Source organism: Ancylobacter polymorphus (genome assembly GCF_022836935.1).
Taxonomy (GTDB): Bacteria; Pseudomonadota; Alphaproteobacteria; order Rhizobiales; family Xanthobacteraceae; genus Ancylobacter; species Ancylobacter polymorphus_A.
Genome location: NZ_CP083239.1, coordinates 228,342 through 284,219, shown reverse-complemented (window position 1 = coordinate 284,219; position 55,878 = coordinate 228,342). Strand labels below are relative to the sequence as shown.

Sequence of the window (55,878 nt, the reverse complement as noted above, 5' to 3'; positions counted from 1 at the left end):
CGCCCCACCGTCGACAGGCCGATGGCGAAGCCGGCGGGCACGCCGATTAGCAGCGCTGCCGCCAGCGCGGCGAAGACGCGCTGCAGACTGGCGAGGAGATGCTGCGCCAGCGTGGCGTCGACAAACCCTTCTGTGACAAGGCGCGAGAGGCGCGCGGCGACCGCCTGTGGCGAGGGGAGGAACAGCGCCGGCACGACGCCGGAGGCCGTGACCGCCCACCACAGGACAAGCAGACTGCCGAGCGTGGCGAAGGGAATCCAGAGGCGCGCCGGCAGGGCGAGGCGTGGTCCGGTGCTTCGCGCTTCGGGCGCGGACGGCGGGCGCGGGCGCAACGTATCCTCGAAGGGGAAGCCTTCGGCGGGCACGATCAGCGGCAGGGCGCTGTCGGCGACGGGTAGCGGGGTGAAGAGGCTCATGACGGGGCTCCGGCAAAGATCACATCGCGCAGCCGCTCGCGGGCGGCGGCAAACGCCGGAAGGGATTTGACTTTGCTGCCAAGCCCTTGGGTGAGGGCTTGCCGGCCGAAGGCGAGCGGCTCGTTCCGCACGATCCGGCCCGGCTTTCCCGCCAGCACCACCAGCCGCGTGCCGAGATAGAGCGCTTCGTCGAGCCCGTGGGTGACGAAGAGGATGGTCTTGCCCGTGCGCTTCCACACATCGAGCACGAGGTCCTGCATCTGCTCGCGGGTCAGCGCGTCGAGCGCGCCAAGTGGTTCATCCATCAACAGAATTTCCGGGTCGGCGAGAAGGGCGCGGGCGAGGCTGACGCGCTGGCGCTGGCCGCCGGAGAGCTGCCAGGTGGCGTGGTCGCCCTTGCCGGCGAGCCCGACCAGCTCCAGCGCCGCCTCGGCGCGATTCTGTCGTTCTTTCAAAGGGATGGAGCGCAGGCGCAGGCCAAATCCGACATTGTCGCGGGCGTTGAGCCAGGGGAAAAGCGCGTCGGTCTGCAGCACCACACCGCGGTCGATCCCCGGCCCGGACACCCGCCGGTGCTCGACCCAGATTTCGCCTTCGCTGGGCGGCAGGAAGCCGGCTATCACGTTGAGAAGTGTCGACTTTCCGCAGCCGGAGGCCCCGAGAAGCACCACGAGTTCGCCGGCCGGGATCGCGAGGTCGATGCCGTCGAGCACCGGGGCCTCGCTGCCGTCCGGCTGCGGAAATTGGACGCCGAGATGATGGATGATGAGTTTCATGAGGTGGACAGTGAGACCGATCAGGCCGAATTGTGCGGGGGAAAAGGGGCCCGGCATGGGCTCCCAGGGGAGAGCGCCAGCCGGGCCTCAGGTTCGTCGCGGATCTCACGGCCCACGACGCTCGGGAACGGAAGTGTCAGCCCGGAGCACGAGGCCCCGTCAGTTCAGCTTGGCCGCTTGCTCGGCCGGCACGCGGCTGACATAGGGGCCGTAATCGGTGAGCACGGCCTCGATGCGGCCCTGCTCCTTGAGGAATTTCGCCGTGGCGACGATGGCTTCGACCGAGCCGCCGCCCAGTAGGGCTTCGGAGAGCTGGTCGGCCAGCAGCGGGAATTTGTTGCCCTTGAGCAGCTCGGGGATTTCCTCCGGCTTGGCGCCGGTGAGCTTGGCGATGGCCAGCACCTGCGGCGAGGCGGCGGTCCAGCTGGCGCCGTTCTTCGCGTAGTCGGCGTAAGCATCCGCCGTCACCTTGACGAATTCGGCAACGATCTCGGGGTGCGCCTTGGCGAAGTCCTTGCGGACGATCCAGGCATCAAAGGTCGGGGCGCCCCATTTGGCGACATCGGCGGAGGAGGCGAAGACCGTGCCGGTCTCCTTGATCTTGCCGAGCGCCGGGTCCCAGACATAGGCGGCGTCGATGTCGCCACGGGTGAAGGCGGCGGCGATTTCCGGCGGACGCAGATTGAGGATTTCGACCGTCTTCGGGTCGACGCCCCAGTGTTTCAGCGCCGCCAGCAGCGAGTAATGGGTGGTGGAGACGAAGGGCACGGCAACCTTCTTGCCATTGAAATCCTCCGGCTTGGCGATGCCGGCGCCATTGCGCACTACCAGTGCCTCGGCGTCGCCGAGCAGGGCGGCAATGTAGATGGTCTCGATCGGCACCTCGCGACTGGCGGCGGCGGCGAGCGGCGAGGAGCCGACATAGCCGATCTGGATCGCGCCAGAGGCAATGGCGGCGATCACATCGGCGCCGCTGTCGAATTTGCGCCAGTCGATGCTGGCCTTGCTCGCCTTCTCATAGACGCCATTGGCTTGCGCCACCTTGGCCGGGTCGGCGCCGGTCTGGTAGCCGATGGTGAGTTCGGCAGCGAAGGCAGGCGAAATCAAGCTTTGGCCGGCGATCAGCAGGCCGAGCGCGGCCGTGGCGGCGAAAAGGCCGCGGCGGGAAAAGCGGGTCATGGGATGTTCCATAGGCAAGCCGCCGGGGCGCGCGGCGCCCGCGTGACGGCTGTTGAAATATCGGGTGAAGCTGGAAAGGCCGCGATCAGCGGCGTCGACAGGTCCAGGTCATGAAGGTGCCCCCGTAACGGGACGCTGGCAGGCTGGCGGAAGGCGCAGCGGCAACGTCGGTAGGATCATCTGACCAGAGCGGAGGTCGGGGGTCAATAGAAATCTACTCGTGAAGTAGATTATTTAACCGCCGAGCGCGCTGAAGCGTAAGTCGTTGGCGCGTTGTCCGAAACCGCGTCGCGCTCCAGCCGTGCGGCGACGGCACCGGCGATACGGATGGCGTAATTCGTCACATCCGGCAGGCCCATCAGTTCGCCCACCGTGCCGCGTGCCAGCGGTCCGGCGACATAGACGCCGGGCGTCGGCGTGCCGTCGCGGCCGATGGCCCGGCCGTCGGCGGTGACCTCGATGCCGAGGCGCAGCTGGTCGGGCCGGGCGAGGCCGGCGCGCTCCAGCGCTGCCAGCACCGGGTTGTCGGCGAAGACGCGGCCATGCGCCGGCCCGGTGGCGGTGAGCACGGCGTCGAAGGTCTCCCGCGTCACCGCGCCGGTTCGGCGGTCGCGGAGAGTGACGTGGATGGCGTCGCTCTGGCGCTCCACCCCCTGCAGCGAAGCGGCGCGCAGGCGCAGCGTGCCTGCCGCAATCCTTTGGTCCAGCACCTCTTCCACCTGCGGAGCGATGCGGAAGCGGTGCACGTCCCAGAACGGGCGCAGATGCCGCAGCAGGCGCGCCCGCTCGTGCAAGGGCAGCGCATTCCAGATGGTGCTGCCCTGCAGCCGCACCTGGTCGAGCACGCAGTGCCAGCTCTTGCCCGCCGCCACGGCCTCGGCCACCGCCGCACGGATGCGGCGAACGAGGGCGCCGGCAGTGCGGGCCGGGTCGGTGGCGAAATCGCCATAGGGGTCGTGCAGCGCCGCCGGATGGCCGCGCGAGCGCAGGCCGCGCCGGGAGAGGGCAAGGATGGTGCCGCGATGGCCGAGCCGGTCGAGCGTCGCCACCAGATCGGCCATGGTCAGCCCGGTGCCGACGATCAGCACCCGGTCGTCCGGCCGCACGGCGTCGAGCGCCCCGGCCTGCCAGGGGTCTGGGAGAAAGCGCGGATGGAAGGCAAGCGCGCGAGCGAGCCCGGTTGGGGGACTCGGCGGGGCATGCGCCACCGCCAGCACGACGATCCCGGCCTCAACAGTGCCACCGTCCGAGGTGCGGATACGGTATCCGTCCTCGCTCGGGTCGACCGCCTCGGCGGCGGCGGCGATATGAACGATGCGCGGCCCGAGCGCCGCCAGTTGCGCCGCGACATAAGTGCCGAATACGGCGCGGGCGGGGAAATTGCGCCCCTCGCTGCGCCGCGCCGCCGGGTCGGCCTCCAGCGCGCCGGAGGCTTCCAGCCAGTCGTTGAAATGCGTCGGCTGATCGGGGATCAGCGACATGCGCGTCGCCGGCACATTGATGCGGTGGCTGGGGTCAGTGGCGGAATAGGCGAGGCCGCGGCCGAGTTCCGCGCGCGGCTCGATGATGACGACCCGCTCAAGCCGAGGGTGCAGACGCAGCAGATGCCAGGCGACGGCGGCGCCGGAAAAACCGCCACCGATGATCGCCACCGGCACATGGATCGGCCGCTGCTGCGCGACCTCGCTCATGAGGCGGAGGCGCGCGGGGCGGGTCTGTAGTCATTGGCGATGGTCTCGCCGAAGGGGCCGGTGTTCAACGTTCCGCCGGGCTTGGTGATGCCGTGGTTGAGCTTGAGGCGCGGCAGCACCAGTTCCGCCACCCGGTAGGCCTCTTCGAGGTGCGGGTAGCCGGAGAGGATGAAGCTGTCGATGCCGAGATCGGCATATTCCTGCATGCGCGCCGCCACCGTTTGCCCCGAGCCGACCAATGCCGTGCCGGCCCCGCCGCGCACCAGCCCGACGCCGGCCCACAGATTCGGGCTCACTTCGAGCTTATCACGTCGTCCGCCATGCAGTGCGGACATGCGGGACTGGCCGACGGAATCGAGCCGCGAGAACACTTTCTGCGCCGCCGCGATGGTGGCGTCGTCGAGATGGCCGATCAGCTCGTCCGCCGCCTCCCACGCCTTGGCGTCGGTTTCGCGGGCGATGACATGCAGGCGGATGCCGAAGGAGACCTTGCGGCCCTCGGCCTCGGCCAGCGCGCGCACCTGTTTGATCTTGGCTTCCACCGCCGCCGGCGGCTCGCCCCAGGTGAGGTACTTGTCGACATGCTCGGCCGCGACCTTGTTCGCCGCTTCCGACGAGCCGCCGAAATACAGCGCCGGGCCGCCCGCCTGCTGCGGCGGGAAGAGGAGATGCGCGTCGTCGACCTTGATGTGCTTGCCGAAATAGCTCACCCGCTCGCCGGCCAGCAGGCGGCGATAGACGGTGAGGAACTCGTCCGTCACCTCGTAGCGCTCGTCATGGTTGAGGAAGATGCCGTCGCCGGCATTTTCCACCGGGTCGCCGCCGGTGACGATGTTGATGAGCAGGCGCCCATCGGAGATGCGGTCGAGCGTCGCCGTCATCCGGGCATAGAGGGTGGGGGAGGCGAGGCCCGGGCGCACCGCCACGAGATAGCGCAGGCGCTTGGTGGCGGGAGCCAGCGCGGAGGCGACCAGCCAGCTATCCTCGCAGCTCTTGCCGGTGGGAATGAGCACGCCGTAATAGCCGAGCCGATCAGCGGCCTGGGCGACTTGGCGGAGATAGTCGATATCGGTTTCGCGGGCGCCGAGGGAGGTGCCGAGATAACGCCCGTCGCCATGGGTGGGCAGGAACCAGAGGACGTTGAGGCCGTCGCCGGCGGCGGTTGCGGAGCTGGTGTGCGGCATGGGAGGTCCTGTCGGTTCGCGCGGGCGGCGCGGCCGGCCCTGGGGCGGCGCGTCTGTTTATCTGTCGAATTTATAGACTAATGAGCTACCTCCCGGCAATCCATTTTCACGCGGATGGGCGGAATAGGGAGGAAAGGACAAGAATCAGATGTGATACATGAGGTCCGGATGCCGCGTCCGGCCGTAGCTCACCATTTCTTCCAGCGTCATCCGGTCGAGAATGTCGGACAGCGCGTCGCGCACGCGGGTCATGACGATGCGCACCTCGCAGGCTTCGCGGTTCTCGCAATCCTGGCAGGGCACATAGGCGCTCTGGCTGGCGCAGCCGATCGGCGCCAGCGGGCCGTCCAGCGTGCGGATGATGTGGCCGACCCGGATTTCCTTCGGCGCCCGCGCCAGCGAATAGCCGCCGCCCGGCCCCTTCTTGCTGCGCACCAGCCCGGCATTCCTCAGATCGAGCAGGATGGCGTCGAGGAACTTCTTCGGGATGTTCTCCGCCTGGGCGATCGCCGCGCCCATCGTCGTCGCCCCCGCCTCCAGCGACGCCAGATGCACCATCGCCTTCAGGCCGTACTTCCCCTTGTTCGTCAGCATTCATCCACCCCGGCGCGCGCATCCACAGGGTAGATAGCAGCACGCCGCCGCGATGGGTACCAAGGAGGGGCGGGTCCGATGCCGGAGCCGCCCCGTCGCGGTTCAGTTGCCCGCGAGCCGCTTCTGCGCGGCGTCGTAATAGGAGCGGTCGATCCAGCGGTCGTAATCGACCGTCCCCTTCAACAATCCGGACTCGGCCATGAAGGCCTCTTCCGCCTGCAGCGCCCTCACCGCCTCGTCGGTGATGGCAGGGTCCTGCCAGAACTTGCCGTCGCTATAGGTCGCGCGCACCGCCTTCTCGCTGCTGCCGGTCTCGCGGACGAAAATGGCGATGGTCTCTTCGGGATGCGCGTCGGCCCAGCGCGCGGCGGCGATGTCGACGGCGAGCAGCCGGGCGACAATCTCGGGGTACTTGAGGGCGAAGCTGGCGTTGACGCTCAGCACATGCGGCACCGCCCATTCGCGCTTGCCGGAGACGCCGGCATCGAAAAGCACCTTGGCGCCTCCGAGATCGACCAGCTTCTGCGCCGGCCCGGTGCTCTCGACAATGGCGTCGATATCCCCGCGCGCCAGCGCCGGGCCGGAACTCTCGATACCGATATTGAGCAACTGCACGTCCTTGATCGAGACACCCGCTTCCTTCAGCGCCTTGGCGAAGGTGGAATGGCGCACCGTGCCGGTGAGCACCGCGACCTTCTTGCCCTTCAGTTCGGCGAGCGAGGTGATCGGCGAATCCGGGCGCACCACCACCAGCGTCTCGTTTGACGGCACCCAGCTCGACAGGCCGATCGCCTTTACGTCCGCGCCGGCGGCGCCGAGGCGCAGCGAGGGGTTGTTGCCGATATAGGTGAAGTCGATCGCGCCGGAGCCGAGCGCCACCGAGGCCGGGCCGCCGCCGTCGAAGGTCGCCAGTTCCACGCGGATGCCGTCCTTGGCGAATTCCTGCTCCAGCAGCTTGCGGTTGCGGTAGAGGATGAATTTGAGATGCCCCGGCGCGGTCGAGCCGATGCGGATCACTTCCGGCGTGTCGGCGGCACGGGCGGGGAGGGCGCCCGCCAGCGGGGCGAGCGCGGCGAGGCCGAGCGCCTGGACGACGCGGCGGCGGGAGAGGGGAAAATGCGCGGGCATGGCGAAACCTTTCGGCAAAGAGGGAAAAGGGGAGGGGCTCGCGCTCAGGCGAAGCCCTTGTCCTCGCTGGCGCGCCAGCGCGTCGCCCGGGCCTCGAAGGCCACGAGGGCGTAGTTGAGCAGGAAGCCGATGACGGTGAGCGTCAGGATGCCCGCATACATGCGGTCGGTTTCCAGCATCAGCGAAGAATTCTGGATGAGGTAGCCAATGCCCGACTGGGCCGCGAGCATCTCCGCCGCGATCACCGAGAACAGCGAGCTCTTCACCCCCAGTCGCGCGCCGGCGACGATGGAGGGGATGGCGGAAGGCAGGATCACCTTTCGGAAGAGATCCCAGTCCGACGTGCCCATCGAGCGCGCCGCCTTCAGGTGCAGCGGATCGACCGACTTCACCCCGACGATGGTGTTGATCAGCAGGAAGAACACCGCGGCATAGAAGGTGATGGCGATCTTCGAGGCCTCGCCGATGCCGAGCACCAGGATGAACACCGGCAGCAGCGCGAATTGCGAGGTGTTGCGCAGCGTCTGCACCAGAAAATCGCTCACCTTCTCGAACAGCGTGTAGCGTCCCATCAGCAGGCCGAGCGGGAGGGCGACGACCACGGCGAGGCCGAAGCCGATGGCGGCGCGCTGCAGGCTGATGCCGATATGCTGGGCGAGCAGGCCGCTGCCGATCATCTCGCCCAGCGCCGACAGCACCTGGCTGAGCGGGGGAAAGAAGATCGCGTTGATCCAGCCGAGGCGCGGCGCCAGCTCCCAGGCCAGCGCCAGTACCAGCAGCGCCGGCAGACCGAGGCCGATGGCACTGACGGCATGGCGCAGCGAGCACGGGGCGGGCAGGAAGGCGGGCCGGCTCCACCAGACGCGCGGGGGAATGTCAGCCGAATTGTCGGTGGCGAGCGTCATCGTGGGCTCCTCAGGCGTTGTAGGCGGAGGCAAGCGCCCAGTCGCGCTGCGCCTTGCTCACCTCCTCGCGCAGCGCGTCCCACACCCGGGCGCGATAGGCGTTGAAGGCGTTGCTGTTGCGGATGTCGATGTCGCGCGGGCGCGGCAGGTCGACCGCGATGGTCTCCTTCACCTGCGCCGGGCGGGCGGTCATGACGACGATCCGGTCGGCGAGGAAGATCGCCTCGTCGATGGAATGGGTGACGAACACCACCGTGGTCCGGATCTGCTCCCAGATGCGCAGCAATTCGCTCTGCAGGATGTCGCGGGTCTGCGCGTCGAGGGCGGCGAAGGGCTCATCCATCAGCAGCACCTGCGGATCGGTGGCGAGCGCGCGGGCGATGGCGACGCGCTGCTGCATGCCGCCGGAGAGCTGCGAGGGATAACGGTCCTCGAAACCCTTCAGCCCGAATAGATGCAGGAAATGCCGTGCCCGTTCCCGCCGCGCCGCACGGCCGACGCCGCGCACCTCCAAGGGGTATTCGATGTTCTGCAGCGCCGTGCGCCAGGGAAACAGCGCATATTGCTGGAACACATAGGCGGTCTCGGGATGCGGGCGCGTCACCCGCCGCCCGTCAATGGAAGCCGCACCGCTGCTCGGCTCGGTCAGGCCGGCGATGATGTCGAGCAGCACCGACTTGCCGCTGCCGGACGGGCCGACGACGGTGACGAAGGCGCCCTGGGGGATATCGAGATCGACGCCCGAAAGCACGGGAATCCGGTCGCTCGACCGGCCGTCAAGGGTCACGCTCTGGCCGGGCTTCAACTGAAAGGTCTTGCGCACATCGCGCAGAGCGATGCGCTGTGCGCCCGCAGGTGCGTGGTCGGCAGTGGTGAGACTCATGGCGCGGCTCATGGCGCGGGGCTCCGGGGGCCGGTCGGCATCGCGGTGAGCGACGCCTGGCGCAGGCGATGGGTGGGATCGGCATCGGCGCCGCCTTCGCGGCCCTTCTTCCAGCCGAGCGCGCGCGTATAGCTGCCGAACAGGCCGGCGGCGGCGACGGCGTCCTCGGTGATGCCGGTGACGTGCTCGGGATCGGCGGCGACAAAGAGCGCATCGACCGGGCAATAGATCTCGCACAGGAAGCAGGTCTGGCAGTCCGCCTGACGGGCGATGGCTGGCACGCTGCCCGGCACAGCCTCGAACACATTGGCGGGGCAGGCCTTCACGCAGACATTGCAGGCGGTGCAGCGGCTCGCGGAGAGGATTTCGATCATGATGCGGCGGCCTCCAGCGAGGGGCGGTCGAAGCTCAGCACCGGCTGGTCGATGCCGGCGAGGGTGAGGCGGCGGGCGAGGGCGGGTGTCGCGGCCGGCGCGTCGAGGCGGCGGTGCATGCCGCGGGTTTCGTTGCGCGCGGCGGCGGCGCGATAGGCCCAGCGACTTGAGGCGAGGAGCGCCGCGGCCTCGCGCAGGCGGAAGGCGGTGGCGCCCTCGCCCTGCCCATGGTCGCGCAGCGTCGCCCAGGCCGCGTCAAGGCGGGTGAGCGAGGCTTTGAGCGTCGGCGCGCTGCGGAAGAAATTGCGCTCCACCGGCAGCATTTCGCCCCGCACCAGTTCCACCGCCTCGGCCGGATCGAGCGTGCGGGCGGTAGCGGCGGGGCGCAGCCCGGCCTGTCCCGCCGCGCGCACGGGCCGTTCCGCCGCGCGGGGGCCGAGGCGTTGCGCGAAGGCCGCCGCGCCCTTGCCGGACCACAGGCCGGTGGCGATGGCCCAGGAGGCGTTCGGCCCGCCGCCGCCCGTCGCGGCACCGGCAATGTCCTGCCGCTCCAGCGCGTCGCCGGCGGCGAACAGGCCGGGAATGCCGACACCGCAATCGTCGTCCACGCGCTTCAGTCCGCCCGTGCCGCGCACCGTGCCTTCGGCGCGCAGGGCAATGGGGAAGAGTTGCGCGAACGGGTCGATGCCGGCGCGCTCGAACGGGAGGAAGCAGTTGGGCTGGCCCCGGCGCAGCGCGTCCGGCACCGCGCCGGTGGCGCGGTCGAGCCGGGCCTGAAGCGGGCCGGCGAGCGATTCCCGCGCCAGCACCGAAAAGCGCTCGCCCGGGGTAATGTCGATGGCCGACCCGTCGGCGCGGTAGAAGCTCGCCCAGAAATAGGGCAGGCCCTTATTCACGGAGGAGTGCAGCGGGACGATGCCGTACTGGCTGGAAAACTCCATGCCGGAAAGGTTGGCGCCGAGTTCGGCGGCCATCAGCTGGCCGTCGCCGGTAAGGCCGGTGGCGCCGAGAATGCGCGAGCCGAAGGCGCAGCCGCCGGTGGCAAGAACGACGGCGCCGGCCCGCGCCTCCCAGTTCTGGCCGAGCTGACGGGCGAAGCCGGCCGCGCCGGCCACGGTGTCGCCTGCGGTCAGCAGTTCGAGCGCGGGGTGATGATCGCGCACCGTGACCCCGGCCTTCACCAGAAGCTGGCGCAGGAAGCGCATATAGTCGGGGCCGCGCAGATTGGCGATGTAGAGCGCGCCCTCGTCGTCGCGCGGGAAGCGGTAGCCGCGTTCGGCAAGAACATGCAGGTGCTGGGTCGCGGTGTCGATCACCCGCCCCATCTGCCGGATATCCGCCAACCCTTCAGAGGATTTCACCCGCTCGGCGATCAACTTGGCGCGTCGCTCCGGCGTGGTGGCGAACCAGGTGCCGGTATTGGACGGCGCGGTGGCGCCGCTGGTGCCGACATAGCCCTTGTCCACCAGCACGACGCTGCACCCGGCCTCGCGCGCGGCCAGCGCCGCCCAGCACGCCGCCGGCCCGCCACCGATGACGAGCACGTCGGAGTGAAGATGGATGGTCTCGGCCATGGTGGTCTCCGAAGACGCGGGTGACGGCGGTGGGCGTGGGCGCGCCTGCCTTGGACTCCATTAGAATATAAAAACGATAGATAATATAAAATACGGGGTCAAGCCCCGTCGGACACGCGGGGAATCGTCGGCCAAGGCCTACCCAAGCCGGCCCCGCCGCCATAGGTCAGCGTTCGGTGCCGCGTCGCGCCGGTCGTAGCAGGGAGCCTGTCCGTGAAGCCCTATGTCGTCTGCCTGATGGAAACCTCGCTCGACGGGCGGCTGCACCCGAGCCGCTTCACCGCCAGCCCGCAGGGCGGCCGCAGCGATTGGGGCCGGCTCTATGAGCAAATTCACGCGACGCTGAACGCCGATGCCTGGCTGGTTGGACGGGTGACGATGGCGGAGATGGCGAAGGGCGTGCCGCATCCGCCGGCCGAAGTGGGCGCGGTCGCCCGCCCGCTGCATGTCGCGGCGCGGGCGGCGAGCTACGCCATCGCGCTCGATCCCGCCGGCAAAGTGCATTTCAGGGGAGCCGAGGTCGGCGGAGATCACGCCATTGCTCTGCTGGGGCGCGATGTGCCGGACAGCCATCTCGGCGAACTGGCGGCCGATGGCGTCTCCTACATCGTCGCGGAGGGCGACGAGATCGATCTGGCCGCGACGCTGGACATCCTGGCGCGGGAGTTCGGGATCAAGCGCCTCGCGCTGGAAGGCGGTGCGCGGGCCAATGGCGCCTTCTTCGCCGCCGGGCTGGTCGACGAGTTCAGCGTGCTGATCGCCCCTGCGCTCGATGCCCGCCCCGGCAGTGAGGCGATTGTCGATGCCGGGCCGGAGGGTCTCGCCGGCAAGGTGAGCCTGTCGTTGCTCGCCGCCGAGACGCTCGATCACGGCGTGGTGCATCTGCGCTACGCCGTGACGCCTGTTTAGCGCGCGCCCAGACCCCTGCTAGGCGCCGAAGCGCGGCTCGGGCACCCCGGTTATGCCGAGATCGTAGATCGCGAACAGGCTGCCGCGCAGCGCCCCGTCGCCGGGAAAGCGCGGCAGCGGCGGCTTGGCCATGGAGGTGACGTAGAGCACGTCAAGCTTCGGCCCGCCGAACATCACGCTGGTGATCTTCTTCACCGGCATGTCGATGATGCGGTCGACGCTGCCGTCCGGCGCGTAACGCACCAGCCGCCCGTCATAGACCAGCGCGTTCCACAGGAAGCCCTCGGCGTCGACGGTGGAGCCGTCCGCTGCACCACCCCTGGAGGTGTCGACCTTGGTGAAGGTCCGCCGGTTGGAGGCGGTGCCGGTGTCGATGTCGTAATCATAGGCCCAGATCTCGCCGGTCCAGGTGTCGGCGAAATAGAAGGTCCTGTCGTCCGGGCTGAAGCACGGGCCATTGGAGCAGATGATGCCGCGATCGACCGTGGTCAGGGTGAAATCCGGGTCGAGCCGGTAGAGCGCGCCATGCGGGCCTTCTTCCATCGTGTCCATGGAGCCGGCGAAGAAGCGCCCGCGCCGGTCCACCTTGCCGTCATTGATCCGGGTGGTGGGCTTGTCGCTCTCGGGATCGACGATCAGATCGCAGTCGCCGGAGCGGAAATCGAGCGCGTGGAACCCGGTCTGCAGCGAGACGATGGCGCCCTGGCCGTCCTTGCGCAGCGCCATGGAGCCGATCTTGGCCGGCACGTCCCAGGCCCGCACCTCGCGCCCGTCGGCCGTGGTGCGAAACACACGGCCGTCGAAGCTGTCGATGAAATAGAGGCGTTCCTGCTCGGCGTCCCACAGCGGCCCCTCGCCCAGCGTGGTCTTCACGTCGATGAGAACCTCGATCCGCATCGCTTCCTCCCATTGTCGTTGGCGTGGGGTCAGAAATTCACCTGGTCGCCGCCCTTGAGCTGCAGCAGGGCGCGGGCGTCGTCCGGGGTCGCGACCTCAAGCCCCAGGCCCTCGATCACCTTCCGCGCCATCCGCACCTGATCGGCGCTGGACGTGGCGAGCTTGCCCTTGCCGGCCCACAGCGAATCCTCCAGCCCGACGCGGATATTGCCGCCCATCGCCGCCGACTGGGTGGCGATGCGCAGCTGGCTCGCCCCCGCGCCCAGCACCGACCAGCGGTAATCCGCGCCGAACAGACGGTCGGCGGTGCGCTTCATGTGCATCACGTCTTCCGGATGCGTGCCGATGCCGCCCAGCAGACCGAACACCGACTGGACGAAGAACGGCGCCTTGACGAGGCCGCGATCGGCGAAATGGGCGAGGTTGTAGAGATGGGCGATGTCGTAGCACTCGAACTCGAAGCGCGTGCCATTGCCGTAGCAGGTGTCGAGTATGTACTCGATGTCCTTGAAGGAGTTACGGAAAACGAGGTCCTTCGTGGCTTCGAGATGCGGCTTTTCCCAGTCGAACTTGAAGCTGTCGTACTTCTGCACGAGGTGGTAGAGGCCGAAATTGATCGAGCCCATATTCAGCGAGGCGACCTCCGGCTTGAAGGTCGCGGCGGGCAGCACGCGCTCCTCCACCTTCATGTAGGGGCTGCCGCCGGAGGTGATGTTGATCACCGCATTGGTGCCCTGCTTCACCTGCGGCAGGAAGCGGGCGAAGGCTTCCGGCGTCTGGTCCGGCCGGCCGTTCTCCGGGTTGCGGGCGTGCAGGTGCAGGATGGCGGCGCCGGCTTCCGCCGCGCCGATGGCGTCGGCGGTGATCTGTTCCGGCGTGATCGGCAGATAAGGCGACATGGTCGGCGTGTGGATCGCCCCGGTGCAGGCGCAGGTGATGATGACCTTGCCGGTGGGAACGGGGCGGGCGGTGGAGGCGGTGGACATGGGATCAGTTCCTGAGGTGAGAGGTCAGCGGCCGATGTCGCGGTCGGCCCGCCGCTTCTGCGCGATGAGCGCCATTAGCCGGCGGTCGCGCCAGCGCTGGCGGGCGGGAAGCTGCGCGGCGGGCACCGCGGCGCGGCGCTCGGCCTCGACCCCGCCGGCTGCCACGGCGGCCCAGTCCACCCGCTCGCGCATGCCCTGGGACAGGCCGGCATACATGGGCTGGTAGCGGGCGATGTAGTCGGCGATGCCGCCGGGCGCGTTGAGGTCGATGGTCTCGAACGGGCCGATGAAGCTCCAGCGCAGGGCGAGACCGTCGGCGATGCCGCGATCGACATCGGCGGCGCTGGCATAACCGCCGGCGACGAGGCGGAACGCCTCTTCCATCAGCGCGCCCTGCATGCGGTTCATGATGAAACCGTCGATCTCCTTCTCCATCCGCAGCGGCACCTGGCCGGCGGCGGCGAGGAAGGCGACGGCGCGGTCCAGCACCGCCGGTTCGGTCCAGCGCGAGGGCACGACTTCCACCGCCGGCACCAGATAGGGAGGGTTGATCGGGTGGGCGACGACCCCGCGCGCCCGGCCGGGCACGGCCTCGAAAATGGCCGAGGGCAGCAGCGCCGAACTCGACGAGGCCAGCACCGCGTCGGCGGGTGCCAGCCGGTCGATCTCGGCGAAGCTGGCGCGCTTGACCTCGATCGTCTCCGGCCCGCATTCCTGCACCCAGATGGCGCCGTCGAGCGCCTCGGCCAGCGTGGCGAAGGGCCTGAGCGCGCCGACGATGTCGTCCACGCTCCGCCCGTTCAGCAGGTCGTTGCGCGCGAGGTCCTCGCCCACCGAGCGCACATAATCCAGCGCCGCCGCTGCGGCGTCCGGCGCCGGGTCCCACAGCCGCACCTCATGCCCGGCGCGGGCGAAGGTGATGGCGAAGGCGCGCCCGATCAGCCCGGCCCCGACAATGGCGACGCGCGAGGGGGCACCCATCACAACGTCTCCACATTGCCGTCGACATTGAACGACATGGCCGAGAGGTTGCGGCCGGCATCCGAGAGCAGGAAGGCGACCGAGGACGCCACATCCTCCATCGTCACCATGCGGCGCAGCGAGATCTTGTCGAGATAGCGCGCCTCCATGTCCTCATAGCTCGCACCCACCTGCGCGGCGCGGTCGCGGATCACCCCTTCCATGCGCGGGCCGGCGACGATGCCGGGCAGGATGGCGTTGACGCGGATATTGTGCGGCCCCAGCTCCTTGGCGAGCGACTGGGTGAGGCCGATCACCCCCCACTTCGCCGCCGCGTAAGGCGTGCGGTAGGCATAGCCGTGGCGGCCCGCTGCCGAGGACATGTTGATCACCGCGCCGCCGCCCGCCCGCTTGATGTGCGGCACCGCCTGCCGGGCGCAGAGGAACTGGCCGGTGAGGCCGATATCGAGGCAGCGCCGCCATTCCGCCGGGACGATGTCTTCCACCGCGCCGGTCGGGCCGGCGATGCCGGCATTGTTGATCAGCGCGTCGAGCCCGCCCAGCGCGCCGAGGGCGTTGGCGAAGAACGCCTCCACCTGCCCCTCATCCGACACGTCGGCCTTCATCACCGTGGTGCCCGGCAGTTCGGATGCGGCAGCGGCGAGCGCGTCGTCGGCCACGTCGCACAGAGCGAGGCGGCAGCCCTGCGCGTGCAGCAGCCGGGCGATGGCGAGGCCGATGCCGCCGGCGCCGGCGGTGACGACCACGCGCTGCCCTTCGAGGCCGCCGGCAAAAGATGTGGGGGACATGGGTCAGTTCCTCTTTTCGCGAAGGGCGATCACGGCGGCGAGCACAACGCCGCCGAACAGGATGGCGCGGAAGGCATAGGGAAGCGTCGTGCCGGCCAGCAGCGTCTGCAGCGCGGTCAGCAGCAGCGCGCCGCCGACCATGCCGAGGAAATGCCCGCGCCCACCGGTGATGAGGGCGCCGCCCACCACCACGATGGCGATGGAGGGCAGCAGATAGTCGTCGCCCATGCCGAGGCTCGCCTGGCCGGAAAAGCCGGTGAGCAGGATGCCGACCAGCGCCGCGCACAGTGCCGAGAGCACATAGACGCCGATCACCACCCGCCCGGTGCGCACGCCGGCCAGCCGCGCCGCCTCCATTGAATTGCCGATGGCATAGACCCGCCGGCCGAAGGCGGTGCGGCCGAGCAGCAGCGTGCCGCCGACGACGAACAGCGCCAGAAGCACGAGCACGGGGGTGATGCCGGCGATCTTGCCGGTCATCAGCCAGCGCAAAGCGGGCGAGGCGAAGCCCGCCGGCGTGCCGCCGGAATAGAGCAGGGCGAGTCCCTGCAGAATGCCGTTCGCCGCTAGCGTCACCACGATGGGCGAGAGGCCGAGCGCCACCACGCCAAGCCCGTTCAGCAGGCCGATCAGCGCCGCGACGGCGAACACCGCCGGCAGGGCGTAGAGCAGGGCGGCGTCCGAGCCCTGCACCAGCCCGGCGAGCAGGATGCCGGAAAGGCCGATGGTCCAGGGCACGGAAAGGTCGAGCCCGCCGGTGAGGATCACCGCGCCCTGGCCCAGCGCGAGGATGACGAGGAAAGTGGAAAGCACCAGAAGCGCATTCCAGAACCCCCAATTGGCCAGCGTGTTGCCGAGCACGAACTGCGTCGCGATCAGCACCAGCACGAGGCACACATAGGCCGGCAGGGCGAAGCGCAGCTCGCGGCCATGGCGCTGCAGGAAGCTCGGCGCCACGCTGCGTGCCGGCGTCGCCGCACCGGTGACGAAGGCGAGGCGCCGGTCTCCGGCGGGGCGCTGGCTCACATGCGTGCCGGCGCGCCGCGCCGCGATCGCCCCGCCCAGCCGCCGTAACTGGTCGCTGAGCACGGAATCGCGGCTCAGTGAGCCGATCAGCACCGCGGCGAGCAGCACGCCGCCTTCGGCGATGGTGGCGAAATAGGCGGAAACGTTCAGCACCAGCAGGATGTTGACCACCACCATCAGCACCAGCGCGCCGAAAATGGTGCCGACCAGCCCGCCCTTGCCGCCGCCGAGCCGCGTGCCGCCGATCACCACCGCCGCGAACATGGACAGCAGCAGCGAATTACCGACCAGCGGGTCGCCCGAGCCGGTCTGGGCGCTGACGAACACGCCGGACAGGCCGTAGAACCCGCCCGCCAGCACATAGGTCGCAAAGCGCACCAGGGTGAGGCGGATGCCGGTGGCCATGGCCGAAGCTGGATCGCTGCCCACCGCATAGAGCGCGACGCCGAAGCCGGTCTTGCGCAGCCAGGTCCAGAACAAGGCGGCGAGGCCGAGCAGCACCAGCGCCATCGGCACCAGCCCTTCCACCGCGTCGCCCATGTAGAAGCTGCCGAGCGCGGGCGAAATGAAGCCGCCCGGCTGGTCCATAACCAGCAGCGTCACGCCCTGGACGATGAACATGGTCGAGAGCGTCACCACGATGGGCTGCAGGCGGACCACGGCGACGAAGAAGCCGTTGACGGCGCCGACCATCATGCCGATGCCGATTCCGGCCAGCGTCCACACCAACACGGAGGCCTCAGTGGCGGCCGGGTCCATGGAGCGCGCCAGCACCGCATTGACCAGCGAGATGACAGCGCCGGCGGAGAGATCGAAGCCGCCGGAGAGCACCACCAGCGTCTGCCCCATCGCCGCCAGCGCCAGCGGTGTCGCGCCGGAAATCTGGAACGACACATCGAAATAGGCGAGCGGGCCGGGGCTGAGCGCATCGACCAGCAGGAACAGGCCGAGAAACACCGCGAGCGCCACCAGCGGCGCGCGGTTGCGCCCGAGCCAGCGGCGCGGGGCGGACGGTGCGCGGGCCGATGCACGCGATCGGGCACGCGGGGCGGCGGAGGTGACGGGGGTGGCGAGGTCGAGGCTCATGCGGCGGCTCCGTCGGTGAGACGGGTGGCGCCATGGCCGAGCACGGCGCGCATGACCGTCCGCTCGTCCAGCGCGTCGAGTTCCAGCCGCGCCGTGACGCGGCCCTCATAGAGGACGATGGCGCGGTCGCTGAGATGGACGAGCTCGGGGATTTCGGTGGAATGGAACAGCACGGCCCCGCCGGCATCGGCAAAGGCGCGGATCAGTTCGTAAAGCTGGTGCTTGGTGCCGACATCGATCCCGCGCGTGGGGTCAAACAGCAGCAGGATGCGGCTCTGCGCCACCAGCCATTTGGCGAAGGCGATCTTCTGCTGGTTGCCGCCGGAGAAGGCGCCGGCGGCCTTGAAAGCGGCAACCGTCGCGACATCCACCGCGGCGAACACACGGTCGGTGGCGGCGCGCTCGGCGGCGCGGTCGATCAGGCCGTGGCGGCAGAAGTTGTCGATCACCGGCAGGCTGGCATTGGTGGTGCCGTCGAGATTGAGGAATAGCCCTTCCGTCTTGCGGTCCTCCGGCACGAAGCCGATGCGCAGCGAGGGGTGCAGCGCGTCCGCCGGGCTGGAGAGATGCACCGGACGCCCATCGACTAGGAGTTCGCCGCGCCGGATCGGCAGCGCGCCGAAACAGGCGGAGAACAGCTCCTTCTGGCCCATGCCTTGCAGCCCGGCGACGCCGAGAATCTCGCCCGGCCGCAGCACCAGGTCGACATCGCTGAGCTTGGCGCCGGCGGTGAGGCCCCGCGTCTCCAGCACCGGGGCAGGGCGGTCGGCCACCGGCACGGCGCGGCGCGGGGGAAAGGTCTGGTCGAGCGAACGGCCGATGATCATTTCCACCACTTGCGCGTCGGTGAAATCGGCCACCGCGCCGCTCGCCACCCGCTTGCCGTTGCGCAGCACGGTCATGTCGTCGCAGAAGGCGCGCACTTCCGGCATGCGGTGGGAGATGAACAGAACCGTGATGCCGCGCGCCTTGGCGTCGGCGATCAGCGTGCCGAGCCATTCGACATCGCTCCCCGCCAGCGCCGAAGTCGGCTCGTCGAGCAGCAGCAGGCGCGGCTGGCGGTAGAGGGCGCGGGCGATCTCGATCTTCTGGCGCAGGGCAAGGTCGAGCCGCCCGACCTCAGCGTGGAGGTCCACCGCAAGGCCCAGCCGGGCGAAATGCGCGGCGACGTTCTCGGCGACCTGCCTGCGTCGCAGCGTGCCGAAAAGGCTCACCGGCGCGGCGGGGATCAGCATGCTGTCGAGCACGCTGAGGTCGCGCACCAGGGTGAGTTCCTGAAAGGCGGTGCGGATGCCGGCATGGTGGGCGTCGCGCGGGGACCGCAGCCGCACCTCCCGCCCGTCAATGGCAATGGTGCCCTCATCGGGCTCGATGAGGCCGGAGAGCAGCTTCATCGTGGTGGATTTGCCCGCGCCGTTCTCGCCGAGCAGGGCGTGCACCGTGCCAGCGCGGACCGTGAAGCTGACATCGCTGACCGCCCGGGTCGCGCCGAACGCCTTCGACACGCCGGCGAGCGCGACGGCGGGCGGGGTCTCTTGAGGGGACATGGCCATCTCTCCGTTGGCGCGCGAGAGGGGGCGCCGGCAGCCGCCGACGCCGGGAGCGGCCCGCAAGGGAGCGCGCCGGCAGGGCGCGCTCCGCCGGGTACGGGTCTCAGTTCTCGGGCTGGCCGACGAGGGCAGCGTTCAGGCCGACTTCCGGCGTCTTCTCGGAGAAGATCGAGGCGAACCAGCCGGGATTGGGGATGATGGACGGCTTGAACACGTTGCAGCCGGCCTTCATCTCGTCCCAGCTGCCGGTCTCGCAGAGCTTGACCGTCTCATTGGTGACGATCGGCAGCGGCAGGGTGACGTTGTGCGGCACCTCCTTGCCGTCGAGCAGTTCCGCCGCCAGCTTCAGCGCATAGGCGCCGGAATAGGGCGGGGAGGCGTAGGAGATGCGCGGCGCGCCGAGCGGCTTGTAGGCGCCGTCGGCACCCTCCACCTCGGCGCCGGCCTTCAGCATCTGGATGCGCCCGCCATTGGAGCCTTCGCCCGCGCAGGGCTTGAGCTGCTCGGCCGTGCGGCCGGCTTCCAGCTGCATCGCATTGGCGGTGTAGCAGCCGACCTGCATCCACAGGCCGTCAATGTCGTTCCAGTTGCGGGTGGCGAGCAGCTTGGAAAGCTCGGTGCGCGCCACGGCCTGGCTCCACAGCCCGACCGCCTCGCCGACGATCTTGATGCCGGGATGCTTGGCGAAGACTTCCTTCGCCGCATTGGTGCGCCCGCTATCCACCGAGGTGCCGGGCACGCCGGTGACGAGGACGATATTGCCCTTGCCGCCCAGCTTTTCCACCAGCCATTCCGCCGTGCGCCGGCCGGCTTCCGCCTGGTCGATGGTGACGTTGTAGGCGCAGGGCTCGGTGATCACGGAGTCATAGGCGACGATCTTCACGCCCTTGGCGCAGGCGCTCTTCACCACCTGGTTCAGCGCGGTGGGGGAGATCGGGTAGACCACGATCGCCTTGGCGCCGGCCTGCACCATGGCGTTGATCTGCTGGATCTGGCGCTGGGCATTGGGGCCGGCGACCTGCACTTCGAGGTCGATCTTGTCGCGCAGCGTCTTCGAGGCGGCCATGGCCTTGACCATGTTGGCGGCCTCGGCCTGCCAGTCATTGCCGATATAGCTCATGGACAGGAAAACCTTCTGCTTTTCCTGGGCCATGGCGGGGGTCACGGCACCGGCGAGCGCGCACAGCGCCGCCAGCCCGATACGGGCTGTCATCCTCATTCGTCGTCCTCCCAAGCGCGGCACGTCTGTCGCGTGTCGTCGATTTTGATATTAGATCAAAAATCAAAACCGTCTTCAAGTCCCTCGCGCGCTGGGCTATGCTGAGGCCATCCGCAGCCGGGAGTCGCTGATGTCCGATCTACGCGAACAGGTCGTTCCGCTTCACAAGCAGACGTTGCAGGAAGGCGTGTTCCGCCGGCTGTGCGAACTGATCCTCGAAGGAGGGATCGCGCCGGGCCAGTCGATCACCGTGGCGCATCTGGCCGAGGCGTTCGGCGTCAGCCCGATGCCGGTGCGCGAGGCGCTGACCAAGCTCACCGGCGCGGGCGTGCTCACCGTGGTCTCCGGGCGCACCATCGGCATCCCGAAGCTGACATCAGCGCGACTGGAAGATTTGCGGCGGGTGCGGCTGGAAGTGGAGACCACCGCGGTGCGCTGGGCCACCGAGCGGCAGAATGGTGCGCTGATCGCGGCGTTGACGCGGGCGTTCGAGCGTCTGGAGGAAGCCGAGAAGAACGCGGACGCCAAGCACTATATCGGCGCCAATTACGACTTCCATTTCCACATCTATCGTCACGCGGGATCGCCGATCCTGCTGACCATCATCGAAAATCTCTGGCTGCAGATCAGCCCTTACTTTCATCTGCTGCGCGGTTCGGGCAATTTCCGCATCTCGAACCATCAGCACCGGGCGATCTTCGACGCCGTGAGCGCCCGCGATCCCGAAAGGGCGGCGCGGGCGCTGGCCGCCGATATTGACGGCGCCTATGAGGTGCTCGCCGCGCTCATCGGTTCGGGCGCGGGAGAGGGGGGAGGCAAGCCGCGCGGCCGCGTGCTCGCATCCACCCCGTGACGGGGGGGCGGGCTATTAGTGGCCGAGCGACCAGCGCCGCTCGATCGGGGCGGGCTTGTTCTTGCGCGTGCCGCAGAGCGAGCAACCGCAGCCGGCGAGATGTTCGCGCTTGACCACCTTCGGCTCGGAGGCGGTGCCCTCAGAACGGGCCAGCGCCTTGCGCAGCGTGCCGTTCATCGTGCTGAGCCGGGGCATCGCCATGGCGCGCGGCGCCGTTCCGCTGCATTCCGGGCAGCAGGCCGGCTGGTCCGCCTCGCTCATCGCGCTCCAGCCCTCGAAGGGCCCGCAATCGTCGCAGGCATAGGAATAGAGGGGCATCCTTGGGTCCTCCATGAAAGGGAACGGATGGCCCGTGGGCCATCCGGGAGAGCAAAGGGCCGTGGCCCGTGCGCGATCAGGGGTTCAGCCAGCCCTGCAGCAGCGACACGCCCGGCACCCAGCCGGTGACGATGCCGATGAGCACGGTGAAGGCGCCGGTGAAGCGCAGGATCGGCTGCTTCATGGTGAGCAGCAGGAAGTAGCAGAACCACAGCAGCGCCCAGCCGACCCAGTTCCAGCCCATCCAGAGGCTGATGGAACTGTCCGCCCCGCGCAGCGACTGGATCGCCACCGGCACGACGGTGATGGCGACGAACAGGCTGAACCAGCCGAGCCCGCGCCCGTCCACCTTGGTGACGCGGTTATAGGCCACCCAGAAATAGGTGGCGGTGAACAGAAGGGTGAGCGCCGCCCCCTTGATGGAGCCGGCATCCGCTTCCGGGTTGAACGCCCAGAACAGCGAGATGGCGAGCGTCACCACACCGGAGACGACGTTCACCACGATGATTTCGCGGTCCTCGATCTTTCCCAAGAGCCACAGGCCATTGAGCACGAGGACGGCGCCGACATAGAGCAGGCCAAGTCCGAGCAGCATGATGGATCTCCTCGGCCCCGGCCGGCAGGCCGACCGGGGCGCTCTGTGCCGGAGGGGTCAGCTGGCGCGGGCGACATCGACGCCCGACACCTGCTTTGTGGGCCCGGTGGAGTTGGGGTTGATGTCGAATTCGAAGATCTTGGTGGGGATCGCCACCGTGGCGCAGACATTGGGAATGTCGACGATGCCGGCGATGCGTCCCTCCACCGGCGCGGTGCCGAGGATGGAATAGGCCTGCTCGCCGGAATAGCCGAACTTCTTGAGATATTCGATGGCGTTGAGGCAGGCGCGGCGATAGGCGACATGCGCGTCGAGATAATATTGCTCGCCCGTGTGCTCATCCACCGAGATGCCCTCGAAGATGAGGTAGTCGTCGAAATGCGGGTCGATCGGGCTCGGCTTGAAGATCGGGTTCACCACGCCGTATTTCGCCATGCCGCCCTTGATCAGCCCGACGCCGATGTCGATCCAGCCGGCCATCTCGATGGCGCCGCAGAAGGTGATTTCGCCATCGCCCTGGGAGAAGTGGATGTCGCCCATGGAGAGGCCGCCGCCCTTCACATAGACCGGGAAGTAGCAGCGCGAGCCGCGCGACAGGTTCTTGATGTCGCAATTGCCGCCATGCTCGCGCGGCGGCACGGTGCGCCAGCCTTCCGCCGCCGCCTTGTCGCGCGCCGCGCCGGTCATCTGGCCCATCAGCGCGGTGTCGGAGAAGGGCAGGCAGGCCAGCGGCGGCACCCGGTTGGGATCGGTGGCGACCAGCGCCGCCTCGCGCCGGTTGGCTTCCGCCAGCAGCTTGTGGTCGGGCAGGCAGCCGATCAGGCCGGGATGGACGAGGCCGGGATAGCGCACCTTCGGGATGTGGCGCGAGGTGGTGTAGATGCCGTGGAAATCCCAGCAGGATTTCACCGCGTCGGGATAGTGCTCGGTCAGGAAGCCGCCGCCATTGTTCTTGTCGAACAGGCCGTTGAAGCCCCATTCCGAACCTTCGATCGGCCCGATGTCGAGAATGTCGACCACCATCAGGTCGCCCGGCTCGGCGCCCTCGACGCCGAACGGGCCGCTGAGATAGTGCACCTTGGTCAGGTTCACGTCGCGCACATCGTTGGCGCTGTCATTGTTGCCGATCTGGCCGCCGGTCCAGTCGTAGCACTCGACGCGGAACTCATCGCCCGGCTTGAACGTCTCGACCATCGGCAGGTCGGGGTGCCAGCGGTTGTGGGTCTTGATCGCCTGATCTTCCGGCGCCTTGTTGAGATCGATCTTGAAGACGGTCTTGGCCATGAGCTTCCTCCTGTGAGGGTGCCGCGGCGTTGGCGCCGTTCCTGAAAGGCGGGCGGCCGGAAAGCCACACGCCCGCACCCTGCCGCAGCAGGCTAGGAAGCCGATGTAAGCGCTCTTCCCGCGCTGGCAGGGGCGAATGTAAATTTTTGTAATCGGTCTGCGGCATGGCTGCGCAGCGCGGGGACGACCGGTTAGGATCGCTTCCAAGGCGACGATCTGTCGTCTCGATGCGCAAATGCACGGGGCGGGACGATGAACGAGGCGGTGCGCATGCCGCGCATCCTGATGGTCGATGACGACCGGCGGATGTGCGGTTTCGTGACCAAGTTTCTGACGCGCGAGGGTTTTGCGGCGGAGTTCGCGCTCGACGGCGCCACCATGCGCGACGCGCTCGCCGTCACGCCCTATGATCTCGTCATTCTCGATCTCACCTTTCCGCGCGGCGAGGACGGGCTGACGCTGGCGCGCGGCCTCAGGGCGGGCTGGGACATGCCGCTGCTCATGCTCTCGGCCAAATGCGAGACGGTCGACAAGATCGTCTGCCTGGAAATCGGCGCCGACGACTACCTCACCAAGCCGTTCGAGCCGCGCGAATTGCTCGCGCGCATCCGCGCCCTGCTGCGCCGCGCCCGTGGCCTCGCCCGGGCCCCCGCCGCAACGCCGCCGGAGCGGGCGAACCGCATTGGCTTCGGTGCCTTCCGGCTCGATCTCGACCGGCGCGAACTCACCGGCCCGGATGGCGGGCGGGTCGATCTCACCGCGCATGAGTTCCGTCTGCTGGCGGCGCTGGCGGAACGTCCCGGCCGGGTGATGAGCCGCGACCAGATGCTCGATCTGGTGGCGAGCCGGCAATGGGCGCCGTTCGACCGCAGCATCGACGTGATGATCGGCAAGCTGCGGCGCAAGCTGGACGATGGCAGCGGCCGGCAGCTCATCCAGACCGTGCGTGGTGAGGGCTATGTGTTCACGCCGCCGGCAGCACCAGCGTGACGCGGGTGCCGCAGCCCGCCGCACTCTCGATGAGAAGATTGCCGCCGGACTGGCGTGCGAAGCCATAGACGGTGGCGAGGCCGAGCCCGCTGCCGCTTTCCGCCGGTTTGGTGGAGAAGAAGGGGTTGAGCGCTTTCTCCAGCACCTCCGGCGTCATGCCGCAGCCTTCATCCTCCACCGTCACCACGGCATAGGCGCCGGCCGGCATGTCCTCCAGCCGCGCGGGCGCGCGGGCGTCGAGATCGGCGAGCGCCACGCCAAGCCGGATCAGGCCGGCGCCGCCCAGCGCGTCGCGGGCATTGATCAGCAGGTTGAGCAGGCTCGCCTCGAACGGGCGCGGGTCCACCTTGGCGGGGCAGGGGGCGGCCGGCCGGCTGAGTTCCAGCGCGATGCCGGCACCCAGCGCCGCGCGGGCGGTGGCGGCGGTGTGCTCGACCGCCTGCGCAAGGTCGATGGTGCGTGGCAGCAGCGTCTGGGCGCGGCCGACCGCGAGCAGCTGCCGGTTGGCGGCGGTGCCCTCCTCGACGGCGGCAAGCGCGTCGGCCACCAGTTCGCGCATCAGGGCGCCATCGGCCTCGCCGCCGCGCGCCAGCTCGTCCCGCAGCAGCTTGAGATTGCCGCCGACCACGGCGAGCAAATTGTTGAAATCATGGGCGATGCCGGCCGAGAGCTGGCCGATCGCCTCCAGCCGGCGGGCGCGGCGCAGCAATTCCTCCGCCTGCTCGCGCTCGCGCGCGAGGCGGTGGCGGTCGAAGCAGCGCGCGAGGATCGCCAGCAGCTCCGCCGGTTCGAACGGCTTGCAGACATAGTCGTAAATGCCGGCCTGCAGCGCACGTATGGCGGTGGGCACCGAGGCATAGGCGGTGACCATCACCGCCAGCAGTCCCGGCCGCGCGCCGATCAGCGCGGTGGCGAGCGCTACCCCGTCCTCATGGCCGAGGCGGATATCCACCAGCGCCACCGCCGGCCCGTCCGCTAGCGGCCCCGCCAGCGCGGCATGGGCGCCGGCGCCGTCATGCGCCACGGTGACGGCGTAGCCTTCCATCTCCAGCAGCAAAGCGAGGCTGGCGGCGAAGTCCGGGTCGTCATCGACGATCAGCACGCGCGACGGCGCGTCGGGGGCAGCCTCAAGCGACATGGCGGCTCTCCCCGGAGGCGCCGGGCAGGCGCAGTTCGACACGGGTTCCGGTGCCCGGCACCGAGTCCACCCGCACCTGCCCGCCATGGCGCTCGGTGATGCGCTGCACCAGCGCGAGGCCAAGCCCGAGGCCGAACGGCTTGGTGCTGAACAGGGGCTCGAACAGCCGCGCCCGCACCTCCGCGCTCATGCCGGCGCCATTATCCGCGACCGTGATCACCACCTGTTCGCCCTCGCGCGCGGTGGCGAGGCGCACCCGGCCCGGCGGCGCGCCGGCGGGGCGCTCCATCACCGCCTGCATGGCGTTCTGCACCAGATTGACCAGCACCTGCCGCAGCCGCTCGCCATCGGCCTCGATCATCCCGCCGCAGCCGAGGTCCAGTTCCAGCGGCACCGGGCCGAGGGCGCGCAGGTCGCCCGCCTGCTCGGCGATCCACGGGTCGAGCGCCAGCGGCACCATGGCGACGTTGGGGCGGCGGGAGAATTCCAGGAGGTCGTCGATGATGCGGACGCAGCGACGCACATTGCGCTGGATGCGGTCGAGCTCGCCGCGCTCGCGCTCGCCGGTGAGGTTGCCCGCCCGTTGCAGCACCGCGACCGAGGTGGCCAGCGTGCCGAGCGGGTTGCGCAACTCATGGCTCACCGTGGCGGTCAACTGGCCGAGCGCGGCGAGGCGCTCGCTGCGGGTCAGTTCCTCGCGGGTCTCGTAGAGCTTTTCCAGCGAGCCGACGAGGTTGCGCTCGGCAAGCTCCCGGCTCTCATTGGCGAGCACGATCCACCACGCGCTGATCGCCAGCAGCGGCAGCAGCGCCAGGAAGATGCGCAGCAGCAGCGCGCCATTGTCGAGATGCGGCACGTCCTCGCCGGGGTCGATCAGCCGGTAGGTGAGCAGGAACAGCGCCCCCGTCACCACCGACAGCGCCACCAGCACGCCCGCCACTTTCAGCAGCCGCTGCGGCATGTGCGGGGCGATGCGGCGGGTGAAGCCGTCGCCGAGATAGCGCGAGCGCGAGCTTTCAAGGTCCTGATGCGATTTCTTGCAGGCGTCGTGGCAATGCGCGTCGAGGCTGCAGCACAGCGAGCAGATCGGCCGCTCATAGAAGCTGCAATAGGCCATGTCGTCCCGCTCATAGCCATGGTCGCAGATTTCGCAGCGCAGCACCGTCGCGCCCTCGGGGCCGAGGCCCGGATGCACCGGCGGACGGGCGAGGTAGTAGCGCCCGCGCGTGGCGAAACCGATCAGTGTCGCGCTGGCGAAGGCGATGAGGAAGGAGAAGGGCGCGGCATAGGCCTGCATCAGCGGCCCCAGCACGCCGGTGAAGGCGGTGAGCGAGCCCAGCGAGCCCAGCGCCATGCCGCCGCAGCCGACGGGATTGAAATCGTGCAGATGCGCGCGCTTGAACTCGATGAAGCTTGGGCTGACCTTGAGCGGCTTCAGCACCAGGAGATCGGCGACGATCGCCCCGACCCAGGCCATGGCGATGTTGGAATAGACGGCGAGCACCACCTCCAGCGTGTCGAAGATGCCGAGCAGCATCAACAGCAGCGAGATGAGGATGTTGAACACCAGCCACACCACCCGGCCGGGGTGATAATGCGTCACCCGCGAGAAGAAGTTCGACCAGGCGAGCGAGCCGGCATAGGCATTGGTGACGTTGATCTTGATCTGTGAGATCAGCACGAAGAAGGTGGCGCAGAACAAGACCAGCGCCGGGTTTTCGAACACGTGGCTATAGGCCACGATGTACATGTGGATCGGCTCCAGCGCCGCCGGGCGCGGCAGGCCGCTGCCGAGCACCAGCACCGCCAGCAGCCCGCCGGCGAGGATTTTCAGCCCGCCAATGACGATCCAGCCCGGCCCGGCGGCGATGACCGCGCTCCACCAGCGCAGCCGGTTCGCCGCCGTCTTCTCCGGCAGGAAGCGCAGATAATCCGCCTGCTCGCCGATCTGCACCACGAGCGAGCACATCAGGCTGACCGCCGCGCCGAAGGCGAGCACGTCGAAGCCGCGCGAGCCGGTCTCCAGCCCGGCGAAGCCGACCCATTCGGCGATGTCGTCCGGCGCCTTCAGCGCGATCATGACGAAGGGCAGGATCATCATCGCCAGCCACAGCGGCTGCGTCACCATTTGCAGCCGCGAGATCATGGTGATGCCCATGAGGGTGAGCGGGATGATGACCAGCGAGGAGACGATATAGCCGAGCACCAGCGGCACATCGGCATAGATCTTCAGCGCCTGCGCCATGATCGCGCCTTCCAGCGCGAAGAAGATGAAGGTGAAGCTGGCATAGATCAGCGAGGTGATGGTCGAGCCGATATAGCCGAAGCCGGCGCCGCGGGTCAGCAGATCGAGATCGATGCCGTATTTGCTGGAATAATAGCCGATCGGCAGGCTGGTGACGAAGATGAACAGCGACACTGCGAGAATCGCCAGCCCGGCATTCAGGAAGCCATAGCTCAGCGTGATCGAGGCGCCGATGGTTTCCAGCGCCAGGAACGAAATGCCGCCGAGCGCCGTGTTGGCGATGACGAAGGGCGACCAGCGCCGGAAGGAACGCGCGGTGTAGCGCAGCGAATAGTCTTCAAGCGTCTCGTTGGCGATCCAGGAATGGTAGGAGCGCAGGGCGGGCAGTTCAGGCGTTTCCACGGGCTTGGCACCTTGTTTTGGCGCAGGCTAGTGGATCGGCGGGGGAGGGGCCAGACTTTCGTCGAAGCCGCCGCGTGGGCGGTTGCACCGGCTAGAGGCCGAGCAGCCGCTCGGCATTGCCGTGGCAGACCTTGGCGCGCACCTCCTCGCTGAGCGGCGCGGTGTCGATGAAGGCGGCGGCGATGTCGGGGTCCTCATAGGGGTAGTCGACCGAGAACATCACATTGTCCTCGCCCAGAGCCTCAAGCGTGGCGGCAAGTGCTATCGGATCGCACACGCCCGAGGTGGTCACCTTGATGCTGCGGCGGATGATGGCCGAGGGCAGCGCCTCCGGCGGCAGCGTCTCGCCGAGGTCGAATTGCCGCCGGCTGTCGAGACGCCAGAGCAGGAAGGGCAGCGTCTCGCCCATATGGCCGAGAATGATCCGCACGCCGGGAAAGCGGGTGAGCGTGCCGCCAAGGACCAGCCGCAGCGCATGGGCGGCGGTTTCCGCCGTCCAGGCCCAGACCGGGCCACCGATTTCCGGCCGGTGCGCGAACATGGCGGGCTGGTCGGCCATGGCGCCGGGATGCAGATAGACCGGCACGCCGAGTTCCTCGACACGTTCCCAGAAGGGCAGGTAGCGCTCCTCGTCGAGATAATGCCCGTTGGTCTGGCCATTGATCAGCGCCCCGCAAAAGCCGAGTTCGCGCACCGCCCGTTCCAGTTCACGCCCCGCCGCCTCGGCGTCCTGCAAGGCGAGATGGGCGAAGCCGGCATAGCGGTTGGGCCGCTTGCTCACCTCGCGGGCGAGGAAATCATTGGCGTTGCGGGCAAGCCGTAGCGCCTCCATGGTGTCACGCAGCCCCTGCACCCCCGGCGTGGTGACGGAAAGCACCATGCGCGCGATGCCGGTGCGGTCCATCATGTCGAGCCGCAGATCATCGAAATCGGCCAGACGCCGCTCGACATCGGCAAACAGCGCGTCGCTCTGCGTCGGTCGGGCCACATAGGCGGCGAGTTCGGGCGTGGTGAAGTGCTCTTCAAGCGCGATCTTGCGCATGGGTCGGCTCCTGCGATCAGGGCGTCGGAACGGGGCATGCCTCGGCCGGCGAGGCCGGCATTTTAAGCTGTTGCATCATGAAGTCGGCATTGTTCCTGGAATCAGCCAGCAGCGCGCCCGACCAATAGGCCGTGCCGCAGGTCGCGGCCTGGCAGTCGCCGCCTGCGGTCTGCCACTCACCCGTGCGCACGATGTCACAGGCGCAGATCGCCTTGTCCGGATTGGCGGGGTCGACGGTGCAGATCTTATTGAGGCATTGCGACCAGGGCGTGCCGCTCGGGCAGCGCAGCCCTTGCTTGCCCTGCTGGAACTGGGTGAGGGCGAACTGCGAATAGACGGTGCGCACCCCGTTGGCGTCCGTGCTCGGCCGCACCGTGTCGCAGGGAACGGTGGCGAGGTTCGGTCCCTCCTGCATCTCGCAGACGCAGATCGACACGTCCGGGTTGCCCGGCTGGGGAATACAGGGCGCCGAGGTGCAGAGGGCGAAGGCCTGGTTGCAAAGATAGTTCGTTGCGCCCGCTGGCGCCGCAAAGCCGAGAACCGCACAGGCGGCCAGTACATTGAGCGCAAGGCCAAGCATCGCCGGTCGCATGGACATTCCTCCCATCCCTCGTTTTGCAGGCGAGCTTACCCGCCTTTGATCTCCGCGTCGCGACGGTTCGCATCTCAAGGGAGACGCGGCGCCGGGCTCCGCTTCGCGAAGAGGGGGGCTTGTCTCTGTTCCATATGTCGGTTATCGTCGACATATGGACACGGATAATGCCCTTGCCGCCTTCGCCGCGCTCGCCCAGTCCACCCGGCTGGACGTGTTCCGCCTGCTCGTCGCTCATGAGCCCGAGGGCATGCCGGCGGGCGAGGTGGCGCGCCGGCTCGACGTGCCGCACAACACGCTCTCCACCCATCTCGGCATTCTCGCCCGGGCGGGGCTGATCGAGGCCGAGCGGCAGAGCCGGCTCATCCTCTACCGCGCCCGGCTCGACGCGGTGCGCGAGCTCGCTTCCTTCATTCTCAAGGATTGCTGCGGCGGCAAGCCCGATATCTGCGCCCCGCTGATCGCCGATCTCCAGCCCTGCTGTCCCGCCGCGGGGCAGAACACAGACACACCTGCCGCCAAGGAGGCGCGCCATGTCTGAAACGACGCCGTCCGGCCGTGAGGTCGGCCACATCTACAACGTGCTGTTTCTCTGCACCGGCAATTCCGCCCGCTCCATTCTGGCGGAATCCATCCTCGCCAAGGACGGACACGGGCGCTTCCGCGCCTTCTCCGCCGGCAGCCAGCCCAAGGGAGAGGTGAACCCGCTGGCCATCGCGACGCTGCGCAGCCTCGACTACCCCACGGACGGCCTGCGCTCCAAGAGCTGGGGCGAGTTCGCCGCGCCCGACGCGCCGGTGATGGATTTCGTTTTCACCGTCTGCGACGGCGCGGCGGGCGAAACCTGCCCGGTCTGGCCGGGCCAGCCGATGACCGCCCATTGGGGCATCGAGGACCCCGCCGCCGTCGAGGGCACCGAGATCGAGAAGGAAGCCGCCTTCGCCCGGACCTTCCGCTATCTCAAGAACCGCATCGCCACCTTCGCCGCCCTGCCGATCCGCAGCCTCGACACGATGACGCTCGGGGCGAAGCTGCACGAGATCGGCCGCAGCGAGGGGGCGACCCAGCCCCGGCGCGATGTGGCGTGAGGAGAAGGCCATGAGCGACATCACCATCTACCACAACCCCGCCTGCGGCACCTCGCGCAATGTGCTGGGGCTGATCCGCAATGCCGGCCTTGAGCCGATGGTCATCGAATATCTCAAGACCCCGCCGAGCCGCGAGGAACTGGTTTCGCTGATCGCCCGCATGGGGATCACCGTGCGCGATCTGCTGCGCGAGAAGGGCACGCCCTATGCCGAGCTTGGCCTCGGCGACCCCGCGCTCGGCGACGATGCGCTGCTCGACGCGATGATGGCGCACCCGATCCTCATCAACCGCCCCATCGTCGTCACCCCGCGCGGCGTCAAGCTGTGCCGGCCCTCCGAGGCGGTGCTCGACCTGCTCGACGCTCCCCAGCGCGGCGAATTCCGCAAGGAAGACGGCGAACGCGTCATCGACATCAACGGCCACCGCGCCGCCTAGAGCACTTCCCCGATTCAATGTATCGGGGAAGTGCTCTAGGCTATTGAATCCACGCGTTTTCTTGACGCGAACCGGTATCCACTTCGCTCGAAAACGCTCTGAACGAGAACCGGAAACCCCATGTCTGAGACCCTGGCGCTGACACCCCGGCCCGCCGCGCGGCTGTCCTTTCTCGACCGCTACCTCACCGTGTGGATCTTCGCGGCGATGGCGCTCGGCGTCGTCCTCGGCACTTTGTTCACCGGCCTGCCGGAGGCGCTGAACAGGCTCTCGGTCGGTTCCACCAACATTCCGATCGCCATCGGGCTGATCCTGATGATGTACCCGCCGCTCGCCAAGGTGCGCTATGAGGAGCTGCATCTTGTCTTTGCCGACAAGCGGGTGCTGGCGCTGTCGCTGGTGCAGAACTGGTTGATCGGCCCGGCGCTGATGTTCGCGCTGGCGGTGATCTTCCTGCGCGACTACCCGGAATATATGACCGGGCTGATCCTCATCGGCCTCGCGCGCTGCATCGCCATGGTGCTGGTGTGGAACCAACTCGCCTGCGGCGACAACCAGTATGTCGCCGGGCTGGTGGCGTTCAATTCGATCTTCCAGATCCTGTTCTTCTCCACCTATGCCTGGCTGTTCCTCGCCGTGCTGCCGCCTCTGTTCGGGCTGGAGGGCAGCGTGGTCGATGTCAGCTTCTGGACCATCACCGAGGCGGTGCTGATCTATCTCGGCATCCCGTTCCTGGCCGGCTTTCTCACCCGCCGCGTTCTGATCGCCCGCAAGGGCCCGGACTGGTACGCCCATGTGTTCCTGCCGAAGATCAGCCCGATCACGCTGGGCGCGCTGCTGTTCACCATCGTCGCCATGTTCAGCCTCAAGGGCGGCGATCTCGTGCGCCTGCCGATGGACGCGGTGATCATCGCCATTCCGCTGACGCTCTATTTCGTCGTCCAGTTCCTCATCAGCTTCGCCATGGGCAAGCTGATCGAGGCGGATTATCCCCGCACCACGGCGATTGCCTTCACCGCCGCCGGCAATAATTTCGAGCTCGCCATCGCGGTCGCCATCGCCGCCTTCGGCCTCGCCTCGCCGGTGGCCTTCGCCGCCGTCATCGGCCCGCTGGTCGAGGTGCCGGTGCTGATCCTCCTGGTGCATGTCGCGCTGCGGCTCGGCAAAAGCTGGTTTCCACGCACAGCGCCCGGCGTCTGAAGGGCGCCGGCTTATATTTCGATACTTGTCGAAACAGCGCTTGACCGCCGCTGGCGGCGTCGCCTAACTTATTTCCATGAATCTCGAACAAGCCGCATGCCAGCTCGAGTCCCTGGGCAATCCGACCCGGCTGCAGATCTACCGCACGCTGGTGCGGGCGGGTCATGCCGGCCTGCCGGTCGGCGGCCTGCAGGAGCGGATCGGCATCGCCGCCTCGACGCTCTCGCATCATCTCAAGCGGCTCATTGAGACGGGGCTGGTGACGCAGGAGCGGCAGGCGACGACCCTCATCTGCCGGGCGCATTACCCCGCCATGGATGCGCTGATTGGCTATCTCGCCGATGAATGCTGCGCCGATGCGGCCTGTGCCGCGACTCCGGCCGAACCGTCGGCGGCGTCGTGAGCGGCAATGCCCTCGCCCCGCCGCTCAGCGAGCATCGCCCGCCCGGCGCGCGCAGCCTGTTCGTCACCGGCCTCGGCATCGGCCAGGTTTGTTCCTGGGGCTCGCTCTATTACAGCTTCCCGCTGATCGCCGAGGCGATGGGCCATGAGCTCGGCTGGTCGAAGAGCGCGCTCTATGGCGCGGCGACGCTGGGGCTCGCCTTCGCGGGACTGGCCGCCTATCCCGTCGGCGCCGCCATCGACCGCGGCCATGGCCGCGCGATCATGACCACAGGTTCGGTGCTGGCAGGTCTGCTGCTGGTGCTGTGGTCGCAAGTGGAGAGCCTCGCTCTGTTCTATGTCGCGGTGGCCGGCATCGGCGCGCTGCAGGCGGCGACGCTGTACGATCCCGCCTTCGCCGTCATTGCCCGCCGCTCCGGCCCCTCGCATGCGCGGGCGGGGATCACCGCGCTCACTTTGTGGGGTGGCTTCGCCTCCACCGTGTTCATCCCGCTGGTGCAGTTGCTGCTCGACACGGTCGGCTGGCGCGACGCGCTACTGGTGCTGGCGGCGATCAACATCCTCGTTTGCGCCGGCTGCTACTGGTCGGTGATCGACCCCGATGCCGACGCGCCGGAGCGTCCCGCCGCCAGCGGCCGGCCGGCGCTGAGCGGGCGGGCGGCGGTGGCCTGGGCGGCGCGCCAGCCGGTGTTCTGGGCGCTGGCGGTGGCTTTCACCGCCTATTCCGCGGCCTTCTCGGCCTTCACCTTCCATCTCTACCCGCTGCTGGTGGAGAAGGGGCTCGAGGTCTCCGCCGTGGTTGCGGCCATGACGCTGATCGGCCCGGCGCAGGTGGCGGGGCGCATCGCCATCTGGGTGTTCGCGCCGCGCGCGCCGGTGCGGGTGATCGGCTCGCTCACCGTGGCGGTGTTCCCGGTGGCGCTGGTGGCGCTGGATGTACTGCCGCCGAGCTTCCTGCTCATCGCCCTCGTCGCTTTGTTCTATGGCGCGGCCAACGGCATCACCACCATCGTGCGCGGGCTCTCCGTGCCGGAGATGCTGACGCGGGAGGCCTATGGCGCGGTGAACGGGGCGATGTCGGCGCCGAGCACCGTCTCGCGCGCTGTGGCGCCGCTCGCCGGAGCCCTGATCTGGTCGGCCTCGGGCTCCTATGATGCGGTGCTGGCGTGCATCATCCTCCTGACGGTCATCGTGGCCGTCGGCTTCTGGCTCGCCGCCTTCCTGTCGCGCCGCGCATCATCCGAGGTTGCCCGATGACAAGTGACGATTTCACCGAGGCGCTCGACCCCGCCCATTTCGACCGCCCGGACGCGGACAAGCTGGCGCCGGCCGCGCCGATGACGCATCCCCCGCGCATCCTGCTGCTCTACGGTTCGCTGCGCGCGCGCTCCTATAGCCGGCTGCTGGTCGAGGAGGCCGCGCGCCTGCTCACCGCCATGGGCGCGGAAACCCGCATCTTTGATCCGCACGGCCTGCCGCTGCCGGACGCGGTGCCGGCTGACCATCCCAAGGTCGTGGAGCTGCGCAGCCTGTCGGAATGGTCGGAGGGCCAAGTCTGGTGCAGCCCGGAGCGGCACGGCACCATCACCGGCGTGTTCAAATGCCAGATCGACTGGCTGCCGCTGGAATATCGCGGCATCCGCCCGACGCAGGGGCGCACGCTGGCGGTGATGCAGGTCTCCGGCGGCTCGCAATCCTTCAACGCGGTGAACACGCTGCGCGTGCTCGGCCGCTGGATGCGGATGATCACCATCCCCAACCAGTCCTCGGTCGCCAAGGCGTTCGAGGAATTCGACGAAGCCGGGCGGATGAAGCCGTCTTCCTATTACGACCGCGTCGTCGACGTGATGGAAGAACTGATGAAGTTCACCCTGCTCACCCGCGAGCGCCGGGACTATTTCACCAGCCGCTACAGCGAGCGGCGCGAGGCGGCGGTGAAGGCGGCCATGGCCGCCGAGGCGGATCTCGCCAGCATCGCCATGACGGGCACCACCCCGTCGCGCTGAACGGGGCACGTCCCCACGCCTCTTCCGCACCATCCTCCCCGTGGTTCGCCGCCGGCGGCGACGCACGGCGCAGGGCTGCGCCCCTACCATCCGCATGCCGCGCGGGGCCCGTGGGCCGTCCGCCGCGCCGACGGACTTGCGCAACTGGTATAATGAGATAATGTTGCTACCATCGAGCGGCCAATGATCGCCGATGCCTGGGAATCCATCAAGAGCCTCACCAATGGGGCCAATGGGAGGAAATGATGCGCCTGAAAACCCTTTCGCGCGCCTGCGCCACCGCCTGCGCGGCCCTTGCCTTCGCTGCCGCCGGCGCCCTGCCGGCCTCCGCCACCCCGGACAAGCCGGTGATCGCGCTGGCCAATGCCTATTTCGGCAATAGCTGGCGGCACCAGATGGTCGACGCCTTCAAGGAAGCGGCCGAGAAGGCCAAGGCCGAGGGCAAGATCGCCGACTACATCATCCTGAATGGCGACGGCACCGTCGCCCAGCAGAACAGCCAGATCGCCGAGCTGATCCTCAAGAAGGTCGACGCCATCGCCGTCGACGCCGCCTCCGAGACGGCGGTGAACGGCATTATCGAGAAGGCGTGCAAGGCCGGCATCAAGGTGGTGTCGTTCGACTCCGTCGCCTCTGCCCCGTGCAACTGGCAGCTCAATTTCGACTTCAAGGGCTACAAGCGCGACCAGGCCGAATGGGTGCTTAAGAAGATCGGCGGCAAGGGCAATGTCATTGTCGTGCGCGGCGTGAAGGGCTCGGCGCCGGATGCCGACATGTATGGCGCGCAGGAAGCCGTGCTGAAGAACTATCCGGACGTGAAGGTGGTTGCCACCGTCTATGGCCAGGCCACCGCCTCGGTCGCCCAGTCGGCCGTGGCCAATGCGCTGCCCAGCCTGCCGCAGGTCGACGCGGTGCTGGCGCAGGGCGGCTCGGACGACACCGGCATCGCCCAGGCCTTCGACCAGTATGGCGGCGCCTATGCGAACAAGATGCCGGTCATCGAGGGCGGCGGCTCGTCCAACTTCATCCAGTGGTGGGCGAAGCAGAAGCAGGCCAACGGCTATTCCACCATCTCGATGAACACCACGCCCGGCATTGGCGGCGCCGCCTTCTGGCTCGCCTATGAGCTGGTGAAGGGCGCCAACCCGCCCAAGCTCATGATCATGCCGGTCGCCACCGTGACCGATGAGAACCTCAAGGACTATGCGGGGCTGCCCGCAGGCGTCATCGTCAGCCCGTCCTATTCCCAGCAATGGGTGCAGGACAATCTGATCAAGGCCAAGGCGGGCAACTGACCCGCCGACCGCCCGTCCCTGAAGCCGACCACGGACACGCATGATGACGGCAGCTTTTTCTGCCGCGCAGGACGCACCGGCACGCGCGGCCGGGGCGTCGGCGCCGCCTCGTCACACACCCTCTGCGGCCGGGCCGCACGCGTTCGGCGAGGCCGGCGGCGCCGCGCCGGCGCCGGTCGTGCGCCTGTCCGGCATCTCCAAGGCATTTGGCCCGACCCGGGCCAATGACGCGGTGGATCTCGTTGTCGGCGCCGGCGAGGTGCTTGGCCTTGTCGGCGGCAATGGCGCCGGCAAGTCGACGCTGATGCGGATCCTGTGCGGCGTCACCCGCGCCGATGCCGGCCGCATCACGCTGCGCGGCGTCGACATCGCCACCGATCTCTACGACACCACGCTGGCACAGGCCGGCGGCATCCGCATCGTGCATCAGGAATTGTCGCTCTGCGACAATCTCTCGGTGGCGGAAAACTTCTTTCTCGAAGCGCCGGAGGCGGCGCGGGCGCTGCCCGGCTGGCGCCGGACCTACCGCGCCCGGGCGCGGGCGGCGCTGGACGAGGTGTTTCCCGATCACGGCATTTCGGTCGATGCCCGCGTCGCCCATCTGCAGATCGGCCAGCGCCAGATGGTGGAGATCGCCCGCGCCGTCGCCACCCCGCAGGTGCGCCTCGTCATCCTCGACGAGCCGACCTCCTCGCTCGGGCTGGAGCGCAGCCGGCAGCTGCGCGCCTATATCAAGGCCCGCACCGCGCAGGGGCTCGCCTTCATCTTCATCAGCCACAAGCTGCAGGAGGTGGTGGATATCGCCCACCGCGTTCTGGTGCTGCGCAATGGCCGCTCCGTCTGGTGCGGGCCGGCGGTGGAGGCGAGCGTCGAGGCGCTGGTGCGGGCGATGGGCGGGGCGAGCGAGAGCGAGATGCGCTCCCGCCGCGCCGGCCGCCCCGTCATCGGGGCGGAAGCGCCCGAGCAGGTGCGCCTGTCCGGTCCTCTCGTCGCGGCGCTGGGGCGCGATGTGGTGCTGCGCGCTGGCGAGGTCGTCGGTCTCGCCGGGCTGGAAGGCTCCGGCCAGCGCGATCTGCTGCACCGTCTCCACCGAAGGCCGGGCGCCGGTATCGTCCGCAAGGGCAATGCCAGCTTCGTCTCCGGCGACCGGCAGAAGGAGGGCGTGTTTCCGCTGTGGAGCGTGCTCTCCAACATCGCGCTCGGCCGGCTGGAGGGGCGGGCCCCGCTCGGGCTGGTGCAGGAGGCGCGGGAACGCGACGCCGCCCGAGGCGCGGCCGAGAAGCTGAAGCTCGATCCCGCCCGCTTCGATTCCCCCATTCTCGACCTCTCGGGCGGCAACCAGCAGAAGGCGCTGGTCGCCCGGGCTCTGGTGGGCGAGGCCGACACGATCCTGTTCGATGATCCCACGCGCGGCGTCGATGTCGGGGCGAAGGAGGATTTCTACGCGCTGATCGGCACGGTGGCGCGGGCGGGCCGGCTCGTCATCTGGCATTCGACGGAAGACATCGAGTTCCTGGAATGCGATCGCGTGCTGGTCTTCGCCGGCGGGCGCATCGTGCGCGAGCTGGTGGGGGCGGAGATCACCGAGCAGGCGATCGTCGACGCTTCCTTTGCCGGCAGTGGACCGAGCGAGCGTGATGCAACTGCCGGCGCGCGCGGGCTCGCCGACCGGTTGGTCGATCTCGCCCCCTTCGCCAGCCTCGCCGCCGTCTTCGCGCTCATGGCCTGGGTGAACCCGCTCACCGTCTCGCTGTTCGGCCTCGAACTGCTGCTCGGGCCGGCGCTGGCGCTGGTGCTGGTGGCGCTGGCGCAGATGTTCGTCGTCGGCGGCAGCGAGATCGACCTCGGCGTCGGTGCCTTCGCCGGGCTGGTCAATGTGCTTAGCGCGACGCTGCTGCTCGACACGCCCTGGCTCGGTGCGCTTGCGCTCATTGCCGGCGTGCTCGCCTATGGGCTGATCGGGGCGACGATCCAGCTGCGGCGCATTCCCGCCATCGTGGTCACGCTCGGTGCCTCCTTCATCTGGATCGGCGTTGGCTACACGCTACAGCCGACGCCGGGCGGCGCGTCGCCGGAATGGCTGTCGGCCGCCTTCGCCTGGACGCTGTTCGAGGTGCCGGCCAGCCTCGTGCTCATCGGCGTGGCGGCGCTCGTCGCCCTCGCCATCGACCGCTCGCCGCTCGGTGTGGTGCTGCGCGGCTTCGGCAATAATGCGCCGGCCATGACGCTGGGCGGCTGGTCGCCGCTGCGCTACGCCGTCCTGCGCTACATGCTGGCGAGCCTGTTCGCGCTGGCGGCGGGGCTCTCGCTCACCGCCATCAACACCGCCAGCGACATCAATGCCGGCGGGCCGTTCACCCTCATCAGCGTCGCCGCCGTCGTGATGGGCGGCTGCGCGCTGATCGGCGGGCTGGTCTCGCCGCTGGGCGTGGTGGCGGGGGCGCTCACCCTCGCCCTTGTCGGCGCGTTGCTAGGCGCGCTCGGCGTCTCCACCGACTACAATGCCGCCGTGCAGGGCTGCCTGCTCCTGTCCATGCTGGCGCTGCGCGCGCTCGCCGATCGCCGGGAGGCCCGCCGATGACCGCCCTGATGGAAAGGCTGGAACGCCACCGCTGGATCTGGTCCGCTCTCGGCGTGCTGCTGCTGTGGGCGGTGCTGTCGATCACCACCGGACGTTTCAGCCTGCATTCGCTCTCCGGCGTGGCGGTGTCCGCCAGCTTTCTCACCCTCGTCGCCCTCGGTCAGATGCTGGTCGTCACCACCGGGCGCGGCAATATCGACCTGTCCATCGCCAGCGTGCTGACGCTGAGCGCCTATGCCAGCATCGTGGTGGCAGCCGGTTCGGATGCCCGCCTGCCGCTGGCACTGGCGGCGGTGCTCGGCATCGGGCTGGTAACCGGGCTCGCCAATGCGCTGCTGGTCGTGGTGCTGCGCATCCCCGCCATCATTGCCACGCTGGCGACCGGCTATATCCTCGCCACCGCGACGCTGATCGCCAATCGTTGGGCGGCGGGCTTTTCCATGGGCCCCTTCCTCAAGACGCTGGCCGCCGGCCGGGTCGAGGGCGTGCCGCTGATGCTGGTCATCGCGCTCGTCGCGGTGGCGCTCGCCGGCCTGCTGCTCGGCCGCACCGTCTATGGCCGCCGGCTCTCCGCTGTCGGGCAGAATGAGCGGGCGGCGGCGCTGGCCGGCATCCGCACCGGCCGCGTCGTCACCGGCGCCTTCCTCGCCTCCGCCCTGCTGGCGGCGCTCACCGGCATGCTGCTCGGCGCCTATGTCGGCGGCGCCTTTCTGGAAATGGGCCAGCCCTATCTGCTGCAATCGCTCGGCGCGGTGGTGCTCGGCGGCTCGCTGATCTTCGGCGGTTCCTCCACCGCGCTCGGCACGCTATGCGGCAGCTTCCTGCTGATCCTCATCGTCACCACCATGCAGATCGCCGGCCTCCCGGCGGGCACGCAGGACATTGTGCAGGGGATGGTCGTCATCGCCGTGCTGGCGCTGGCGGGCGGGCGGGCGGTGCGCCGGCGCCGCGCTGCCCCCAAAACGGAGGCCGTGGCGCCATGACCGCCGCCGTTTCTCCCGAGGCCCTTCGGCGGGCGCTGTTCGGCACGCCCGAGCCCGAGCCGGAGGCGCGCCGGCTCAGAGCCGGCCCGCTGAGCGCGGAGCTGATCGCGGGCAATCTGCGCAACATCCGCTTCCACGGCGTCGAGGTGCTGCGGGCGATCTCCTTCGTGGTGCGCGACAAGGACTGGGGCACCTATGCGCCCGTGCTGCACGATCTCGCCATCGAGGAGGGGGAGGGACGCTTTGCGGTCGGCTACCAGGCCGAATGCACCGGGGCCGGCGGCGAGAGGCTGGTCTATGAGGGCCGCATCGAGGGCCGCCCGACCGGCCTCGTCTTCGCGGGCGAGGCGGTGCCGGAGGGCGATTTCCTCACCACTCGCTGCGGCTTCACCGTGCTTCACCCTATCGTCGGGCTCGCCGGCACCGAGGTCGAGGTCGAGCACGTCGACGGCCGCCGGGTGGCCGCCCGCCTGCCGGAGCTGATCGACCCGGCGCAGCCCTTCAAGGACATGCGGGCGATCCGCCACACTGTGGCGCCGGGCGTTCGGGCGACCTGCCGTATGGAGGGCGATGCCTTCGAGATGGAGGACCAGCGCAACTGGTCGGACGCCTCCTACAAGACCTATGTGCGCCCACTGGCCTTACCCTGGCCCTATAAGCTGCCGGCCGGCGTGCCGGTGCGCCAGCGCGTGACGCTCGACATCGTTGCGGAAGGCGCCGCCGCGCCGACCCCGCAGGACGACGCGCCGGTGGCGCTCGCGCTTGGCGCGACGCGCGGGCGGTTGTCGCGCTTCGGGCTGGTGATCGCCCCCGAGGAGGCCGCCGCGACGCGGGACGCCGCCGACGAGCTGGCCGCGCTCGCCCCGCAGACCCTGCTGTTTCATTTCGACCCCACCGCGGGGCACGGGCCGGCGGAGCTCGCGGGATACGCCAAGCTCGCGGCGGCGCAGGGCGGGGAGTGCGTGCTGGAATATGTGGTGCCCTGCGCCCGCCCGCTGGACGCGGAATTCGGCGACCTCGCCGGGCAGGTGGCAGCGGCGGGGCTGCGGCTGGACGCGCTCGCCGTCAGCCCCGCGGTTGATCGGCGCTCGACCCCGCCCGGCAGCGTCTGGCCGCCCTGTCCGCCGCTGGGAGAGGTCTATGAAGCTGCCCGCCGCGCCTTCCCCGCGCTGCGGCTCGGGGGCGGCATGTTCAGCTATTTCACCGAGCTGAACCGCAAGCGCCCGCCGGTGGCGCTTATCGACTATGTCACCCATTGCACCTGTCCCATCGTCCACGATGCCGATGATCGCGCGGTGATGCAGTCGCTGGAGGCGCTACCCTTCATCCTGCGCTCGGCGCGGGCGTTCATCGGCGCGGACATGCCCTACCGCATCGGGCCTTCCACCATTGGCATGCGCCAGAACCCCTATGGCGCGCGGGTCATGCCCAATCCCGAGCGCCGGCGGATGCCGATGGCGGACCGGGACCCCCGGCAGGACGGGCTGTTCGCCGCCGCCTATCTGGTCGGCATGGCCGCGCGCCTCGCGGAAGCGGGGGTGGAGAGCTTCACCGGCGCGGCCCTCACCGGCCCGTTCGGCCTGCTGGCCGAGGACGCGCCGGGCCGCCGCCGTCCGGTGTTCCACGCCGCCCGCTGGCTGGCGGGGCTCGGCGGTGCGCCGGCGATTCCCGTGGCCTCGGGCGATCCGGCGCGGGTGCTGGCATTGGCCGGCGCCACGCAAGCCGGCGACCGCGTGCTGCTGGCCGCAAATCTGACGCCGCAGGAACAGGCCGTGACGCTGCCTTTCCCCGGCCGCGCGTTACTGCTCGACGCGGCGGTGGTGCTCGGCGGCGCCGGCCCGCGCCCGGTCGACGCCGGGGCCGGGTCGCTCCTTCTCCCGCCCTATGCGGTGCTGCGTCTGGAAGGGTGAAGGCTCACCCCGGCCGGGTGTAGAGCGCGCTGGAACGGTCGAGATGCTTGACCATCAGCGCCTCCGCCCCGTCGGCATCGTGCCGGGCGATGTGGTCGATGATCGCCTCATGCTCGACCAGCGTCACATTCTCGCGGCCGGACCAGGTGAGCATCTCCGTATAGTACTGGCGCAGCCAGGACAGCATCGCCTCGCTCACCGCCTCGAAGATCGGGTTGCCGGAGATCGCCGCGATCTGGGTGTGGAAGCGCATGTCATAGGCGATGAACTGCTTGGGCTCGCTCACCGCCTTGGCCTGCTGGTCGAGAATGCCGCGCAGCGCGGCGATGTCGGCCGCCTCGGCGCGCTGGGCGGCTTCGCGCGCCATGCCGCGCTCGAAGAAGCGGCGGGCCTGCTTGAGATGCTCCAGGCTGTCCGGCGAGGCGGAGAGCAGGATCTGCGCCGTGAGGTCCACCTGCTGGAACAGCGAACGCGCGGAAAGCTGCTGCACCCGTGCCCGCTCGCCATGGGTGATGGCGATGAGGCCGATATTGGCCAGCGCCTGCATCGCCTCGCGTATGGCGGGGCGGCCGACGCCGAAGCGCTCCATGAGATCGCGCTCGGAGGGCAGGGCGTCGCCAGGGCCGAGTTCGCCGGAGGTGATCAGCGTTTTCAGGCGGTCGAACACCTCATGGGACAGCTTTCGTCGCACTATGGTGTCGGAAACATCGGCCATTCACGCGCTCCTGCAGGGTCGGACCCGTCTCGCGCCGGGTCGGCATGTTGAGCATACCAGTGGCGCCCTTCGCGGGCCAGCAAGCGTTGCGCCGGCTCTCCGGGCTCACTGCATCGCCTTGGCGCTGTAGGGAAGCCAGGTGGCGATGCCCGGCACGGCGATGATGAGCAGCACCACGACGATCAGCGCGAGGATGAACGGCGCCGCCGCCTTGCTGCCGCGCAGCAGGTCGGTCTTGGCGATGCCGCAGGTGACGAACAGGCACGCGCCCACCGGCGGCGTGATCAGCCCGATGGCGAGGCCGATGACGGTGACGACGCCGAACTGCACCGGATCGATGTCGAGCCGCTTCACCAGCGGCCACAGCACCGGCACGAGGATGATGATGTTGGCGGCGAGGTCCAGCAGCATGCCGGCGATGAGATAGACGCACAGGATCAGCAGCAGCACCAGCTGCGGGTTGTTGGTCAGTTCCAGGATGAAATGCGCGGCCGCCTGCGGAATCTGCTCGCGGGTGACGATCAGCCCGTACACCGAGGCAGCGGCGATCATCAGCATGACGATGCCGGTGGTCACCGCGCTGTCGAGAATGATTTCGGGCAGGTCGCGCCAGGCGATGGTGCGGTAGACATAGCGGCCCACCACCATGCCATAGACCACGGCGACCACCGAGGCCTCGGTCGGGGTGGCGATGCCGTAGCGGATCGAGCCGATGATGACGACCGGCATCAGCAGGCCCCACACGCTGGCGCGGGTGGCGCGGCCGATGCTGGCGAGGGTCGGGCGCGGACCCCGCTGATAGCCCTGCCGCACCGCGATCAGCCACGCCGTCACCATCAGCGCTACCGTCATCAGAATGCCCGGCACGATGCCGGCGATGAACAGGTCGCCGACCGACACGCCGGTGACCACGGCGAACACGATCATCGGGATGGAGGGCGGAATGACCACGGAAATCGTCGAGGCGGCCGCCGTCACGGCGGCGGTGAAGGGCGCGCCATAGCCCTTCTTCAGCATGGGAGGGATCAGCGCGCCGCCGGTGGAGGAGGCTTCCGCCACCGCCGAGCCGGTCATGCCGCCCATCAGCATGCCGGCGCCGATATTGGCGTGCGCCAGCCCGCCGCGCATCCAGCCGACCAGCGCGTCGGCGAAATCGATGATGTCGCGGGCGATGCCGCTGCGCGCCATCAGGTGCCCGGCAAGGAGGAAGAACGGCACCGCCAGCAGCACGAAACTGTCCATGGCGGCGGTCATTTTCTGCACCACCAGCGCCAGCGGCAGGCCGCCATAGAGCAGAGCCATCACCGAGGCGACGGCGAGGGCGAAGGAGACGGGCATGTTGAGGATGAGCAGGACGGCGAAGGCGACGAAGAGAACCGTGGCCATGGGTCTTACTCCTGCGGAACGGCCGGGGCGGCCCGTCGGGCGCCATAGATCCAGCCGATCACGATGTCGCCGATGATGAGGACGCACATGGCGGCATAGCCGCCATAGACCAGGCTCATCGGCACTTCGAGCACGGCCGAGGGCTGATTGCTGGTGAGGCGGAGGAAGCCGATGCAGGCATGGAGCGTCACGCCGCAATAGACGAGGACGATGGCCTCGACGAGCCGGCCGCAGGCGCGCTCAAGCCCCGGAAGCCCCAGATAGGTCACTGCGTCGAGCGCGATATGCGCCCGCTTGGTCCAGGCGAACCAGGCCGCGAGATAGCCGACCCAGACGAAGAGATAGCGCGCCAGCTCCTCCGACCAGATGAGCGGGTCGTTGAAGGCATAGCGCCAGATCACCTGGCCGAGGCACACGATCACCATGGCGCTGATGAGGGCGCACAAAAGCGCGCGCGCCAGCCATTCGACGCCGGTCCAGAACTGCAGAAGCATGTCACACCTCTCCCATGGAGGCGGACGCCTCCGGGCTGCGATGCCGATGGCCGGGGCCGGCCGCTCCGCAAAGGGGCGGCCGGTGCAGGGCTCAGTTCGCGGCCGCCTTGATCTTGGCGACCACGGCCGGATCAATGTTCTTGAAGGCCGAGGCGGTGTTGGCGGTGGCTTCCTGGAACGGGGTGATGTCCACCTGCTCGACGATCATGCCCTTGGCGGCCAGCAGCTTCAGCTGTTCGGCTTCCAGCCGGGCGGAGGTCTGGCGCTGATAGGCGGTCGCCTCGACGAGGGATTCCTCCAGGATCGTCCGCTGCGCCGGGGTCAGACGGTCCCAGGCCTGCTGGCTGAACAGCACCAGATGCGGGCCATAGACGTGGCGCGTCAGCGTCATGTACTTCTGCACCTCCCACAGCGAATTGCTGTAGACGATGGTGACCGGGTTCTCCTGCGCGTCGATCACGCCCTGGCTGAGGCTGGTGAACACCTCGCCCCACACCATCGGGATCGGCGACGCGCCCAGCTCCTTGAAGGCGGCGATGTGCACCGGGTTCTGCATGGTGCGCAGCTTCATGCCCTTGAGGTCGGCGGGGGACTTCACTTCCTTCTTGCTGGTCAGGCTGCGCCAGCCATTCTCCCACCAGGCGAGGCCGACAATGCCGCGGTCCTTGAACTTGGCGAGCAGGTCCTGCCCGACCTCGCCGTCCAGCACCTTGTAGGCATGGTCGGAGCTCTTGAACAGGAAGGGCAGGTCCACCGTGCCGAGCGAGGGCACGAAGGCGACGAGCGGGCCGGTGGAGACCACCGCCATGTCGACCGTGCCGAGCTGCAGCCCCTCGACCATTTCGCGCTCCTCGCCGAGCTGGCGGTCGGGATAGATCTCGATCTTCAGGTCGCCCTTGCTCTTGGCGGCGACGATTTCGGCGAGCTTTTCCAGCGCGATATGGGTGGGGTGCGCGGTCTGCGTCCCGTGCCCGGCCTTGATCACGGTGGTGGCGAAGGCTGGCGCGACGAAGGGCGTGGCGGCGAGGCTGAGCGCGGCGGCGGCCGCAAGGGCGATGATCCGGTTCATGGCGTTCCTGTCCCTGTTGAATGTTGTGCGTCCGGGGCTGTCGAGGGCCCCGGACGGGAGCCGGTGGCATGCGCCGATGCGGGCGCCTCAGGCCGCCTTGGGCGGGTTGCAGATTTCCTCGACCGAGCGCTGCACGGCCTTGGGGTCGAAGATGCGCTCCAGCCAGCCCTCGCGGAAAATCTGCGGCCGGGCCTGGTCGATGGCATAGAGCGCGCCATCGGAGAACTTGCCCTCGGGGAAGATCTCGAAGGCGATCGCCAGCTCGATGGTGAGGTGGCCGAGCAGGAAGTCGGTCGCCGCCTGGCGCGGCACGCCGCGGCGCACGGCCTCGTCCGTCGCCTCGCGCAGGGCGAGGCAGAGCGTGGCGCCGATGGTCTCGGCCAGCGCCGGCTCCATGATGGCGATCTGCTCCACCGTGCAGCGATGCGCCCGCATGACCGGCTTGTAGATGGTGCGGGCGATCTGCTCGCACTGGGCATAGTGCTCTTCCGGCCCCTGCATCAGCGCGCAGACAATGTGCTGCTTGGCATGCACGCCGCCGAAGAAGTCGTTCTTCGCTTCCTCCGTGACCTCGTCGTTGAAGATCGGCGGGTGGCAGGGATGGGTGACGAAATAGGTGACATCGTCGCGCTTGGGCAGTTCGCCCGCATGCGGGGCGGCGGCGTCGAGCATGATGATCGCGGTGCCGGGCTTCACCTTCTCGATGAAGGTGTGGGCGATCTTGCCGATCAGCCGGTCCGGCACGGCCATGAGCACGGCGTCGGCATCGGCGAGCGCATTGTCGCCGTCGATGCAGTCGAGCCCGGTCTTCTCCTTCAGGCGGGCACGGCCGGCCTCGGTCGGCTCGACATGCATCACCTCATAGGGCGAGCCCTGGAGATTGGTGGCGAGCCGGACGCCCATCTTTCCGCCGGCGCCGAGCAAGGCGATCTTTTTCATCTGAGGTCCTCTCTCCTGGTCAATGGTTGGCGACGCCGCCCCGTGCGGCGCTGAAGAAGTCCGGCCGGCCCATCTGGCCGCCCTTGAACGTGATTTCGAGCCCGTCATGGGCGCCTTCGGCATAGGCGCGGCAAAGCGGCGAGCCCGGCGCGAGCGGTGCCAGCGCGGTCACCGCATAGATGCCGAGCGCCATGCCGGCATGGCCTGACGTGTCGCCGCCGGAAATGACGGCGCGCGTCAGCCCGGCCCGGCGCACCACCGCGTCGAGCACCCGCCCGAGCCCGTCGCCGATGCGGGCATTGACCTGCGCCGGGGCAATACCCGCCGCCGCGATCGCGTGGCCGAGCGCCGGCACCGCCGGATCGTCCGGGCCGCTGGCGGTGAAGATGAGCGGGTCGTGGCCGGCCTCCAGCGCTTTGAGCGCCGCCGCCGTGCCGCGCGCGATTTCGCGCTCCCACGCCCGGCACTCCACCGCGTGCGTCGCGTCGAGCCTTATGCCCTCGAAGCCGTTCTCCAGCGCGTGGCCGATCTGCGCCGCTGTGATCGGCGAGCAGGAGCCGGAGACGACGGCAATGTGTTCAGCCCGCGCCGGTGGGGCCGTCGGCGCTTCCGCTTCCAGCAGCCCGGCGTCGCGCCAATAGGCGACCAGCGCATATTCCAGTCCCTGCGAGCCGAGGGCGAACAGGCGTTCGCCGCGCTGTTCCCACACCAGCCGCCCGGCCTCGACCAGCGTCTCGTCGTCGAGCACGTCGAGCGCCAGGATGCGGGCGCCGGCCGCGCGCTCGGCGGCGAGTTGCGCCTCGGCCTTTCCGGTCTTCATGGCGACGAAATCGACGAGGCCGACCGGCAGGTCGGTCTGCCGCGCGAGGTGCCGGCGCACATCCGCCTCGTTCATCGGCGTCACCGGATGGCGCGCCATGACAGGGTGGCGGTCGAGCCGATAGCCGGTGCCGTCAATGGCGGCGAACAGATTGCCGAAGGCCTGATAGCGGGCGATGGCCGGCGCGCCGGCAATGAGCGGATGCCATTCGCCGCCGAGAAGGCGCTCGCCGATTTCCGCCGCGCGGCCGATGGAGCCGATCTCGGGCGAGGAATCGAACGTGGAGCAGACCTTGTAATGGCTGATCGGCGCCTTCAGCGCGGCCAGTTGCTCAAAGATCGGCGGCAGCTCTTCGTCCATCCATTCCGGCGGCTGCGAGCGGGCGACACCGGCAATGCCGATGCCGCGCATCTCGCGAAAGCGGGCGAGCTGAGCCGGCGTCGGCGGGCCGAGGAACAGCACGGTCGGCAGGCCGGCGAAGCTCAGCACCTCCATCACCGCCGACGCGCCGGTATAGTCGTCGCCATAGAAGGCGACGAGCGGGCCGGCCGGAAGGGCGGAAGCCGGAGCGGGGCTCATGCCGCATAGGTCTCCAGCGCGCGGGCGAGCGCGGCGTGGTCGCGGGCATAATCGGCCAGCGGCACGTCGCTCATCGCCGCTTCCCACGCCTCGCGCAGCGAGGCGACGCCCGCCGCCGGGCCGTCGGGATGGGCCATGATGCCGCCGCCGGCGGCGAAGATCAGGTCCGCCGACCCCAGCGCGGCATAGGTGCCGGGCGCCTGCTTGGCCGACTGGCCGGAGGAGAACACCGGCATGGCGATGCAGGGCTTGTCCTCGAACAGGGGGGTGAGGCACGCGCGGGCGGAGGCGATCACGCTGTCATCGGCCTCCGAGAACTTGTTGGCGAGGCCGTTGACATGCATGTGGTCGGCCCCCGCCAGCCGCCAGATCTTCTGCCAGGCGACATAGGACCAGCCGAGCATCGGCGCGCGCGAGAGATAGCCCCAGCCATTGCGGTGGGCGTGCAGCGGCAGCTGCGTGAAGCGACCAAGCTCGATCATGCCGACGAGGCCAACCGAGTTGAGGCTGGCCATGACGCAGGTGCCGCCCAGTTCCTGCACGAGATCGTGGCGGCGGCGCATCTGGTCGATCTCGCCGGTGAGGTTGAAGGCGAACATCACCTTCTTGCCGGTGCGGTCGGCATGGTCGTTGATGACGCGCATCACCGCGTGCACGCGGTCCTCGAAGCGGCAATGCGGGCCGTCGGACTGCAATTCGTCGTCCTTGATGAAGTCGATGCCCGCGTCCGCCAGCAGCTTCACGAGGTCCGCCGTCTCGGTCGGCCCGAAACCCACGCTCGGCTTGACGATGGTGCCGATGATCGGCCGGCCCTCGACCCCGGCGAGGCGGCGCGTGCCCTCAATGCCGAATTTCGGCCCGCCATAGGCCTGCGCGAAGTCCTGCGGCAGGCGGATGTCGAGAAGGCGCAGGCCGGAGAACTGCTTCAGTTCGAACAGATTGCCCGCCACGGTCGCCAGCAGGTTTGGCAGCGAGGGGCCGAGATTGTCCATCGGCCAGGAAAGGGTGACGCGCGCCCTCTGGATCACCCCGCCCGGGGGATGGCCGGCGCCGGGCAGGGACGGAGCGTCGGAGGTGGCGACGAGTTCCAGTGCCTCGATCCGGGCGGCGGAGCGCTCCTTCAGCTCCGGCGTCTCGCCGGGAATGGCGACAAAGGTGCCGCTCGACTGTTCGCCCGCCATCGCCTCGACGGCGCGGCGGGGATCATAGGCGGTCTCAATGAGATAGTCGGCTTCGATCCGGTGGGGCGCGGGCATGCGGCTGTCCTGGCTCGGCACGAAAAGCCGCTCCGCCGCGCGTTTCCGCACCGCCGCCTCAGCCTTCCATGCGTTTCCTCAAGCGGTGAGTCTATTCTCACTCATATCTTGATATAGTCATTATACCAGTTGTCGAGAGGGCACAAGGGCGACGCTCTCCGTTACCGCAACGGCGGGCGAGGGGACCGACTTCTCTGTCCAGCCTCGATTGACTCGTTCAATAAATCCGCATACCGTCTGCGCATGTTCGGTGTTTCTACAAACGGTATGTAGACCGCATGACCCAGCCGGCCGCCCGCTTCCCCTTCTCCATCGGCCATGTCGCCAAGGTGACCGGCATTGCGGTGTCGACCCTGCGCTCCTGGGAAAATCAGGGCCTGCTGACCCCCAGCAAGTCGGCGGGCGGGCATCGTTCCTATGGCGAGGCCGAGATCGAGCGCGTGCGGCGCATCGACCGCATGCGCCGGGTGGACGGCCAGAGCCTTTCCGCCATCCGCCGGCTGCTCGACAGCGAGGAGGAGGCCGCGCCCGCGCCGGAAGGCGAGGCGGCGCCGGTCACCTTCAATCATCTCGGCGCCCGCGTGCGCGGCCTGCGTCAGGAAGCGGGCATGTCGCTGCGCGAGCTGTCCGAGCGCACCGACATCGCCACCTCGCATCTCTCCATGTTCGAGCGCGGCGTCGCCTTCCTTTCCCCGGCGCGGCTCAACGCCATTGCCGAAGTGTTCGGCCGCACGCTGGCGGAACTGCTCGGCGGCACGAAGGGGCGCGATTTCCCCGTCGTGCGCCGGGGGCAGGGGCGCATCGTCGGCTCCTTCGGCCCCGGCGTCACCATCGAGCAGCTCACTGTCTCGCAGCGGCTGATGGACGCCGAAGTGTGGACCATCGACCCCGAGCGCGAGAGCGACGGCTTCTACGCCCATGAGGGCGAGGAACTGATCTATGTGCTGGAAGGCTCGCTCGAACTCGCGCTCGCCGACCGCGACGCCGAGGTGCTGAACCCCGGCGACGGCGCCTATTTCAACAGCCGTATCGCCCATCGCTGGCGCAACACCGGCCCGGTGCCGGCCAAGGTGCTGTGGATCAACACCGACAGCGACCGCCTCTCCTCCATGAGCTTCGAGCGCACCGACCGCCGGCTCGGCCTCGGTGCCGGCATCGGCGAGGGCATCGGCGAGGGGGCGCTCAGCCTGGAGCTGCCCTCGGGCGCGCGCACCTTCCGCGTCATCGAGACCCACACCGAGGGCCACCCGACCCATATCCTGATCGAGCCGCTGGAAGGGCTGGACGCCGACAGCGTCGCCGGCAAGGCCCGCCAGTTCGCGGAGCGCTATGACAGCCTGCGCCCGATGCTGCTGCACGAGCCGCGCGGCCATTCCGGCGCCTTCGGTCTGGTGCCGGTGGCCTCCAGCGCGGCGGATTTCGGCGCCTTCTTCATATCCTCCTATGGCTATCCGGGCCTGTGCGGTCACGCCATCATGGGCTACACGGCGGCGCTGCGGGCGCTCGGTCGCCTCACCCGCCACAAGCGCTTCACCATCGAGGTGCCGAACGGCATTCTCAGCGTCGAAGTGGGCGTGGACGGCGACGCCGACGCCATCGCCCTCGACATGCCGCCCGCGCTCATCACGGAAGTGGGCCGGCGCGTGGCGATCGACGGGCTGGAGCTCGATGTCGCCATCGCCATGTGCGGCGACTGCACCGCGCTCGTCGATGCGCAGGCCGCCGGGCTGACGCTGGAGGCGGGCAATATCGACCGCCTGCTCGCGCTGGGTGACAGCCTGCGCCGCCATCTCAACGAGGCGCTGCCGCGCCGGCGCGGGGCGCAGCCCAGCGTCGATTCCGTGCTGTTCCATGGCACGGACGCGACCGGCGCGGTGCGCCAGTTCCTCGCCATTGATCGCCAGAAATTCGACCGCTCCCCCGGCGTCGCCGGTCTTTCCTGCCTCCTCGCCCTGCGCGCCGCCACCGGCGCCGCGCAGCCGGGGACGCGGCTCGACGCGGTCAGCCTGTTCGGCGGGCGTCTGTCCGGCGAACTCATCACCCTGACCCACGGCGCCGGCGGTGCCGTGGCCGCCACGACCCGGATCACGGGACGCGCGCACCTCAAGGCCGTGGCGACGCTCATCCAGGAGATGGGCGATCCTCTCGGCAGCGGCTTCCTGCGATAGGCCTCGCCTCAACACCAAACCAGAGAACTAGGGAACCGACGATGACCACCGCCTCGTCCCTCCGGCCGTCTCCGGCCGCCGGCTCGCTTTTCCGCTCTTTCGTCCTCATGTTCGTGGGCGCCGTCGTGCTGGCGCTCTCGACCTTCCAGTCCGCCTTTGCCGCCGATCCCAACCTCGTGCTCGACCGCATCCGCAAGAGCGGCGAGCTGCGCGTGCCGGTCATGATCGGCGAGGAGCCCGGCTATATCCGCGACCGCAACACCGGCGCGTGGAGCGGCTTCTACATGGACTGGGCGAACGACATCGCCACGCTGCTCAACGTCAAGGTCGTGCCGGTTGAAACCACCTGGGGCAACCTCGCCGCCGACTTCCAGGCCAACAAGATCGACATCGCCTTCGGCCTGAACCCCAACCCCAAGCGCGGCCTGGTGGTGGATTATCTCAGCGTACCGCTGTTCACCGATGCCTGGGCTATCGTCACCAAGCCGGGCTTTGCCAAGAAGACCTGGGCCGAACTGAACGACCCGTCGGTGCGCATCGTCGTGCAGAAGGGCGGCACGATGCAGGTCGTCGCCGAGGCGCTGACGCCCAAGGCCAACATCATCGTGGTGGAAGACCGCCCGCTCGGCATCATGGAGCTGCAGGCCAACCGCGCCGACGCCATGATCCTCGCCGTGTTCGACGCCATCGACGTGTCCAAGGCGATCAACGGCCAGATCGTGCTGCCGAGCCCGATGCTGCTCAACCCCGCGACCATCGGCATGCGCCGCGAGGAAGGCAATGAGGGCTACGAGAACTGGCTCACCAACTGGGTGAACCAGCAGCGCGCCCTCGGCCTCGCTCAGGGCAAGCTGCGCAAGGCCTTCGAAGCGCGCGGCATCGATCTCTCCGTGCTGCCGCCCGAGTTCAACTTCTAACGTCGTCCCCCTCGTCGACGTTACCTACGGTGCCGGCGCCTGCCGCCGGCACCGGCCTTTCCCTCCCCCGCAAGGTCGCTGCGCCGTGTTCGACTGGTCCGTCATCACCCAAAACGCCCATCTGTTCGCCTGGGGACTGGTCGTCACCCTCGAATATACGGTGATCACCTGCGTCCTCGGCCTGATCGTCGGGCTGCTGATCGCGCTGGTGCAGCTTTCGCCGCTCAAGACGCTGCGAATCATCGGCATGTTGTTCGTGGAGTTCTTCCGCAACGTGCCGCTGCTGGTGTGGCTGCTGTGGAGCTATTATGCGCTGCCGATCTTCGCCGGCATCAATATTTCCAAACAGGCCGCCGGCATTCTCGCGCTCAGCCTCTATGGCGGCGCCTATTACGCCGAAATCCTGCGCGCCGGCATCCAGTCGCTCGACCACGGGCAGGCGGACGCGGCCAAGGCGCTCGGCATGCGCTCCTGGCAGGCGATGCGCCGCATCATCCTGCCGCAGGCGCTGCGGCAGATGGTGCCCCCGCTTGCCGGCCAGACCATCATCCAGATGAAGAACACGACGCTGCTGTCGGTGCTCACCGTGCCGGACCTGCTCTATCAGGCGAGCTACGTCTCCTCCTTCACCTACCGGCCGATGGAGGTCTACACCGTGGTCGGCCTCATCTTCCTCGCCGTTCTCATTCCCTCCAACTATCTCGCGCGCCGGCTCGAGATGCGCCGTCACTGAGAGGGGGCCCCGCCATGACCCGTCTTCCCGCCGACGCCCCCGCGCTGGTCGAAGTGCGCCAGGTGCGCAAGTGCTACGGCTCGCATGAAGTGCTGCGCGGCATCGATCTCACCGTCTATCCCGGCGAGGTGGTGGCGCTGCTGGGCTCGTCCGGCTCCGGCAAGACCACGCTGCTGCGCTGCGTCAACCTGCTGGAACAGCCGACCTCCGGCCGCATCGTCGTCGATGGCTCGCCCATTTTCGACCGGGCGCCGGACGGGCGCGACAATGCCCGCATCAGCGGCCGCGAGGTCGCCGCCATGCGCAGCCGCGTCGGCATGGTGTTCCAGCAGTTCAACCTGTTCCCGCACATGAACGTGCTGGCGAATGTGATGGAAGGCCCGCGCACCGTGCTGGGCGAGGCGGACGCCACCAACCGCGCCCGCGCCATGGACCTGCTCGCCAAGGTCGGCATGGCGGAGTTCGCCGACCGCATGCCCGGCCGGCTGTCGGGCGGGCAGAAGCAGCGCGTCTCCATCGCCCGCGCGCTGAACATGCGTCCCTCACTGATGCTGTTCGACGAGCCGACCTCCGCGCTCGACCCGGAACTGGTGGGCGAGGTGCTCAACACCATGATCACGCTGGCCCGCGAGGGGATGACGATGCTGGTCGTCACCCATGAGCTGGGCTTCGCGCTGGAGGTCGCCACCCGCGTCGTGTTCCTCGATCAGGGCGCGATCTGCGCTGAGGGCACGCCGCAGGAAGTGCTGCTGCATCCCACGAATGAGCGCGTGCGCGCCTTCGTCAACCGTTTCCACGCCACCGCCGAGCTGATGCGCCCGCTGCTTCAGACCTGACGCGCCGCCCGGCGCCTTCTGCACCTCAAACGTCCTTTCGCGCGGGGCCGCGTGCCGCGCCACGCCCCCGCTCTGTCCCGACACCGCCTTCCTGAAACGAGACCGCACATGAGCAAGACCAACTGGCAGGGCATCCACAGTGTCCTCGTCACCCCCTTCCTGCCCGAGGGGCCGATCGACTTCCCGCGCTTCGAGGCGCTGGCCGAGGCCAATATCGCCAATGGCGCCGACGGCCTCATCGTCTGCGGCTCGACCGGCGAGTTCTATGCCATGAGCGTCGCCGAGCGGGTGAAGCTGTTCGAGGCGACGGTGAAGGTCGCCGCCGGCCGCGTGCCGGTGCTGGCGGGGGTTTCCGATCTCCACACCGATGTGGTGCTGGAACTCACCAAGGCCGCCGAGACCACGGGCTGCGACGGCATCCTTGCTTTGCCGCCGATCTACGCCAAGCCCGACCTGCGCGAGGCCGAGCATTTCTACCGCCGCATTTGCGCCGCCTCCGGCCTGCCGGTCATGCTCTACAACAGCCCGGTGCGCATCGGCGTCAACATCACCCCCGATCTGGTGGCGCGCCTCGCCGAGATCCCCAACGTCGTCGCCATCAAGGATTCCTCCGGCGACATCCAGCAGGTCGCCGAGCTGTGCCAGAAGGTGAAGGGCGAGCTGGCGGTGTTCGTCGGCTATGAGACGATGATCCGCTCCTCCCTGCCGCTCGGCGTGGTCGGCGTGGTCGCCATGGCGCACCAGCTTTCCGGCCGCCTCGTGCGCGCCTATTTCGACGCCTGCGCCGCGGGCGATGCCGCCACGGCGGACCGTCTGGAGCCGGCGCTGTTCGCCATCTATCGCTGCTTCAAGAGCGGCAGCTTCTATGCCGGCATCAAGGCGGCGATGAACGCGCTCGGCCAGCCGGTCGGCATTCCGCGCGAGCCGCTGCTGCCCTTCACCGACGCGCAGCAGGCTTCCGTGGCGAAGATCCTCGCCGAGGCCGATGTCGCCGCCCTCATCAACACGCTCGCCTGAACGGACATCATCATGCGCTCGACCCGCATCATCCAGGGCATCGATTCCCATACCGCCGGCTGCCCGCTGCGCCTCATCACCTCCGGCTTCGGCCCGATCCGCGGCGCCACCATGGTGGAAAAGCGCGCCGACCTGATGAGCCGCGACTGGCTGCGCCAGCTCGTGCTGTTCGAGCCGCGCGGCTCGTTCAACATGCCCGCCGCCGTGCTCACCGAAGCCTGCTCGCCCGACGCCGATATCGGCATGCTCATCCTTGAGCCCGACACCTATCCGCCCATGTGCGGCCACTGCGCCATGGCGGTCGCCACCATCGCGGTGGAAGCCGGCTACATCACCGCGCAGGAAGGCGAGACGCTGGTGCGGCTCGACACGCCGGCCGGCGTCGTGCCGGCGCGGGTGAAGGTGGAGAATGGCCGCGCCGTCTCCGTCACGCTGGAGATGCCGCTGAGCTTCCTCTACCAGCGCGACGTGGTCGTCGAGACCAAGAGCTTCGGCAAGGTGCGCGCCGACATCGCCTTCGGCGGCGATTTCTACCTCATCGTCAAGGGCTCGGACCTCGGCCTTGAACTGACCACCGACAATGCCTGGGCGCTGGTGAGCGCGGCGGCGGAGCTGCGCGCCGGGCTGAAGGACATTCCGGTCCAGCATCCGACGCTCGCCCATGTCAACGAGATCTACCAGATCGAGATCGTCGGCGACGGCGACGGGGTGCGCTTCGACGGCAAGAACGTCGTCGTCTGCCCGCCGACCGTGATCGACCGTTCGCCCTGCGGCACCGGCACTGCCTCGCGCATGGCCATGCTGCACGGCAAGGGCGAGCTGAAGGTGGGCGACACGTTCCGCCACGCCGGCATTCTCGACACGGTGTTCACCGGCGAGATCCATGGCGAGGCCACCGTCGGCGACCTGCCGGCGATCCGCTGCACCGTCACCGGGTCGGCCTATCTCACCGGCAGCTTCAACTTCTTCCTCGATCCCAACGACCCGTTCCAGCAGGGCTTCCGCCTCACCGGCGTCTGAGGCAACGGGTTCAGGAGAGGCTCATGTCCCACGATTTCGACCCGAACGGCGTCGCCGCTATCACCGATCACCTGATCGACGGGCGGCGCCTCGCCGGCGACGGCGCGGAAATCGCGCTCATCCGCCCGTCCGACGGCGCGGCCATCGGCACACTCCGCGCGGCGGACGAGGCACTGGTGGACGCGGCGATGCGCAGCGCCGCCAAGGCCCGCACCGCCTCCGGCTGGGCGAGCGCCACGCCGCTGGAGCGGGCGCGGGTGCTGAAGGCATGGGCCGATCTCATCGACGCGCGGCGCACCGAGCTCGGGCGGCTGGAAGCGGCGACGACGACCCGGCCGGTGGCCGATGTCCTCACCCGCGACCTCGTCCGCGCGGCGGGCGCCGTGCGCTATTTCGCCGAATGGGCCGACAAGATCGAGGGCT

General features: G+C 68.7%; 53 protein-coding genes (2 of these 53 running past the window's edge). 21 read left to right on the top strand and 32 right to left on the bottom strand.

The genetic code is table 11. The features are described from left to right. The 11 genes from K9D25_RS01255 to K9D25_RS01205 form a co-directional block, all read right to left on the bottom strand. Positions 1–416, bottom strand: the beginning of a protein-coding gene (locus K9D25_RS01255) for an ABC transporter permease subunit (RefSeq protein ID WP_244378475.1). The gene continues 490 nt to the left of window position 1, outside the view; 416 of the gene's 906 nt are visible here — the first part of the coding sequence; the start codon lies at positions 414–416; the stop codon falls past the left edge of the window. Continuing rightward, entirely contained in the window at positions 413–1,192 is a 780-nt protein-coding gene (locus tag K9D25_RS01250; RefSeq protein WP_244378473.1) for a taurine ABC transporter ATP-binding protein, read from the bottom strand. Before K9D25_RS01250 ends, K9D25_RS01255 begins: the two co-directional genes overlap by 4 nt. A 159-nt stretch (positions 1,193–1,351) precedes the next feature. Then, a complete protein-coding gene (gene tauA, locus K9D25_RS01245; protein ID WP_244378471.1) occupies positions 1,352–2,371 on the bottom strand; it encodes a taurine ABC transporter substrate-binding protein in 1,020 nt (339 codons plus the stop codon). A gap of 230 nt (positions 2,372–2,601) precedes the next feature. Continuing rightward, entirely contained in the window at positions 2,602–4,062 is a 1,461-nt protein-coding gene (locus K9D25_RS01240; protein WP_244378465.1) for an FAD/NAD(P)-binding protein, read from the bottom strand. Further along, a complete protein-coding gene (ssuD, locus tag K9D25_RS01235; RefSeq protein ID WP_244378463.1) occupies positions 4,059–5,246 on the bottom strand; it encodes an FMNH2-dependent alkanesulfonate monooxygenase in 1,188 nt (395 codons plus the stop codon). The genes K9D25_RS01240 and ssuD overlap by 4 nt, the downstream gene beginning before the upstream one ends. A 144-nt stretch (positions 5,247–5,390) precedes the next feature. Then, the gene (locus K9D25_RS01230; protein WP_244378461.1) at positions 5,391–5,840 is read right to left on the bottom strand and encodes an RrF2 family transcriptional regulator; all 450 of its coding nucleotides are present in this window, start codon (positions 5,838–5,840) and stop codon (positions 5,391–5,393) included. Between the two features lie 102 nt (positions 5,841–5,942). Further along, on the bottom strand, positions 5,943–6,968 hold the full coding sequence (locus K9D25_RS01225; RefSeq protein WP_244378459.1) for an aliphatic sulfonate ABC transporter substrate-binding protein: 1,026 nt from the start codon (positions 6,966–6,968) through the stop codon (positions 5,943–5,945). Between the two features lie 44 nt (positions 6,969–7,012). Continuing rightward, complete coding sequence (locus tag K9D25_RS01220; protein ID WP_244378455.1) at positions 7,013–7,873, bottom strand: ABC transporter permease; 861 nt, start codon at positions 7,871–7,873, stop codon at positions 7,013–7,015. A gap of 10 nt (positions 7,874–7,883) precedes the next feature. Then, positions 7,884–8,756, bottom strand: coding sequence for an ABC transporter ATP-binding protein (locus K9D25_RS01215; RefSeq protein WP_244378453.1), 873 nt, complete (start codon positions 8,754–8,756; stop codon positions 7,884–7,886). A gap of 8 nt (positions 8,757–8,764) precedes the next feature. After that, positions 8,765–9,130: a 4Fe-4S dicluster domain-containing protein gene (locus tag K9D25_RS01210; protein WP_244378452.1), complete on the bottom strand. Its 366-nt coding sequence runs from the start codon at positions 9,128–9,130 to the stop codon at positions 8,765–8,767. Beyond that, positions 9,127–10,704, bottom strand: a complete 1,578-nt coding sequence (locus K9D25_RS01205; RefSeq protein ID WP_244378451.1) for an FAD-dependent oxidoreductase — start codon at positions 10,702–10,704, stop codon at positions 9,127–9,129. Before K9D25_RS01205 ends, K9D25_RS01210 begins: the two co-directional genes overlap by 4 nt. 213 nt (positions 10,705–10,917) lie before the next feature. Here K9D25_RS01205 and K9D25_RS01200 point away from each other — a divergent pair, with 213 nt between their 5' ends. After that, positions 10,918–11,613, top strand: a complete 696-nt coding sequence (locus K9D25_RS01200) for a dihydrofolate reductase family protein (protein ID WP_244378450.1) — start codon at positions 10,918–10,920, stop codon at positions 11,611–11,613. Between the two features lie 18 nt (positions 11,614–11,631). On the opposite strand, the gene K9D25_RS01195 is transcribed toward K9D25_RS01200, so the two are convergent. The 7 genes from K9D25_RS01195 to K9D25_RS01165 form a co-directional block, all read right to left on the bottom strand. Next, positions 11,632–12,510, bottom strand: coding sequence for an SMP-30/gluconolactonase/LRE family protein (locus tag K9D25_RS01195; protein ID WP_244378449.1), 879 nt, complete (start codon positions 12,508–12,510; stop codon positions 11,632–11,634). A 29-nt stretch (positions 12,511–12,539) separates the two neighbouring features. Then, positions 12,540–13,496 (bottom strand): 3-keto-5-aminohexanoate cleavage protein, encoded by a 957-nt coding sequence (locus tag K9D25_RS01190; RefSeq protein WP_244378448.1) that lies wholly within the window; start codon positions 13,494–13,496, stop codon positions 12,540–12,542. 24 nt (positions 13,497–13,520) lie between these two features. After that, positions 13,521–14,477: a 3-hydroxyacyl-CoA dehydrogenase gene (locus tag K9D25_RS01185; protein ID WP_244378447.1), complete on the bottom strand. Its 957-nt coding sequence runs from the start codon at positions 14,475–14,477 to the stop codon at positions 13,521–13,523. Then, the gene (locus K9D25_RS01180; RefSeq protein WP_244378445.1) at positions 14,477–15,265 is read right to left on the bottom strand and encodes an SDR family oxidoreductase; all 789 of its coding nucleotides are present in this window, start codon (positions 15,263–15,265) and stop codon (positions 14,477–14,479) included. Before K9D25_RS01180 ends, K9D25_RS01185 begins: the two co-directional genes overlap by 1 nt. Positions 15,266–15,268: 3 nt before the next feature. Beyond that, a complete protein-coding gene (locus K9D25_RS01175) occupies positions 15,269–17,377 on the bottom strand; it encodes an ABC transporter permease (protein ID WP_244378442.1) in 2,109 nt (702 codons plus the stop codon). Further along, entirely contained in the window at positions 17,374–18,924 is a 1,551-nt protein-coding gene (locus K9D25_RS01170; RefSeq protein ID WP_244378440.1) for a sugar ABC transporter ATP-binding protein, read from the bottom strand. Before K9D25_RS01170 ends, K9D25_RS01175 begins: the two co-directional genes overlap by 4 nt. 106 nt (positions 18,925–19,030) lie before the next feature. Beyond that, positions 19,031–20,080: a sugar ABC transporter substrate-binding protein gene (locus tag K9D25_RS01165; RefSeq protein ID WP_432207931.1), complete on the bottom strand. Its 1,050-nt coding sequence runs from the start codon at positions 20,078–20,080 to the stop codon at positions 19,031–19,033. 196 nt (positions 20,081–20,276) lie between these two features. Between K9D25_RS01165 and K9D25_RS01160 the strand changes: the two genes are divergently transcribed. Beyond that, positions 20,277–20,999 carry a GntR family transcriptional regulator gene (locus K9D25_RS01160; RefSeq protein WP_244378438.1) on the top strand — a complete coding sequence of 241 codons (723 nt, stop codon included), beginning with the start codon at positions 20,277–20,279 and terminating at the stop codon, positions 20,997–20,999. Positions 21,000–21,014: 15 nt separating this feature from the next. On the opposite strand, the gene K9D25_RS01155 is transcribed toward K9D25_RS01160, so the two are convergent. The 3 genes from K9D25_RS01155 to fmdA all read right to left on the bottom strand — a co-directional run bounded on the left by K9D25_RS01155 (position 21,015) and on the right by fmdA (position 23,196). Next, the gene (locus K9D25_RS01155; RefSeq protein WP_244378437.1) at positions 21,015–21,317 is read right to left on the bottom strand and encodes an FmdB family zinc ribbon protein; all 303 of its coding nucleotides are present in this window, start codon (positions 21,315–21,317) and stop codon (positions 21,015–21,017) included. Positions 21,318–21,393: 76 nt separating this feature from the next. Further along, positions 21,394–21,912 (bottom strand): AmiS/UreI family transporter, encoded by a 519-nt coding sequence (locus K9D25_RS01150; RefSeq protein ID WP_244378436.1) that lies wholly within the window; start codon positions 21,910–21,912, stop codon positions 21,394–21,396. A gap of 57 nt (positions 21,913–21,969) precedes the next feature. Continuing rightward, the gene (gene fmdA / locus K9D25_RS01145) at positions 21,970–23,196 is read right to left on the bottom strand and encodes a formamidase (protein WP_244378434.1); all 1,227 of its coding nucleotides are present in this window, start codon (positions 23,194–23,196) and stop codon (positions 21,970–21,972) included. 252 nt (positions 23,197–23,448) lie between these two features. Here fmdA and K9D25_RS01140 point away from each other — a divergent pair, with 252 nt between their 5' ends. Then, the gene (locus K9D25_RS01140) at positions 23,449–24,186 is read left to right on the top strand and encodes a winged helix-turn-helix domain-containing protein (protein WP_244378432.1); all 738 of its coding nucleotides are present in this window, start codon (positions 23,449–23,451) and stop codon (positions 24,184–24,186) included. Here K9D25_RS01140 and K9D25_RS01135 read toward each other — a convergent pair. From K9D25_RS01135 to K9D25_RS01120, 4 genes are all read right to left on the bottom strand, one after another. Continuing rightward, positions 24,161–25,324: a response regulator gene (locus tag K9D25_RS01135; RefSeq protein ID WP_244378430.1), complete on the bottom strand. Its 1,164-nt coding sequence runs from the start codon at positions 25,322–25,324 to the stop codon at positions 24,161–24,163. The genes K9D25_RS01140 and K9D25_RS01135 overlap by 26 nt on opposite strands. Further along, positions 25,314–27,971, bottom strand: coding sequence for an ATP-binding protein (locus tag K9D25_RS01130; protein WP_244378428.1), 2,658 nt, complete (start codon positions 27,969–27,971; stop codon positions 25,314–25,316). Before K9D25_RS01130 ends, K9D25_RS01135 begins: the two co-directional genes overlap by 11 nt. Before the next feature lie 91 nt (positions 27,972–28,062). Then, positions 28,063–29,013, bottom strand: coding sequence for an amidohydrolase family protein (locus K9D25_RS01125; RefSeq protein ID WP_244378426.1), 951 nt, complete (start codon positions 29,011–29,013; stop codon positions 28,063–28,065). Between the two features lie 16 nt (positions 29,014–29,029). Beyond that, positions 29,030–29,611: a hypothetical protein gene (locus K9D25_RS01120; protein ID WP_244378424.1), complete on the bottom strand. Its 582-nt coding sequence runs from the start codon at positions 29,609–29,611 to the stop codon at positions 29,030–29,032. Between the two features lie 148 nt (positions 29,612–29,759). Between K9D25_RS01120 and K9D25_RS01115 the strand changes: the two genes are divergently transcribed. From K9D25_RS01115 to apnL, 11 genes are all read left to right on the top strand, one after another. Then, positions 29,760–30,146 (top strand): ArsR/SmtB family transcription factor, encoded by a 387-nt coding sequence (locus K9D25_RS01115; protein WP_244378422.1) that lies wholly within the window; start codon positions 29,760–29,762, stop codon positions 30,144–30,146. Next, the gene (locus K9D25_RS01110) at positions 30,139–30,693 is read left to right on the top strand and encodes an arsenate reductase ArsC (protein WP_244378420.1); all 555 of its coding nucleotides are present in this window, start codon (positions 30,139–30,141) and stop codon (positions 30,691–30,693) included. Before K9D25_RS01115 ends, K9D25_RS01110 begins: the two co-directional genes overlap by 8 nt. Positions 30,694–30,703: 10 nt before the next feature. After that, positions 30,704–31,129, top strand: a complete 426-nt coding sequence (gene arsC, locus K9D25_RS01105; RefSeq protein WP_244378418.1) for an arsenate reductase (glutaredoxin) — start codon at positions 30,704–30,706, stop codon at positions 31,127–31,129. 120 nt (positions 31,130–31,249) lie between these two features. Further along, the gene (arsB, locus tag K9D25_RS01100; protein WP_244378416.1) at positions 31,250–32,329 is read left to right on the top strand and encodes an ACR3 family arsenite efflux transporter; all 1,080 of its coding nucleotides are present in this window, start codon (positions 31,250–31,252) and stop codon (positions 32,327–32,329) included. Positions 32,330–32,405: 76 nt separating this feature from the next. After that, positions 32,406–32,732: an ArsR/SmtB family transcription factor gene (locus K9D25_RS01095; protein ID WP_244378414.1), complete on the top strand. Its 327-nt coding sequence runs from the start codon at positions 32,406–32,408 to the stop codon at positions 32,730–32,732. After that, entirely contained in the window at positions 32,729–33,988 is a 1,260-nt protein-coding gene (locus K9D25_RS01090) for an MFS transporter (protein ID WP_244378412.1), read from the top strand. Before K9D25_RS01095 ends, K9D25_RS01090 begins: the two co-directional genes overlap by 4 nt. Further along, a complete protein-coding gene (gene arsH, locus K9D25_RS01085; RefSeq protein ID WP_244378410.1) occupies positions 33,985–34,737 on the top strand; it encodes an arsenical resistance protein ArsH in 753 nt (250 codons plus the stop codon). Before K9D25_RS01090 ends, arsH begins: the two co-directional genes overlap by 4 nt. A gap of 245 nt (positions 34,738–34,982) precedes the next feature. Then, positions 34,983–36,032, top strand: a complete 1,050-nt coding sequence (locus K9D25_RS01080) for an ABC transporter substrate-binding protein (RefSeq protein ID WP_244378405.1) — start codon at positions 34,983–34,985, stop codon at positions 36,030–36,032. 40 nt (positions 36,033–36,072) lie between these two features. After that, positions 36,073–38,613, top strand: a complete 2,541-nt coding sequence (locus tag K9D25_RS01075) for an ATP-binding cassette domain-containing protein (protein ID WP_244378404.1) — start codon at positions 36,073–36,075, stop codon at positions 38,611–38,613. After that, entirely contained in the window at positions 38,610–39,596 is a 987-nt protein-coding gene (locus K9D25_RS01070) for an ABC transporter permease (RefSeq protein ID WP_244378403.1), read from the top strand. Before K9D25_RS01075 ends, K9D25_RS01070 begins: the two co-directional genes overlap by 4 nt. Beyond that, a complete protein-coding gene (apnL, locus tag K9D25_RS01065; RefSeq protein ID WP_244378401.1) occupies positions 39,593–41,506 on the top strand; it encodes a D-apionate lactonase in 1,914 nt (637 codons plus the stop codon). Before K9D25_RS01070 ends, apnL begins: the two co-directional genes overlap by 4 nt. Before the next feature lie 4 nt (positions 41,507–41,510). On the opposite strand, the gene K9D25_RS01060 is transcribed toward apnL, so the two are convergent. The 7 genes from K9D25_RS01060 to K9D25_RS01030 form a co-directional block, all read right to left on the bottom strand. After that, positions 41,511–42,221 carry a transcriptional regulator NanR gene (locus K9D25_RS01060; RefSeq protein WP_244378399.1) on the bottom strand — a complete coding sequence of 237 codons (711 nt, stop codon included), beginning with the start codon at positions 42,219–42,221 and terminating at the stop codon, positions 41,511–41,513. A 105-nt stretch (positions 42,222–42,326) separates the two neighbouring features. After that, on the bottom strand, positions 42,327–43,607 hold the full coding sequence (locus K9D25_RS01055; RefSeq protein WP_244378397.1) for a TRAP transporter large permease: 1,281 nt from the start codon (positions 43,605–43,607) through the stop codon (positions 42,327–42,329). A gap of 5 nt (positions 43,608–43,612) precedes the next feature. Beyond that, a complete protein-coding gene (locus K9D25_RS01050; RefSeq protein WP_244378395.1) occupies positions 43,613–44,101 on the bottom strand; it encodes a TRAP transporter small permease in 489 nt (162 codons plus the stop codon). Positions 44,102–44,192: 91 nt separating this feature from the next. Beyond that, positions 44,193–45,170, bottom strand: coding sequence for a TRAP transporter substrate-binding protein (locus K9D25_RS01045; protein ID WP_244378393.1), 978 nt, complete (start codon positions 45,168–45,170; stop codon positions 44,193–44,195). 87 nt (positions 45,171–45,257) lie between these two features. Beyond that, on the bottom strand, positions 45,258–46,109 hold the full coding sequence (locus K9D25_RS01040) for a phosphogluconate dehydrogenase C-terminal domain-containing protein (RefSeq protein ID WP_244378391.1): 852 nt from the start codon (positions 46,107–46,109) through the stop codon (positions 45,258–45,260). A 19-nt stretch (positions 46,110–46,128) separates the two neighbouring features. After that, the gene (locus K9D25_RS01035) at positions 46,129–47,508 is read right to left on the bottom strand and encodes a four-carbon acid sugar kinase family protein (protein WP_244378389.1); all 1,380 of its coding nucleotides are present in this window, start codon (positions 47,506–47,508) and stop codon (positions 46,129–46,131) included. After that, a complete protein-coding gene (locus tag K9D25_RS01030; RefSeq protein WP_244378387.1) occupies positions 47,505–48,764 on the bottom strand; it encodes a ribulose-bisphosphate carboxylase large subunit family protein in 1,260 nt (419 codons plus the stop codon). Before K9D25_RS01030 ends, K9D25_RS01035 begins: the two co-directional genes overlap by 4 nt. Positions 48,765–49,042: 278 nt before the next feature. Here K9D25_RS01030 and K9D25_RS01025 point away from each other — a divergent pair, with 278 nt between their 5' ends. The 7 genes from K9D25_RS01025 to K9D25_RS00995 form a co-directional block, all read left to right on the top strand. Further along, complete coding sequence (locus K9D25_RS01025) at positions 49,043–50,932, top strand: proline racemase family protein (protein WP_244378385.1); 1,890 nt, start codon at positions 49,043–49,045, stop codon at positions 50,930–50,932. 41 nt (positions 50,933–50,973) lie between these two features. Then, a complete protein-coding gene (locus K9D25_RS01020) occupies positions 50,974–51,849 on the top strand; it encodes a transporter substrate-binding domain-containing protein (protein ID WP_244378383.1) in 876 nt (291 codons plus the stop codon). A gap of 85 nt (positions 51,850–51,934) precedes the next feature. Beyond that, entirely contained in the window at positions 51,935–52,582 is a 648-nt protein-coding gene (locus tag K9D25_RS01015; protein WP_244378381.1) for an amino acid ABC transporter permease, read from the top strand. Positions 52,583–52,596: 14 nt separating this feature from the next. Then, on the top strand, positions 52,597–53,418 hold the full coding sequence (locus K9D25_RS01010) for an amino acid ABC transporter ATP-binding protein (protein ID WP_244378379.1): 822 nt from the start codon (positions 52,597–52,599) through the stop codon (positions 53,416–53,418). Between the two features lie 108 nt (positions 53,419–53,526). Beyond that, positions 53,527–54,435: a 4-hydroxy-tetrahydrodipicolinate synthase gene (gene dapA, locus K9D25_RS01005; protein WP_244378377.1), complete on the top strand. Its 909-nt coding sequence runs from the start codon at positions 53,527–53,529 to the stop codon at positions 54,433–54,435. Between the two features lie 12 nt (positions 54,436–54,447). Beyond that, positions 54,448–55,455, top strand: coding sequence for a proline racemase family protein (locus K9D25_RS01000; protein WP_244378375.1), 1,008 nt, complete (start codon positions 54,448–54,450; stop codon positions 55,453–55,455). 23 nt (positions 55,456–55,478) lie between these two features. Further along, on the top strand, positions 55,479–55,878 hold the 5' end (the start) of the coding sequence (locus K9D25_RS00995) for an aldehyde dehydrogenase family protein (protein ID WP_244378373.1). Its footprint extends 1,076 nt past the window's final position; 400 of the gene's 1,476 nt are visible here — the first part of the coding sequence; its start codon is at positions 55,479–55,481; its stop codon lies off the right edge, out of view.

Bases quoted from the DNA above. Each gene is read 5' to 3' on its own strand.
- K9D25_RS01175 (WP_244378442.1), bottom strand. From the start codon at position 17,377: ATGAGCCTCGACCTCGCCACCCCCGTCACCTCCGCCGCCCCGCGTGCC.
- K9D25_RS01110 (WP_244378420.1), top strand. From the start codon at position 30,139: ATGTCTGAAACGACGCCGTCCGGCCGTGAGGTCGGCCACATCTACAAC.
- K9D25_RS01170 (WP_244378440.1), bottom strand. From the start codon at position 18,924: ATGTCCCCTCAAGAGACCCCGCCCGCCGTCGCGCTCGCCGGCGTGTCG.
- ssuD (WP_244378463.1), bottom strand. From the start codon at position 5,246: ATGCCGCACACCAGCTCCGCAACCGCCGCCGGCGACGGCCTCAACGTC.
- K9D25_RS01150 (WP_244378436.1), bottom strand. From the start codon at position 21,912: ATGCTGCTCGGACTTGGCCTGCTCTATGTCGGCGCCGTCCTCGTGCTC.
- K9D25_RS01230 (WP_244378461.1), bottom strand. From the start codon at position 5,840: ATGCTGACGAACAAGGGGAAGTACGGCCTGAAGGCGATGGTGCATCTG.
- K9D25_RS01190 (WP_244378448.1), bottom strand. From the start codon at position 13,496: ATGTCCACCGCCTCCACCGCCCGCCCCGTTCCCACCGGCAAGGTCATC.
- K9D25_RS01240 (WP_244378465.1), bottom strand. From the start codon at position 4,062: ATGAGCGAGGTCGCGCAGCAGCGGCCGATCCATGTGCCGGTGGCGATC.
- arsB (WP_244378416.1), top strand. From the start codon at position 31,250: ATGTCTGAGACCCTGGCGCTGACACCCCGGCCCGCCGCGCGGCTGTCC.
- K9D25_RS01125 (WP_244378426.1), bottom strand. From the start codon at position 29,013: ATGCGCAAGATCGCGCTTGAAGAGCACTTCACCACGCCCGAACTCGCC.
- K9D25_RS01180 (WP_244378445.1), bottom strand. From the start codon at position 15,265: ATGTCCCCCACATCTTTTGCCGGCGGCCTCGAAGGGCAGCGCGTGGTC.
- apnL (WP_244378401.1), top strand. From the start codon at position 39,593: ATGACCGCCGCCGTTTCTCCCGAGGCCCTTCGGCGGGCGCTGTTCGGC.
- K9D25_RS01030 (WP_244378387.1), bottom strand. From the start codon at position 48,764: ATGCCCGCGCCCCACCGGATCGAAGCCGACTATCTCATTGAGACCGCC.
- K9D25_RS01040 (WP_244378391.1), bottom strand. From the start codon at position 46,109: ATGAAAAAGATCGCCTTGCTCGGCGCCGGCGGAAAGATGGGCGTCCGG.
- K9D25_RS01195 (WP_244378449.1), bottom strand. From the start codon at position 12,510: ATGCGGATCGAGGTTCTCATCGACGTGAAGACCACGCTGGGCGAGGGG.
- K9D25_RS01055 (WP_244378397.1), bottom strand. From the start codon at position 43,607: ATGGCCACGGTTCTCTTCGTCGCCTTCGCCGTCCTGCTCATCCTCAAC.
- K9D25_RS01160 (WP_244378438.1), top strand. From the start codon at position 20,277: ATGTCCGATCTACGCGAACAGGTCGTTCCGCTTCACAAGCAGACGTTG.
- arsH (WP_244378410.1), top strand. From the start codon at position 33,985: ATGACAAGTGACGATTTCACCGAGGCGCTCGACCCCGCCCATTTCGAC.
- K9D25_RS01135 (WP_244378430.1), bottom strand. From the start codon at position 25,324: ATGTCGCTTGAGGCTGCCCCCGACGCGCCGTCGCGCGTGCTGATCGTC.
- K9D25_RS01050 (WP_244378395.1), bottom strand. From the start codon at position 44,101: ATGCTTCTGCAGTTCTGGACCGGCGTCGAATGGCTGGCGCGCGCGCTT.
- K9D25_RS01020 (WP_244378383.1), top strand. From the start codon at position 50,974: ATGACCACCGCCTCGTCCCTCCGGCCGTCTCCGGCCGCCGGCTCGCTT.
- K9D25_RS01080 (WP_244378405.1), top strand. From the start codon at position 34,983: ATGCGCCTGAAAACCCTTTCGCGCGCCTGCGCCACCGCCTGCGCGGCC.
- K9D25_RS01185 (WP_244378447.1), bottom strand. From the start codon at position 14,477: ATGGGTGCCCCCTCGCGCGTCGCCATTGTCGGGGCCGGGCTGATCGGG.
- K9D25_RS01140 (WP_244378432.1), top strand. From the start codon at position 23,449: ATGAACGAGGCGGTGCGCATGCCGCGCATCCTGATGGTCGATGACGAC.
- K9D25_RS01000 (WP_244378375.1), top strand. From the start codon at position 54,448: ATGCGCTCGACCCGCATCATCCAGGGCATCGATTCCCATACCGCCGGC.
- K9D25_RS01120 (WP_244378424.1), bottom strand. From the start codon at position 29,611: ATGTCCATGCGACCGGCGATGCTTGGCCTTGCGCTCAATGTACTGGCC.
- K9D25_RS01215 (WP_244378453.1), bottom strand. From the start codon at position 8,756: ATGAGTCTCACCACTGCCGACCACGCACCTGCGGGCGCACAGCGCATC.
- tauA (WP_244378471.1), bottom strand. From the start codon at position 2,371: ATGACCCGCTTTTCCCGCCGCGGCCTTTTCGCCGCCACGGCCGCGCTC.
- K9D25_RS01070 (WP_244378403.1), top strand. From the start codon at position 38,610: ATGACCGCCCTGATGGAAAGGCTGGAACGCCACCGCTGGATCTGGTCC.
- K9D25_RS01155 (WP_244378437.1), bottom strand. From the start codon at position 21,317: ATGCCCCTCTATTCCTATGCCTGCGACGATTGCGGGCCCTTCGAGGGC.
- fmdA (WP_244378434.1), bottom strand. From the start codon at position 23,196: ATGGCCAAGACCGTCTTCAAGATCGATCTCAACAAGGCGCCGGAAGAT.
- K9D25_RS01210 (WP_244378452.1), bottom strand. From the start codon at position 9,130: ATGATCGAAATCCTCTCCGCGAGCCGCTGCACCGCCTGCAATGTCTGC.
- K9D25_RS01095 (WP_244378414.1), top strand. From the start codon at position 32,406: ATGAATCTCGAACAAGCCGCATGCCAGCTCGAGTCCCTGGGCAATCCG.
- K9D25_RS01025 (WP_244378385.1), top strand. From the start codon at position 49,043: ATGACCCAGCCGGCCGCCCGCTTCCCCTTCTCCATCGGCCATGTCGCC.
- arsC (WP_244378418.1), top strand. From the start codon at position 30,704: ATGAGCGACATCACCATCTACCACAACCCCGCCTGCGGCACCTCGCGC.
- K9D25_RS01060 (WP_244378399.1), bottom strand. From the start codon at position 42,221: ATGGCCGATGTTTCCGACACCATAGTGCGACGAAAGCTGTCCCATGAG.
- K9D25_RS01220 (WP_244378455.1), bottom strand. From the start codon at position 7,873: ATGACGCTCGCCACCGACAATTCGGCTGACATTCCCCCGCGCGTCTGG.
- K9D25_RS01045 (WP_244378393.1), bottom strand. From the start codon at position 45,170: ATGAACCGGATCATCGCCCTTGCGGCCGCCGCCGCGCTCAGCCTCGCC.
- dapA (WP_244378377.1), top strand. From the start codon at position 53,527: ATGAGCAAGACCAACTGGCAGGGCATCCACAGTGTCCTCGTCACCCCC.
- K9D25_RS01165 (WP_432207931.1), bottom strand. From the start codon at position 20,080: ATGGCCCAGGAAAAGCAGAAGGTTTTCCTGTCCATGAGCTATATCGGC.
- K9D25_RS01010 (WP_244378379.1), top strand. From the start codon at position 52,597: ATGACCCGTCTTCCCGCCGACGCCCCCGCGCTGGTCGAAGTGCGCCAG.
- K9D25_RS01035 (WP_244378389.1), bottom strand. From the start codon at position 47,508: ATGAGCCCCGCTCCGGCTTCCGCCCTTCCGGCCGGCCCGCTCGTCGCC.
- K9D25_RS01225 (WP_244378459.1), bottom strand. From the start codon at position 6,968: ATGCCCGCGCATTTTCCCCTCTCCCGCCGCCGCGTCGTCCAGGCGCTC.
- K9D25_RS01205 (WP_244378451.1), bottom strand. From the start codon at position 10,704: ATGGCCGAGACCATCCATCTTCACTCCGACGTGCTCGTCATCGGTGGC.
- K9D25_RS01115 (WP_244378422.1), top strand. From the start codon at position 29,760: ATGGACACGGATAATGCCCTTGCCGCCTTCGCCGCGCTCGCCCAGTCC.
- K9D25_RS01250 (WP_244378473.1), bottom strand. From the start codon at position 1,192: ATGAAACTCATCATCCATCATCTCGGCGTCCAATTTCCGCAGCCGGAC.
- K9D25_RS01075 (WP_244378404.1), top strand. From the start codon at position 36,073: ATGATGACGGCAGCTTTTTCTGCCGCGCAGGACGCACCGGCACGCGCG.